Origin of the sequence: Streptomyces sp. NPDC057302, assembly GCF_042667685.1 — a bacterium.
In the GTDB taxonomy this organism is placed as follows: domain Bacteria; phylum Actinomycetota; class Actinomycetes; order Streptomycetales; family Streptomycetaceae; genus Streptomyces.
In genome coordinates this window covers 1-48258 of sequence record NZ_JBHUZJ010000074.1, presented here as the reverse complement: position 1 = coordinate 48258, position 48258 = coordinate 1, and the positions used below count along the sequence as shown (strand labels likewise).

At 69.8% G+C, this 48258-nt stretch carries 47 protein-coding genes and 2 pseudogenes; 20 read left to right on the top strand and 29 right to left on the bottom strand.

Going from position 1 to position 48258, the window contains the following annotated elements; all coding sequences use genetic code 11:
* Positions 1 to 167: pseudogene (locus tag ACFUPX_RS35075) on the bottom strand (DNA-directed RNA polymerase subunit alpha); the annotation flags it as partial.
* 380 nt (positions 168 to 547) lie between these two features.
* Here ACFUPX_RS35075 and ACFUPX_RS35070 point away from each other — a divergent pair.
* From ACFUPX_RS35070 to ACFUPX_RS35055, 4 genes and pseudogenes are all read left to right on the top strand, one after another.
* On the top strand, positions 548 to 1228 hold the full coding sequence (locus ACFUPX_RS35070; protein WP_383332080.1) for a M15 family metallopeptidase: 681 nt from the start codon (positions 548 to 550) through the stop codon (positions 1226 to 1228).
* Between the two features lie 119 nt (positions 1229 to 1347).
* Entirely contained in the window at positions 1348 to 2331 is a 984-nt protein-coding gene (locus ACFUPX_RS35065; protein ID WP_383332086.1) for an endonuclease/exonuclease/phosphatase family protein, read from the top strand.
* Positions 2332 to 2456: 125 nt separating this feature from the next.
* A complete protein-coding gene (locus tag ACFUPX_RS35060) occupies positions 2457 to 3077 on the top strand; it encodes a class I SAM-dependent methyltransferase (RefSeq protein WP_383332078.1) in 621 nt (206 codons plus the stop codon).
* Positions 3078 to 4097: 1020 nt separating this feature from the next.
* Positions 4098 to 4355, top strand: a pseudogene (locus ACFUPX_RS35055) (hypothetical protein); the annotation flags it as partial.
* Between the two features lie 87 nt (positions 4356 to 4442).
* Here ACFUPX_RS35055 and ACFUPX_RS35050 read toward each other — a convergent pair.
* The gene (locus ACFUPX_RS35050) at positions 4443 to 4829 is read right to left on the bottom strand and encodes a VOC family protein (protein WP_383332076.1); all 387 of its coding nucleotides are present in this window, start codon (positions 4827 to 4829) and stop codon (positions 4443 to 4445) included.
* A 63-nt stretch (positions 4830 to 4892) separates the two neighbouring features.
* On the opposite strand from ACFUPX_RS35050, the gene ACFUPX_RS35045 reads away from it, so the two are divergent.
* On the top strand, positions 4893 to 5858 hold the full coding sequence (locus ACFUPX_RS35045) for a helix-turn-helix transcriptional regulator (protein WP_383332074.1): 966 nt from the start codon (positions 4893 to 4895) through the stop codon (positions 5856 to 5858).
* A 122-nt stretch (positions 5859 to 5980) separates the two neighbouring features.
* On the opposite strand, the gene ACFUPX_RS35040 is transcribed toward ACFUPX_RS35045, so the two are convergent.
* Positions 5981 to 6391: a winged helix-turn-helix transcriptional regulator gene (locus tag ACFUPX_RS35040; RefSeq protein ID WP_383332072.1), complete on the bottom strand. Its 411-nt coding sequence runs from the start codon at positions 6389 to 6391 to the stop codon at positions 5981 to 5983.
* A 100-nt stretch (positions 6392 to 6491) separates the two neighbouring features.
* Here ACFUPX_RS35040 and ACFUPX_RS35035 point away from each other — a divergent pair, with 100 nt between their 5' ends.
* From ACFUPX_RS35035 to ACFUPX_RS35020, 4 genes are all read left to right on the top strand, one after another.
* Positions 6492 to 7349 (top strand): alpha/beta fold hydrolase, encoded by an 858-nt coding sequence (locus ACFUPX_RS35035; RefSeq protein WP_383332070.1) that lies wholly within the window; start codon positions 6492 to 6494, stop codon positions 7347 to 7349.
* 217 nt (positions 7350 to 7566) lie between these two features.
* Complete coding sequence (locus ACFUPX_RS35030) at positions 7567 to 7881, top strand: MarR family transcriptional regulator (RefSeq protein ID WP_383332068.1); 315 nt, start codon at positions 7567 to 7569, stop codon at positions 7879 to 7881.
* A 17-nt stretch (positions 7882 to 7898) separates the two neighbouring features.
* A complete protein-coding gene (locus ACFUPX_RS35025; protein ID WP_383332066.1) occupies positions 7899 to 8234 on the top strand; it encodes an STAS domain-containing protein in 336 nt (111 codons plus the stop codon).
* Positions 8235 to 8512: 278 nt separating this feature from the next.
* Positions 8513 to 9271, top strand: coding sequence for a L,D-transpeptidase family protein (locus ACFUPX_RS35020; RefSeq protein WP_383332064.1), 759 nt, complete (start codon positions 8513 to 8515; stop codon positions 9269 to 9271).
* A 96-nt stretch (positions 9272 to 9367) separates the two neighbouring features.
* Here ACFUPX_RS35020 and ACFUPX_RS35015 read toward each other — a convergent pair whose 3' ends face one another.
* The 4 genes from ACFUPX_RS35015 to ACFUPX_RS35000 all read right to left on the bottom strand — a co-directional run bounded on the left by ACFUPX_RS35015 (position 9368) and on the right by ACFUPX_RS35000 (position 13069).
* Positions 9368 to 9568, bottom strand: a complete 201-nt coding sequence (locus ACFUPX_RS35015) for a hypothetical protein (RefSeq protein ID WP_383332062.1) — start codon at positions 9566 to 9568, stop codon at positions 9368 to 9370.
* Positions 9569 to 9689: 121 nt separating this feature from the next.
* A complete protein-coding gene (gene fabV, locus ACFUPX_RS35010; RefSeq protein ID WP_383332060.1) occupies positions 9690 to 10901 on the bottom strand; it encodes an enoyl-[acyl-carrier-protein] reductase FabV in 1212 nt (403 codons plus the stop codon).
* Between the two features lie 315 nt (positions 10902 to 11216).
* On the bottom strand, positions 11217 to 11684 hold the full coding sequence (locus tag ACFUPX_RS35005; RefSeq protein ID WP_383332058.1) for a lamin tail domain-containing protein: 468 nt from the start codon (positions 11682 to 11684) through the stop codon (positions 11217 to 11219).
* 734 nt (positions 11685 to 12418) lie between these two features.
* Positions 12419 to 13069, bottom strand: a complete 651-nt coding sequence (locus ACFUPX_RS35000) for a TetR/AcrR family transcriptional regulator (RefSeq protein ID WP_383332056.1) — start codon at positions 13067 to 13069, stop codon at positions 12419 to 12421.
* Positions 13070 to 13186: 117 nt separating this feature from the next.
* On the opposite strand from ACFUPX_RS35000, the gene ACFUPX_RS34995 reads away from it, so the two are divergent.
* The gene (locus ACFUPX_RS34995; protein WP_383332054.1) at positions 13187 to 13885 is read left to right on the top strand and encodes a hypothetical protein; all 699 of its coding nucleotides are present in this window, start codon (positions 13187 to 13189) and stop codon (positions 13883 to 13885) included.
* Between the two features lie 61 nt (positions 13886 to 13946).
* Here ACFUPX_RS34995 and ACFUPX_RS34990 read toward each other — a convergent pair whose 3' ends face one another.
* The gene (locus ACFUPX_RS34990; RefSeq protein WP_383332052.1) at positions 13947 to 16136 is read right to left on the bottom strand and encodes a 2Fe-2S iron-sulfur cluster-binding protein; all 2190 of its coding nucleotides are present in this window, start codon (positions 16134 to 16136) and stop codon (positions 13947 to 13949) included.
* A gap of 11 nt (positions 16137 to 16147) precedes the next feature.
* Positions 16148 to 16912: a siderophore-interacting protein gene (locus tag ACFUPX_RS34985; protein ID WP_383332084.1), complete on the bottom strand. Its 765-nt coding sequence runs from the start codon at positions 16910 to 16912 to the stop codon at positions 16148 to 16150.
* A 147-nt stretch (positions 16913 to 17059) separates the two neighbouring features.
* Here ACFUPX_RS34985 and ACFUPX_RS34980 point away from each other — a divergent pair, with 147 nt between their 5' ends.
* The 3 genes from ACFUPX_RS34980 (at position 17060) to ACFUPX_RS34970 (ending at position 19047) form a co-directional block, all read left to right on the top strand.
* Positions 17060 to 17680: a TetR/AcrR family transcriptional regulator gene (locus ACFUPX_RS34980; protein WP_383332051.1), complete on the top strand. Its 621-nt coding sequence runs from the start codon at positions 17060 to 17062 to the stop codon at positions 17678 to 17680.
* Between the two features lie 96 nt (positions 17681 to 17776).
* The gene (locus ACFUPX_RS34975) at positions 17777 to 18400 is read left to right on the top strand and encodes a hypothetical protein (protein ID WP_383332049.1); all 624 of its coding nucleotides are present in this window, start codon (positions 17777 to 17779) and stop codon (positions 18398 to 18400) included.
* A 53-nt stretch (positions 18401 to 18453) separates the two neighbouring features.
* Complete coding sequence (locus ACFUPX_RS34970; protein ID WP_383332047.1) at positions 18454 to 19047, top strand: hypothetical protein; 594 nt, start codon at positions 18454 to 18456, stop codon at positions 19045 to 19047.
* 73 nt (positions 19048 to 19120) lie between these two features.
* On the opposite strand, the gene ACFUPX_RS34965 is transcribed toward ACFUPX_RS34970, so the two are convergent.
* The gene (locus ACFUPX_RS34965; protein WP_383332045.1) at positions 19121 to 20059 is read right to left on the bottom strand and encodes an alpha/beta fold hydrolase; all 939 of its coding nucleotides are present in this window, start codon (positions 20057 to 20059) and stop codon (positions 19121 to 19123) included.
* Positions 20060 to 20360: 301 nt separating this feature from the next.
* Here ACFUPX_RS34965 and ACFUPX_RS34960 point away from each other — a divergent pair, with 301 nt between their 5' ends.
* Positions 20361 to 20957: a TetR/AcrR family transcriptional regulator gene (locus ACFUPX_RS34960; RefSeq protein ID WP_383332082.1), complete on the top strand. Its 597-nt coding sequence runs from the start codon at positions 20361 to 20363 to the stop codon at positions 20955 to 20957.
* Between the two features lie 34 nt (positions 20958 to 20991).
* Here ACFUPX_RS34960 and ACFUPX_RS34955 read toward each other — a convergent pair whose 3' ends face one another.
* The 8 genes from ACFUPX_RS34955 to ACFUPX_RS34920 form a co-directional block, all read right to left on the bottom strand.
* Positions 20992 to 21525 (bottom strand): 2'-5' RNA ligase family protein, encoded by a 534-nt coding sequence (locus ACFUPX_RS34955; protein ID WP_383332043.1) that lies wholly within the window; start codon positions 21523 to 21525, stop codon positions 20992 to 20994.
* Between the two features lie 487 nt (positions 21526 to 22012).
* The gene (locus ACFUPX_RS34950) at positions 22013 to 22609 is read right to left on the bottom strand and encodes an ATP/GTP-binding protein (RefSeq protein ID WP_383332041.1); all 597 of its coding nucleotides are present in this window, start codon (positions 22607 to 22609) and stop codon (positions 22013 to 22015) included.
* Positions 22590 to 23024: a DUF742 domain-containing protein gene (locus tag ACFUPX_RS34945; protein ID WP_383332039.1), complete on the bottom strand. Its 435-nt coding sequence runs from the start codon at positions 23022 to 23024 to the stop codon at positions 22590 to 22592. The genes ACFUPX_RS34950 and ACFUPX_RS34945 overlap by 20 nt, the downstream gene beginning before the upstream one ends.
* Positions 23021 to 23491, bottom strand: a complete 471-nt coding sequence (locus ACFUPX_RS34940) for a roadblock/LC7 domain-containing protein (protein WP_383332037.1) — start codon at positions 23489 to 23491, stop codon at positions 23021 to 23023. Before ACFUPX_RS34940 ends, ACFUPX_RS34945 begins: the two co-directional genes overlap by 4 nt.
* Positions 23488 to 23898: a hypothetical protein gene (locus ACFUPX_RS34935; RefSeq protein WP_383332035.1), complete on the bottom strand. Its 411-nt coding sequence runs from the start codon at positions 23896 to 23898 to the stop codon at positions 23488 to 23490. The genes ACFUPX_RS34940 and ACFUPX_RS34935 overlap by 4 nt, the downstream gene beginning before the upstream one ends.
* 10 nt (positions 23899 to 23908) lie before the next feature.
* Positions 23909 to 25966: a nitrate- and nitrite sensing domain-containing protein gene (locus ACFUPX_RS34930; protein WP_383332033.1), complete on the bottom strand. Its 2058-nt coding sequence runs from the start codon at positions 25964 to 25966 to the stop codon at positions 23909 to 23911.
* Between the two features lie 144 nt (positions 25967 to 26110).
* Positions 26111 to 26893, bottom strand: a complete 783-nt coding sequence (locus tag ACFUPX_RS34925; protein ID WP_383332031.1) for an MHYT domain-containing protein — start codon at positions 26891 to 26893, stop codon at positions 26111 to 26113.
* 308 nt (positions 26894 to 27201) lie between these two features.
* Complete coding sequence (locus ACFUPX_RS34920) at positions 27202 to 27846, bottom strand: GNAT family N-acetyltransferase (RefSeq protein WP_383332029.1); 645 nt, start codon at positions 27844 to 27846, stop codon at positions 27202 to 27204.
* 431 nt (positions 27847 to 28277) lie between these two features.
* On the opposite strand from ACFUPX_RS34920, the gene ACFUPX_RS34915 reads away from it, so the two are divergent.
* Genes ACFUPX_RS34915 through ACFUPX_RS34905 form a run of 3 tightly spaced genes read left to right on the top strand, consistent with a single transcriptional unit; the run spans position 28278 to position 31672 of the window.
* A complete protein-coding gene (locus ACFUPX_RS34915) occupies positions 28278 to 29102 on the top strand; it encodes a TauD/TfdA dioxygenase family protein (protein ID WP_383332027.1) in 825 nt (274 codons plus the stop codon).
* A complete protein-coding gene (locus ACFUPX_RS34910) occupies positions 29103 to 30608 on the top strand; it encodes an MFS transporter (protein WP_383332025.1) in 1506 nt (501 codons plus the stop codon). It abuts the gene before it with no gap.
* Positions 30605 to 31672: an LLM class flavin-dependent oxidoreductase gene (locus ACFUPX_RS34905; protein WP_383332023.1), complete on the top strand. Its 1068-nt coding sequence runs from the start codon at positions 30605 to 30607 to the stop codon at positions 31670 to 31672. Before ACFUPX_RS34910 ends, ACFUPX_RS34905 begins: the two co-directional genes overlap by 4 nt.
* 79 nt (positions 31673 to 31751) lie before the next feature.
* Here ACFUPX_RS34905 and ACFUPX_RS34900 read toward each other — a convergent pair whose 3' ends face one another.
* From ACFUPX_RS34900 to ACFUPX_RS34880, 5 genes are all read right to left on the bottom strand, one after another.
* Positions 31752 to 33179, bottom strand: a complete 1428-nt coding sequence (locus tag ACFUPX_RS34900) for a cellulose binding domain-containing protein (RefSeq protein WP_383332021.1) — start codon at positions 33177 to 33179, stop codon at positions 31752 to 31754.
* A 74-nt stretch (positions 33180 to 33253) separates the two neighbouring features.
* Positions 33254 to 34804 carry a beta-N-acetylhexosaminidase gene (locus ACFUPX_RS34895; protein ID WP_383332019.1) on the bottom strand — a complete coding sequence of 517 codons (1551 nt, stop codon included), beginning with the start codon at positions 34802 to 34804 and terminating at the stop codon, positions 33254 to 33256.
* 93 nt (positions 34805 to 34897) lie between these two features.
* Positions 34898 to 35737, bottom strand: a complete 840-nt coding sequence (locus ACFUPX_RS34890) for a carbohydrate ABC transporter permease (protein ID WP_383332017.1) — start codon at positions 35735 to 35737, stop codon at positions 34898 to 34900.
* Positions 35734 to 36726: a carbohydrate ABC transporter permease gene (locus ACFUPX_RS34885; RefSeq protein WP_383332015.1), complete on the bottom strand. Its 993-nt coding sequence runs from the start codon at positions 36724 to 36726 to the stop codon at positions 35734 to 35736. Before ACFUPX_RS34885 ends, ACFUPX_RS34890 begins: the two co-directional genes overlap by 4 nt.
* Before the next feature lie 31 nt (positions 36727 to 36757).
* The gene (locus tag ACFUPX_RS34880; RefSeq protein ID WP_383332013.1) at positions 36758 to 38017 is read right to left on the bottom strand and encodes an extracellular solute-binding protein; all 1260 of its coding nucleotides are present in this window, start codon (positions 38015 to 38017) and stop codon (positions 36758 to 36760) included.
* A gap of 256 nt (positions 38018 to 38273) precedes the next feature.
* Here ACFUPX_RS34880 and ACFUPX_RS34875 point away from each other — a divergent pair, with 256 nt between their 5' ends.
* Positions 38274 to 39116, top strand: a complete 843-nt coding sequence (locus tag ACFUPX_RS34875; RefSeq protein WP_383332011.1) for a GntR family transcriptional regulator — start codon at positions 38274 to 38276, stop codon at positions 39114 to 39116.
* Between the two features lie 103 nt (positions 39117 to 39219).
* A complete protein-coding gene (locus ACFUPX_RS34870; protein WP_383332009.1) occupies positions 39220 to 39741 on the top strand; it encodes a hypothetical protein in 522 nt (173 codons plus the stop codon).
* A 54-nt stretch (positions 39742 to 39795) separates the two neighbouring features.
* Here the strand turns inward: ACFUPX_RS34870 and ACFUPX_RS34865 are convergent, their stop codons facing one another.
* The 6 genes from ACFUPX_RS34865 to ACFUPX_RS34840 form a co-directional block, all read right to left on the bottom strand.
* Positions 39796 to 40494, bottom strand: coding sequence for a TetR/AcrR family transcriptional regulator (locus tag ACFUPX_RS34865; RefSeq protein ID WP_383332007.1), 699 nt, complete (start codon positions 40492 to 40494; stop codon positions 39796 to 39798).
* Positions 40491 to 41777, bottom strand: coding sequence for an MFS transporter (locus tag ACFUPX_RS34860; RefSeq protein WP_383332005.1), 1287 nt, complete (start codon positions 41775 to 41777; stop codon positions 40491 to 40493). Before ACFUPX_RS34860 ends, ACFUPX_RS34865 begins: the two co-directional genes overlap by 4 nt.
* A gap of 117 nt (positions 41778 to 41894) precedes the next feature.
* On the bottom strand, positions 41895 to 43514 hold the full coding sequence (locus ACFUPX_RS34855; RefSeq protein WP_383332003.1) for a class I adenylate-forming enzyme family protein: 1620 nt from the start codon (positions 43512 to 43514) through the stop codon (positions 41895 to 41897).
* Positions 43515 to 43574: 60 nt separating this feature from the next.
* On the bottom strand, positions 43575 to 44735 hold the full coding sequence (locus tag ACFUPX_RS34850; protein WP_383332001.1) for a 3-dehydroquinate synthase: 1161 nt from the start codon (positions 44733 to 44735) through the stop codon (positions 43575 to 43577).
* A complete protein-coding gene (locus ACFUPX_RS34845) occupies positions 44717 to 45988 on the bottom strand; it encodes a PQQ-dependent sugar dehydrogenase (protein ID WP_383331999.1) in 1272 nt (423 codons plus the stop codon). The genes ACFUPX_RS34850 and ACFUPX_RS34845 overlap by 19 nt, the downstream gene beginning before the upstream one ends.
* A gap of 162 nt (positions 45989 to 46150) precedes the next feature.
* Entirely contained in the window at positions 46151 to 47605 is a 1455-nt protein-coding gene (locus tag ACFUPX_RS34840; protein ID WP_383331997.1) for a PQQ-binding-like beta-propeller repeat protein, read from the bottom strand.
* A 386-nt stretch (positions 47606 to 47991) separates the two neighbouring features.
* On the opposite strand from ACFUPX_RS34840, the gene ACFUPX_RS34835 reads away from it, so the two are divergent.
* Positions 47992 to 48213, top strand: a complete 222-nt coding sequence (locus tag ACFUPX_RS34835; RefSeq protein ID WP_383331995.1) for a DUF6243 family protein — start codon at positions 47992 to 47994, stop codon at positions 48211 to 48213.
* Positions 48214 to 48258: the final 45 nt, after the last annotated feature.

Sequence of the window (48258 nt, the reverse complement as noted above, 5' to 3'; positions counted from 1 at the left end):
ATGCGGATGGAGGTGACTGCGGCGCCGGGGATGGAGGAGAGCAGGGTGCGGCGCAGGGAGTTGCCCAGGGTGTAGCCGAAGCCGGGCTCCAGGGGTTCGATGACGAACCGGGAGCGGAATTCGTCGACGACTTCTTCGGTCAACGAGGGACGCTGGGCGATCAGCATGAAGTATTGCCTCCAGGGTTCGGCGCCCGCTATTTGACGCCATGGACTCCCCGAAGCCTAACGGGCCGAGCAGTCTGACAAGAGCCACCCTGCCCCCAGACCGGGCTCCACTGCCCGAGCAACCCCACGACCCGCCGGCGGGCTCCGCATCACCGCAGGACTCCCCGCAAGGCGGGTTGGCACGGGATCAGCGCCGAGACCGACACACCCGTTGTTGAGCAGGAGCAGAGCCTCGCCGTGCGGCGACGTGCGCTGAAGGGCTCGTCCTCGACCTCGACCACCAGTACACGCGCGCATTTGATGCTACGAGGCGGTACATATCGTCGGCGTATCGAGAATCCGATACGGGCTCACAACACCACATTGCCTTGACTGGCGGCATGAATGAAAACCCGCCATCAGCGCGAATACAGCCCCGCCGAATTCGTCGGCGCATCGTCGCAGGCTCGGTAGTAGCCCTCATCGCGGCGATCGCCGCGACTTTCGCCTGGCACGCGCAGAATTTCCGCTCTTCGGCGTCCTCGGCATCTGAACTGACCGCATCGCCTTCCTTCTCCTCGGCCCCCTCGCCGCCGAAGGGTCCTCGAGGAGAACACGGTGGTGCGCTGGGCGAAGCCGGCGGCGCCGTCCCCGAGGGCACGACAGTCTTCGACGACGATGTCGTGGCCGTGGCCAGGCTCGGTCCGAATTTACTCAACGCCCTGCGCCAGGCCGCAAAGGACGCAGCGGGCAGTGGGCTACCCCTCTACATAAATAGTGGCTGGCGTTCCCCGCAATACCAGGACCAGCTTCTGCGCGAGGCGATCTCCAAATACGGGTCCAAAGCCGAGGCCGCCCGGTGGGTGGCGACCGCTAAGACCTCACCTCACGTGTCGGGGGACGCGGTCGACATCGGGCGTTCCAACGCGGCGAAGTGGCTCTCCGAACACGGCGAACGATACGGACTCTGCCAGATCTACCGAAACGAACCCTGGCACTACGAGCTGCGCTCCGACGCGATCGATCGCGGGTGCCCGCAGATGTATGCCGACCCCACCCAGGACCCGAGGATGCAAAAGTGAACGGCAGTGAGCAAGGACAGACGATCGTGCGGACCGACACGGCGGAGCACGCCGGGCAGGAAGACGCCGACCGCCAACGGGTCGGCTCCTCCAATTGGCGCGCGGGCGTCCGCCGGGCGATGGACGTCGCCTCCCGACCGGGACCCTGGAGGCGCGGCCGGGTGCTCGCCGTGCTGGCGCTGCTGCTGGGGCTGCTCATGCTGCTGCACGCACAGATCACGGACCGCGGGGGACTGGGCAGCCTGGTGGAATCCTTCGTGCCGTGGCTGGGACTCTGGATCCCGGTGCTGCTGGCAGGGGCGCTGTGGCGCCGCTCCGCCGTGGCGGGCCTCGCGCTGCTGATGCCGGTCGTGGTGTGGCTGAGTCTCTTCGGCGGGCTGTTCATCGGCACGTCCCACGCGGGCAGCGACCTCACGGTGGCCGGCCACAACGTCGGCGCCGAGAACCCCGACCCGGTCGGCACCGCCCGCGATCTGGCAGCCTCCGGCGCGGACGTGCTGGCCCTGCAGGAGATCACCGCACAGGCGAAACCGCTGTACGAGAAGGAACTGGCGAAGGCGTATCGCTACCACACGGTGCAGGGCACGGTCGGGCTGTGGAGCAAGCTGCCGCTGTCGGGCACCCGGCCGGTCGACACCGAGCAGGACGTCGGACCGATGGGGGACGCCAAGCCGGCCGAGGCCAAGCTGGCCGACACCCGGGCGCTGCGCACCACAGTGGCCACCGACCAAGGGCCCCTCGCCGTATACGTGGCCCATCTGGGGTCCGTACGGGTAAATCCCAGGGCAGGATTCCAGACGGAATCGCGGGACAGAAACGCCAAGGCGCTCGCCGAAGCGGTCGCCGCCGAGCGCAACGAGCGGGTGGTGCTGCTCGGTGATCTGAACGGCACCCTGGACGATCGCGCGTTCGCCGGTCTCACCGCGCACCTGCGCTCCGCCCAGGACGGAGCCGGGGCCGGCTTCGGCTTCAGCTGGCCGGCGAAGTTCCCGGTGACGCGGATCGACCAGATCCTGGTCAGGGGAGTGGAACCGGCCGGCTCGTGGGTGCTGCCGGCCACCGGCAGCGATCACCGGCCGGTGGCGGCCGGAATCAGCTGGTGAACCTCGCTAGGTCCGCGGTTTCGCCCGCCCCGCCGCGGCGCGGCGCCTGCCCGGTGGCCGAAGCCCTGGCCGTTGGTCGCGGCCGGGAACCAGCGGGGGAAGGCCGTTCGCCTACCCTGTGTGGCATGAGCCGATGGGAAGAACTGACTGGTGGGACGTCCGGCGAGGACTACGCAGCCCGGTTCGCGGCGCTCGCCGGTAGCGGAAAGGACCTGCACGGGGAGGCACGGTTGTGCGCCACGCTGGTGCCCTCCGGGGCGCGGGTGCTGGATGCCGGGTGCGGCACCGGTCGGGTCATGATCCACCTGGCGGAGCTCGGGTATGACTGCGTCGGGGTCGACCTCGACGCCTCCATGCTGGCCGTGGCGCGCAGGCAGGCACCACAACTGCCCTGGGTCCAGGCCGACCTGGCCACGTTCGACCCGGCTGAACTCCATGGCGGCGCGGACTTCGACCTCGTCGTCGCGGCCGGCAACATCTTCCCGCTGCTCGCCGCGGGGACTGAGGCCGTGGTCATCGACCGCCTGGCCGCGGCCCTGCGCCCGGACGGCCTTGTGATCGCCGGATTCGGCCTGGACGAAGCCCACCTGCCGGTATCGCCCGGCATCACTCTGGCCGAGTACGACGCCTACTGCGCCGCGGCGGGCCTCACCTTCGTCGACCGCTTCGCGACGTGGGACGCCCACCCCTACGAGGGCGGTGGCTACGCCGTCAGTGTCCACCGCTTGCCACTGCCTCGCGGCTGATGTCCTTGGGGCCGGGGGAGCCGTAGGCGCGGACGACGCGATCCGTCGCCACCTGCCCGAAAATTCAGTGGAGCCGCACTCGTGCATGCCGTTAGCGTGCTTTCGCCCGCAGTCGCCTGCCAAGGACGTGCCGTTGTACACCAAGTGAGATCCCAAGAGCGCTGATCCGTCGCGCGTCGCACTTGTGCGCCGTGCTCCTTTTCGCTGCGGTCTTCTCACTGGAAACCGGTGTATGTCTGTGTCCACAAACCGGGTGGCAGAGTCCACCCGCCTGCCGATTGTTCTCCGCCGTTGCCACGGCTGCTCCTCCGGGCGCCTCGCGCTGCGCGCCGAGTGCGGATGCTGGGATGCCACCCCTGTCCCGGAGCGGATGAAAGTGCCTCGCGTACGCCCCGAACTCCTGGCCCCGGTGGCCGTACGACGCCACGGTATGAGCGGGCCGGGCCGGAGTGGGCGGCCTGCGTGGCAGTCGCCGTACGGTCCGCCTCCGCGCCGACCGCATCGCGGCCGGTGGGCACCGGTACCGGTGCTGGCCAGGTCTCGCTCTGCTGTGCGACGCGGTTCTTTGTGCGGCCGGTGCGTCTGACCGTCCAGGGTCCTGCGGCCGTACTGAACGAAGTAGGGGCGCCGTGCCGGTTGTTCTCGGCACTGCGCCCCTCGCATGACGTCGCCACGGGCGTCGTCAGCTGAGATGAGACTCGAAGAACCTCCAGATGGCCTTGGCTCCGAGCGCCGCCGCCAAGCGGGTGAGTACCTCTCTGGTCCAGCTTCGATCGCGTCCGCGAGATTGTTCTCGCTCTGCCATCGCCATCACCTACCTCTCGTTCCCGGACGGGGACCGGCTCCCCCATGGGCCGGCTGTCGTCCGGAGACGGGTAGGCAGAACCAGTGTGCCTCAACGGCACTGATTCCGGCGGGAGTTTGGCCCACATAGCCGCGCAGCCCGGGTCGAGGTTGGGTGTGCGAGCATGCTGTGGTGGCTGAGGTGGAGCTGGAGGCCTTGGCGGACGCGATCTCACCGATGCTGTGTGGCGTCAGTTCCCCCAGTGCCCTCCCTACCGAGGTGCGTACCCCAACCCGGCTCCTCACCTGACGGTTGGGAGCACGCACCTGGCGGGTCTGGTCGCCCTGCAGCGGGCAGCCGACGCCGTGGAGGCGATGCTGCCTATACCGGCCCGGATCGACCGTGTCTGTCTGATCGCCGGTACCGATACGCCGGGCTCGTGGCGCACTGTGGCCGAGTTCGCGCTGCTGCCTGCGACCGGTGCGAACGCCTAGTCCGGCATCATCCCGCGATGCGAACGGCGTCACGGACGTGGACGCCCGGGGCCCTGCCAGGCAGGGGAGCCGCTCTGCCGGTCGTATTCAGACCAGGGTGGTGATGCAGAACGGGTGGCCCGCGGGGTCCAGGAGGACCCTCCACCGGTCGGGCTGGGGCTGGACGGTGGGCAGTGCGGCGCCCAGGGTCAGCAGGTGCGCCTGCGCGGACTCCAGGTCGTCGACGCCCAGTTCCATGTGGGCCTGCTTCTCCTGGGAGGGGTCCGGCCAGGTGGGACGCCTGTAGTCGGCCAGCCGGTTGAATCCCAGCCCGGCCGACCCCTCCCGGCCGAGCAGGATGAAGTCGTCGCTGGCGTAGGCGATGGGCAGGCCCAGGACCTCGCCGTAGAAGCGGGCCAGTTCAGCGGGATCGAGGCAGTCGAACGTGATGGCTGCGTAGCGGAACACGGGTGCGGAGGTGTTTGCGGTACTCATGGGGAAGACGCTACGACCAGACCCGGTCAGATTCGGTCCTGGTCATGCAGGACACTTCACCGTGTGATCAGCACCTCTGCCCGCCTGCTGCGATTGGTCTCCCTGCTGTCCGCACGGCCGTCATGGACCTGCGGCGAACTGGCCGACCGTATGGAGGTCACCGAACGCACGGTGCGACGGGACGTCGCCAGGCTCCGGGAACTCGGCTACGGAGTCGAGTCCGACCCCGGGCCGTGGGGCGGCTATCGCCTGCGCGCCGGAGCCCGGGTGCCGCCGCTGATCCTCGATGACGAAGAGGCTCTCGCCGTCGCCGTCGGGCTGCGCGAAGCCGCGCTCAGCGGTGTTCTCGGCGGAGACCAGGCCGCGCTGTCCGCCTTGCTGAAACTGCGTCAGGTCCTGCCGCGCCGAATCGCGGACCGGCTGGGCGAGATGGACGCCGCTCTTGTTCACACCGCCAGGCCCGACGCGCCGCAGATCGCGCCCGGTATGCTGCTGGAACTGGCCGACGCGTGCCGCCGGGGCGAGCGCAGCGGTCTGTCGTACCGCGACCGGGAGGGAAAGACCACGGTCCGGGACGTCGACCCCTTCCGCCTGGTGCACACGGGACGGCGCTGGTACTTCGTGGCCCGGGACGTGACACGTGATCAGTGGCGCACTTTCCGGGCCGACAGGGTCAGCCGGATACAGCCGACCGGACGCCCGGTGGAACTCACCGACCCGCCCGACCCGGCCCTGCTCGTGTCCCGCTCCATCGCCGCCGGCACCTACCCGCTCTACGTGACGATCCGTCTCCCCCTGCCCGTGGAGCAGGCGATGGGGCTGATCCCGCCGACGGTCGGTACCCACCGCCCGGACGGCCCCCACGCCACGATCGTCGACATCGGCGGCCCCGACGCGGAAGGACTTGCCAGGTACCTCCTCGGCCTGGCCACCCCACTGCGGGTGCTGGCGCCGGACAACGTACGGGAGGCCCTGGTGCGCCGCACCCGGGAACTGTTCGAGGAGAACGTGAACGCTCAGCCCCGATAGACGAACGCTGTCCGGCCACCAGGCGAGTGGACCGTCTCGACACGCGCGAAGCAAACCCGGGCGGTGGGGTTGTCACCGCCGCTGAACTCCAACCACCAGTACTCGACGCGGAACCGGCCTGCCTACCCCTCATCGGCCTCCTGGTCGTTGGCTTCGTTGGCGCGGCTGATCTCGCTCATGTGCTCCTCCGCCCAGGTCCGCAGCCCCGCAAGCGCGGTTTCCAGGGACAGTCCGAGTTCGGTAAGCCGGTAGAAGACCCGCGGCGGCACGGTCGGTTCGACCCGGCGGGACACCAGCCCGTCGCGGGTCAGGCTTCGCAGCGTCACGGACAGCATCTTCTGCGAGACGCCGGGCATCCGGCGTCTCAGCTCCGCGAAACGCACCTCCTCCGGTGCGGCAGCGGCGAGCGTCTTGATGGCCATGGACGTCCACTTCGTGCCGATGCGGTCCAGCAACTGCCGCGTCGGACAGTGGGGATCGAACAGATCGCCGCGTACCCCACGACCGGCGGCCCGGGCTCCTTGGGTGGTCACCTGCGGCTCACCACCTTCCCTGAAAGTGCCGTCTAGAAAGCGGCCCGACGGTTACTTATCGTTCTGTGGTCACCAATGGTAACCAGCTGGAGGAGCCAACATGCCCGTCACCGCCGTACACCAACTGCGTCGCATCACGACGAACGGCGTCCAGCTCAACGTCGCGATCGCCGGGGAAGGACCTGCGGTACTCCTGCTGCACGGCTTCCCGCACACCTGGCAACTCTGGAGCGGCATCATGGGGCAACTGGCCGGACAGTACCGGGTCATCGCCCCGGACCTGCGCGGCTTCGGTGCCAGCACACGAGCCGTCGAGGGCTACGACGCAGGCACCCTGGCCGCCGACGTCGAAGGGCTGCTCGACGCACTCGGCGAGCCCTCCGCAGCGGTGGTGGGCATCGACGCGGGCGCGGCACCCGCCGTCCTGCTCGCGCTGCGCCGCCCCGGCCTCGTCCGGCGCCTGGTCGTGATGGAAGCACTGCTCGGCCGCCTGCCCGGAGCAGAACACGTCATCGCGGGCGGCGCCCCGTGGTGGTTCGGATTCCACGCCGTCCCCGGCCTCGCCGAGACCGTTCTGGCCGGCAATGAGGCCCCGTACATCGACTGGTTCCTCGACTCGGGGACGCTCGGGCGAGGAGTACCCGACGACATCCGTGCGGCCTTCGTCCACGCGTACACCGGGAGCGAGGCCCTGCGCTGCGCGTTCTCCTATTACCGGGCCCTGCCCACCAGCGCGCAGCAGATTCAGGACGCCACCGCGACGGCTCGGCTGACCATGCCGACCATGGTCGTCGGCTCTCACCCCGTGGGTACGGGTCTCGAACGCCAACTCCGTCCCATCGCCGATGACCTGGTCGGCCATCACCTCCAGGACTGCGGCCACATCATCCCCCTCGACCGCCCCGGCGCATTGTTGGCGCTCCTTGAACCCTTCTTCTCCGCCGGTCTGACGAAGTGACGGCCCGCGCAAGGTGCACGGGCAGGCATAGTTGTCCGTTCCACCTGATCGTTCTAACCTGGTTACGGGCCCGCCCCAGTCCCCGTCGGCCTAGACCGCACCGCTCCCGATTTACTGCCGAGACGCGAGCGTGTGAGCAGCTCTGGTCGCCAGGTCCGCCGATACCGGACCAGTGACCATGATGAGGCGCCGGCAGGCGGGGAAGGCACTGAGGGCCATGGTCAGCGAGATCAGAGGATGGACGTTCCTGACGAACCACGCGCGGGCACTGCTGGCCATCGCGCAAGATCCGACCGCGTCGTTGCGCCAGGTGGCCGCCTCCTGCCGGATCACGGAGCGCACCGCCCAGGCCATCGTGGCCGACCTGGAAGCGGCGGGCTATCTGCACCGCCGACGGGTCGGTCGCTGCAATCAGTACACCCTGCATCTGGACCGGCCCTGCAGGCATCCGGCTGACGCCGGGCTGCCGGTGCGCGCACTGCTGGAGCTTTTCACCGACCGGCCCGCGGGCACCGCGCCGCCCGCGGGCTGAGGAGAAGGCAGCCCAACATGGAACAGGACGCCGGAGAACGGTTGGCGGTCCGCCACATGCCCGTGGGCCGGTCCGCCACGCTGATAAGCCTGTCCGGCGAGTTGGACCGCGACATGGCCCCCGTGCTGCGTGAGGCGGTCGTGCAAGTGGCACTGCGCCCGGGCGATCGCCGTCGGCTGCTGCTGGATCTGTCCGCCGTCACCTACTGCGGCGATGCCGGCCTGTTCACGCTTCTGGGCGTCTGTCATGCGCTGGACGCGGTGGGCATCAGGGCCGGGATCGTGGCGGCGGGGCCTGTCACCCGCCGCGCCATCAACCGGGCGGGTCTGCTCGATCGGTTGATGTCGACGTAGTCGGCGCGGCACGGGGCAGAACACGCAGCTGGGTCGAAGGGGTGTACGAGGCGTGTTGACGCCCGGCAGCCGAGGTCACCGTCCCGGCCTGTGGAGCAGGTGACGGCCGATCGCAGCAACTTGGCGGTGTTGCGCGACGGTCCAGCTCATTTTGGGAAGAAAAGAGCAGATGAGGGAAGAAAGGGAAAGTGCGGGTCACCTTCCGACCGGCCGATTCCGTACGCCAGTGAACCGTGAGCTATCCCGGGCAGCCTGCCTGCTCCAAGAGGAAAAAGACTATGCGCCCCACAGTTCATAGCCCTTGCTGGCGTAGGCTCGTATCGGCCTGTTGCCTTCTCCTGGTCGGGTGCACAAGCCCGCCGGCCGCCGCTCCTTCGGGCCCTTCCGCTACTGCCTTGCGTGTACCGTCCGGCGCTCTCTCGGGGCCCAATGCGGACGGCGGGGCGGCTCGCCGCATTCCTGGTCTCGGTCCGTATACGCGCGCGCAGATCGGGCCCGAGACGGAGCAGGCCCTCGTGGTCACCGGAAAGGCAGGGGCAAGCAATGCCACTGCCGAGCTCTATACAAGAGGGCGGTCCTCTCGATGGAACAGCACGGCAGGGCCATGGCAGGCTCGTAACGCGGTGTTCGGATGGACGGGAGATCACCGTGGCGGGGATCTGCGCTCTCCCATCGGAGTGTTCCGGATCGGTGACGCGGGCGGGCTCTTGCCCGATCCAGGGACGCAACTGCCGTACGACATGGACGACGAATTCGACGAGCCGGGAACCGGCTTCTACGGCGAGTCGCTGTCCGGGTCGTTCGACTACGTCGTGGCGATCGACTACAACCGACGGTCGGGGTTCTCTCCCTTGGACAAGGTGAGGCCGCTCGGGCTGGGTAAAGGCGGGGGAGTGTGGATCCATGTGGACCACGGAGGGCCCACGAAGGGTTGTATCTCTCTGCCGCGCCAGCAGTTGCGCGAACTGTTGCAGCTTCTGGATCCACGGCGGCGGCCTGTCATCGTGATGGGGCCGGAAATTGAACTTCGCCGTTGACGGGCGCTGACAACACACCTGGTGGCGTAGGCCTGCCCCCGCCCCCTGCCCAAGGCAGGGAAGGGGGTCAGCGAAGGGAGCGATTTCTTCTGCGGCCTAGGCGGCCATGGTGGCCAGGAGCGCGGCGACCAGAGCGCCGAGTGCGCACAAGGACCCCGCTGCCGCCAGGATGATCGCCTGCGAGTGCACGGAGAGTGTGTCCTCACCGTCGTACGGGGTGCGACTCATGTCCCACACTGCCTGGATCTGCAGAGACGCACCGACAACCAAGCCGATGATGATGATGGCATCGAACATTCTTTTCTCTTTTCTAGTCTCTCTACCCTTCCCTGAAGAAGCGGTGCATCTGCACTGCTCGGGAGATATTGCCGCCTTTGGCGCACCACCATAAGGGCGGCGGGGGTTGACGAGAAGCGTCCTACTTCGTGGCTGGGGTGGGCCAGGGGACGTCGGTTTCGACGGGGGCGGTGTAGTCGAGGCCGGGGACGGAGAAGCCGTAGAGGCGGCGGACTTCGTCGCTGAACCAGTCGAGGTCGGCCAGTGCGGTGATGGTGTCGCTGGTGGCGGTGGACCAGTGCTCGGCGACGGTGTTCTGCACGTCAGGGTCGAGTTCCCAGGTGTCGAGGCGGACCCGTCCCTCGTCGTCGACGTCGAGGGGACGGGCGCCGGTCAGCTGGTCCCACAGCTCCGCCAGTTGACCGATGGGGGCCACCATGGCGTCGCCGAGTGCGCCCCGCAGCAGCCCGAGGTACAGGGCGATGCCGGGGACGGCGGTGGAGGACTGGGTGACGGCGGCGGCGTTGACCGAGGTCACGGCCCGGCCGCCCAGCATCTTGCGCAGGCGCTCGTCCAACGTACGTGCGGTGGCCTCCAGATGGGACTTCGCGGCGCCGATGGTGCCCTGCCGGTAGATCGCCGCGGTGAGAGGAGAGCCGATGTAGGACAGGGCGGCGGTGGTGAAGCCGTCGGCGAGCAGGGACCGGTCGGCCAGGAACGTGATCCACCGTTCCCAGTCGGTGCCGCCCATCACCGCCACGGTCTGCTCGATGTCGTCGTCCTCGGCAGGCCCGGTGGTGATCTCCTTGACCTCCGGGGCGCCGTTCTCGTCGAAGACGAGGGTCTTGGTGGTGGACGGCGAGCCGATCGGCTTGAGGACCGAGGCATACACGGTGCCGGTGTCCGGGTCCGTGCGGCGGGGCGCGGCCACCGAGTAGATCAGGAAGTCGAGTCGTCCGCCGAACCGCTCGGCGAGGAGGTGGGCGACCTGCTCCTTGACCGTGTCGCTGAACGCGTCGCCGTTGAGGAAGACCATGTCCCGCCCGTGCTGCTGGGCGAGCCGGGCGGTGGCGGCGGTGCGGTACCAGCCGGCCGTGCCGGTGCGCCGCGCGGGCGCCTTCTCGAAGCACACGCCGATGCCACGGATACCCACGCGGGCCAGGCCGGCGATCGTGGCGGCCAGCCCGTATCCGGCGGAGGAGCCGATGACCAGAGCCACCGGCCCTTCGCCCCCGGCGGCGGGCGGGCCGGGGACGGCCTGCCACATCTCGTCCACCAGCTGTCGGCAGCCCTCAGGATGGGAGTCGAGGAACAAGAAGCCCCGGCTCTTGGGCGCAATGACGCGTTCGCTCACGATGTGGTGTCCCAGGTGTCGTCACGGACAAGGACGCGGCGGCCGCCTCAGCCACCCCGTCCCGCAAGTCTGCGGCCACGCCCATGAACATGGTGATCTTGACCGGCACAACGATGTCCGACCGGGCTTGGAGGGTTCCCCACTGGCTCCGGCGGAGGCGGCTGCTGGCGCCCACATCCCCTTCGGGAGCGTAGGACCGAACCCGGCGCCCGGCCGGTGGAACGCGGATGCGGCATGCGGCAGGTGTGCTGCCGCATGCCGCATCGTGTGGGAAGGGCAGCCCCGCGCCTGTGTGGGGCGGGGCTGCCGACCGGGTCAGCGGTGGTGGTGGCCGCGACCCCAGGATTCGCGGTCCAGGACGCGTCCGCGGGCGTCGCGGAGTGTGGCGGTGTCGTTGTTGTCCCAGACGTAGTTGCGGCGGTCCTGGTACACGTGGTGCCGCATGTCGCGTCCGTGGCCCGTGTGGACCTTGACGCTGGAGTGGCCCTTAAGGCGCAGACGGTCGAAGCGGTAGCGGTTGCCCTGCTTGTCGGTCAGCGTGAAGCCGCGCAGCTTCACCGCGTGGCGGGAGTGGTTCTTCACTTCCACCCACTCGGCGTTCAGGCTGCGGTTGGAGTGGTCGTCGCGACCGGGACTGTCGTACTGGACGTCGCCGATGACGACAGCGGACCTGTCCCGTCCCCCGTGCCCGTCGGCGGCGGCCGGCAGCGCGCCGGCTCCCAGGACGACGCCGGAGGCCAGGATCGCAGCAGCGATACGGCGGATGTCACGTGCAGCGGACATGAGTGCCCCTCAAGTACATGTCCATCACCCCGGTGTGCGGGACGGTGGACGATGCGGTTCCCGGCGTGCTGCCGAGAGACCACAGCGTGGACCGCCGCCTTGTTCAGCGGGGGCAATCCAGAGGGTGTTACCAGATGCGGATATTTCCGTAACAGACGCCTGTATCCGTCACCGATCTTGATGGCGGCGTTTCCAGGGGTTGCTGCATTCACCAACGATCCCTTGAGTGTTCATCAGCAAGCGGTTGTCCGCGCCCGACTGCGGTCTGCGTGCGCCGCTTCCAACAGGTCGGATTCCCGTAACAGGCGCCCGTTCCCGGCATTCGTACGAAGGCGCCAGGACTGCTCTGACATGCGATTTCCCTGGCCCTGGTGCGAGTTCGCGGATGCCGTCCAGGCGTTGCTCCCTCATCTCGCCGGACGGTGGTGGTGTGCCAGGACGGGCGAGAGTGATTCCCGCCCGATGCAGGAGCCTCCTGGCGTAGGTGAAATGCGCTGGGCCCGTCCTGTATGAACCTCGCCGGCGGAGGAAGGTGGGGGACAGGGCGCGCCGCCCGCGACGAGCTCCCCTCCACGGCCGGTGCAGCCCGACCTGTGGGCGCCGGCGCGGCGGGAATGCGTCGGCGCCCACGGGCATGTGCGTGATGCCCCGGGCTGCGGGCGACGGCATGGCACCCACCCCCGTCTGAGAGCCGCGCGGGCCAAGACCGGCGGTCGAGGGTCTCTGCTCCCGGCTCAGGTGTGAGCGGTGCGGCGGCGCTCGGGAGTGAGGAGGTAGGCGAGGGCCATGTCGCTGAGTTCGTCCGCGTACTGGCCCCTGGCCGCTTCGCCGGTGGCGGGATCGGGGCGTACCGAGTTGTGGAAGCACGCGCCGAGGATGGCGCGGGCCGCGGTGTCCAGCGCCGTCTGCGGGTCCGAGCGCCGGATCTGGTCGGTGTAGGGGGCTGCCGCTTCGAGCAGGAGGCGGTGGATTTCGGTGATGGTGCGGGCCCCGCGGTCCAGGGACCTGCTTCCCCGCGCGCGCAGCAGTTCCGGGAAGAGCCTGCTGCTGTCGGCGAAGGACTGCAGCAGGGCGTGCGCATAGGCGTCCATGACACCGGAGAGCGAGGGCTCGGCCGAGCGCAGTTGCTCTGCCATGTACTGCTCGCGGCGTTCCAGCATCCGCTCGGTCAGGGCGGTGATCAGCTGTTCTTTGTCTTCGAAGCGGCGGTAGATGGTGCCGACGGAGACGCCGGCGCGTGCGGCGACGCCGGTGATGGTCATCTCTTCCAGGCCGGACGAGCAGGCGATGTCCTCGGCCGCCTGCAGTACGCGGGCCAGCGTCGCGGCGCTGCGTGCCTGCCGGGGCTCCCGGTAGGGAGCGGGGCGCTCTGGCTCCTCGATCATGTCCCGCATGCTATCGGCGGCGGTCCGAGCAGGTCCCTTTGACAAGTGGTGCACTCCTCCGCCTACTCTCATGACGCGAACGTGAATTCACATTCGCATTCTATCGGAGGTTCGACCATGACCGACAACCCGACTTCCACGACCGTGACCGTGACGCTCGAGGCAGGGCCCACCGGCGCCGGGAGCATCGACGACTTCGAGCTGTTCTACGCCCGCCGCGCCCTGGACCGCTTCAGGGCGCGACTGGGCCGCCAGGGACTGCTCGACCTCCTGGCCGCGGACATCGAGGAGGGCAACGCCTTCCTGAGGGACAGTGCGCGCGCCTCCGAGGGCAGCTTCACCGCGGGTACGACGGTGCTGGCGGCGCGGGGGCTCACCTCGGGTGCGTTCCTGGCCTGGATGGACAAGGCCTTCTCGGGCGACGAGAGCGCGCTCCTCGCGGCGCACCCCGAGCACTACGTGATGGCCCCCGGCGCCGATGGAGCGTTCAACGTGGTGGAGAACATCGGCCCGCACGTCTGCTCGTTCTACATGGGCGGCTGGGGGACGAGCGCATTGGCATGGGCCGCTGACGTGGACGAACTCCTCCCGGAGTCCGAATTTCCGCACAAGATGTCCTCCAATCTCTTCCTGGCCGACGGCACCGTCGTCGGGCGGGCGTTGACCCAGTTCGGCGACACCGCCGACGGCTTCACCGCAAGCCTGACGGTCTACGTGCCCACCACGTGTCCGCAGGACGTCCTGGAGCACCATCTGCGGCACTACGCCGTCGAGTTCAGGAACTGGATCGTCGCCGCGGCGGCGGCCCGCACCTGAGTTCTCCGGGGCGGGCGTCGCCGACCGGGTCCTGGTGGGCGCGCAGGCGGTCGGCCGGCGATCACGGGTCCGCGATATCGAGGGTGACCTTCGACAGCGGACAGCCCACGCACGTCAGGACGTAGCCGTCGGTCTGCTGTTGTGGCGTGAGGCAGTTCGGCTCGCTCTGCGCGACTTCGCCGCCGCGCAGGCGCACCCTGCAGTCGCCGCAGTTCCCGACCGTGCAGGAGTACGGCATCGGCAGCCCCGCGGCGAGTCCCGCGTCCAGCAGTGTCTGGCCGGGTTCGACCATCACCGTCCCCACGGGGCGCCCGTCCTTCTCGACGGTCATCTCCCGCGGCACCGTCACCGGGCTCCCGGCGCCCGCTCCACTGACGAAGCGCTCCTGGTGCACCAGCTCGTCGGGGACTCCCCTCTCGCTCACGACGCCCTGGACGGCTTCCATCAGCGGTTGGGGGCCGCAGAGGTAGTAGTGGGCGTCTCTGGCGGGCGAGAGAGCGGTGATCCAACGACGTAGGCCGTCCGCGTCGAGCCGCCCGTCCCTGCCGGTCAGGACGTGCGTCACCGAGAGCCGGTCGGGGTGGTCGTTCGCCAGCCGGGTCAGCTCGTCGGCGAAGATGATCTCCTCTGTGCTGCGGCTGCTGTAGAGCAGCGCGATCCGGTCGCGGCCCGACCGGTCGGACAGCCGTGTGCGGAGCATGCTCATCATCGGTGTCACGCCGCTGCCCGCCGCCACCAGCACCATCTCGTCCGCGGGCCGGGGCCCGGCGTGGAAGGACCCTGAAGGGCCACGCAATGCGAGGCGGTGCCCGGCGCGGAGACCGCGGTGTACGTGGGTGGAGAACCGGCCGCCGTCGACGTGCTTGACGGTGACCTCAAGCCGGGACGACCCGGGCGCCGATGAGGCGGAGTAGGCCCGTCGGACCGGGCGGCCGTCGATGTCGGCGACGAGCGTGAAGAACTGGCCCGGCCGGAAGTCGAACGGTCCCGGGTTCTCGCCGGCGTCCTCCAGCACGAGGGTGACTGTGCTCGGTGTCTCCCTGCGCACCTCGGCGATGCGCACCTCCCGCAGGGGATCGGGCATCCCGGCGTCGGCCGCGGGGCCTCGGCGCCGGAAGCCGCGGCGCCTGCTGCCCGCGCCGGGCTCGACATCCCCGTAACCCTCCTTCCGCAGCCCGGAACGGTAGGCCTGGTTCATCACCAGCCTCAGCAACCGGGGCATCCCGGGGATTGCCCCGATGAACTTCAGCCAGAACGCGGCTGGACCCCTGTCGGCGGCGGCCGAAGCGGCGGCGAGGTGTTCTCCCGCCAGCGCCATCAGGTCGGGCACCGTGCCGCGCTCGAGGTGTGCTTGGGGGGTCCACAGCCGTGAGCGCGCCACGGCGTCGTTGCCGCTCACCTCGGCGTGCTCGACGTCGATGAGCAGTGCCAGGTGCGGGGGCATCCCGCGCAGCGACAGCGTCTCCAACAGCGCGGGATCGTCGGTGATCGCGCCGCGACCGCGGACATGCAGCACCCCGCTGCGACCCGGTACGAGCGCGGCGAACGAGAGCCTGTCGTCCTGCAGCAGGTTGTGGAGCGAGTCGGCGCGCTTGTTGCCCTTCCGGTCCGGGATGACGAGCGTGCGGCTGTCCAGGATCCGCGCCGCCGTCCGCCGGTCCCCGCGCGGGCTGGTGTCGCTGCCACCGGAGGAGTCCCACGTGGACAACGCGAGGAACGGTGCCGCGGCGAGGAACTCGGCGACGCCGGGTCGGGACAGGGGCCCGTCCCCCGCGATCTCCCTCTCGGGGGGCGGCTCGGCCGGGGTGGGCGGCTGCCACAGGCGGGACCGCAGGACGGCTTGCGCGCAGTGCACGTACGCCTCCTCGATGTCGACGGTCGTCTGCGCACCCTTGTGCGCGGCCACCGAACCGTTGACGCGCAGGATTTCCCCGATGCCCGGCAGGAGGAAGAAGAACGAGACCGGGCCGTGCGGGGCGCCCAACTCGGGCAGGGGGAACGAGATCCGGGTGGGCGAGTGGACACGGGCGAACCCCGGTGTGCCGCCGATGAGGGTCGTCCTGCTGGTGCCGTCGGCGTCCCGGTAGCCGAAGGCCGCGATCGGACTCCGGGCGAGGATGGTCCGGCAGCCTTCGTCGAGGGCGCTGATCTGCTTGAGCATGATCATCGGCGCGGGGTGGCCGATGGCCGTCTCGAGCTCGCCCACGGTCGTCAGCCGAACCGGGGTGCCCAACTGGTTTTCGTGCCGCACAAGAATTCCTTTCAGCCGGGAGTCGACCGGCCCAGGCGCCAGTAACCGAAGAACGAGATGTCCTGCTTGGGCACGCCACGGTCGTTGACCAGGTGTCGCCGCAACGTCGTGGCCAGCCGGGACTCACCCGCGACCCACGTGAAGAAGCGGCCGGAGGGCAGCGACGCGCGGCGCACCGCCTCCAGTGCCAAGGTGCCTGGCCGCATGTCTGCGTCGTCGCGGCTGAACCAGTGGATGCGGACGCCGGCGGGCGTCTTGAGGGGACGGATGTCGGCCGCGTCCGCCACCTCCAGGTAGACCTCCGTGGGCAACGAGGGGGGTGTCGAGTCGAGGATCGACAAGAGGGCGGGCAGTGCGCTCTCGTCACCGACCAGCAGTTGCCCCTCCGCATGCTCCGGCAGCCGGTACATGGTGCCCATGTCGAAGATCCCTGCCGGGTCGCCGGGCTCGGCCCGGCGCACCCAGGAGGACATGGGCGAGTCACCGTGCAGGGCGAACTCGATGTCGATCTCTTCGTCCTCGGGCCGCGAGCGACGGATCGTCAGGTTGCGGACCCACGGGCGGGCCGACTTCGGCACCAGCATCAGCTGGGCGATCCATGCCTCGTTCGAGAGGGTCGGCATCCGCAACCGGGTCTGTCCCTCGCGGGGGAAGAACAGACGCACCGCCTGGTCGTTGCCGGCGACGGTCAGGTCCCCTACGGCCGGGCCGCCCAGGGTGACGCTCGCGAAGCCCGGCGTGAGCAACTCACGGCGGCGTACCTCCAATGTGATCATCGTGCGCGACTCGGGCAGGTACACCTTGGGGATCACTGGACGCCCACCGCATTGGTGAGGTCCTTGTTTCCGCAGCTCATGGCACTATTGTGAGCAATGGTTCAGCTCTTTGACTACTCGCTTTTCACGCCTTGAGGAGGCCTCCGGATGCCGTCGGGCGACCGCCGTCTTCAGCCACGTCGCAAGCCCCGTCAGGTGCGCGCGGAACTCACCCGCGACCGCATCCTCACCGCGGCTGCTCACGTTTTCGCCGAGCACGGCTACGCCGCCGGCACCACCAATCGCATCGCCGAGCGCGCGCGAATCTCCATCGGCTCGCTGTACCAGTACTTCCCGAACAAGGACGGCATCCTCGCCGAGCTGCTGCTGCGGCACATCGACCGTGGCACGTGGACACAGGCCGACCAGCACGATGTGTCCCCCGGGAGCCTGGAGTCGACGGTGCGGGCACTGGTCCGCGACGCGATCGACAACCACAGCGATGATCCGCAGCTGCTGCGGATCATGATCGAGGAAGCGTCGTTCTCGAAGGAACTGCTCGACACGATCGACCGGCACAGGGGGTATCGCGTCGGTCAGGTGCGCGACCTCCTCGCCCGGCACCCGGATGTCCGCGTGCGGGACCTCGGCACCGCGGCCGAACTGATCGTGACCACGGTGGAGATGAACTCACACATGCTCATGGCCGCCCCGCAGGCCGTCCCGGTCGAGACGTTCGAGAAGGAACTGGTGGCCATGGTCACCCGCTACCTACGCGGCGATCAGTAGAACTCCCTTACGCTCAGGTCTCTTTGTGGCGGTCGTGCTGTGCGGCGCCCGGGGCTGTTCGTGCGAAGGCCGGTGATCAACATAAAGTACCGTCGCATGTCTAACCCACAGAATCAGCACGGCGTCCGCCTTGGTCGGCGCCTTGGGCTGATAGCCGTCGGCGCGGCCACGGCCTGCACCCTCACCGCGTGCTACCCGTCCACGGACGATGCCGCGAAGGACGCCACCTCCAGTGCTCCTCAGGCTCCGAAGAAGCTGCGGATCGGTCAGCCGAGCCCGGAGCAGGAGATCTCCAGTTACAAGAAGACCGCCAAGTTCGTGTTCACGCCGACGAAGGTCGTCGAGGGCAAGCCGGAGGATCTCGACGAACTCGATGAGCCCGACAAGTACGCGGGCCAGAAGGTCGTCTGGGTCTTCGTCAACGCCCGTCACGTCGGAGGTGACGCGCTCAAGAAGCCGCCCCAGGTGATGAGCGATGTCAATGTCGAGACCGCCACGGGCCCGGGGACGAAGTTCATCCTCATCGGTGCCCTCAGCAGCACGCCGAAGGACTGCCATCTCCTCAATGGCGTCAAGGAACTTGGGACCGATGACGTGTGGAAGAAGGGCGAGGAGCGCAACGTCTGCGACCCGTACCTCGTCCCCGAAAAATCCACGGTGGACAAGGTCACCTACTCCCAGGGGTACTACAAAGAGCCGCTCAAGTGGGCTGTGAAGTAGCACCGTTGGAGAACACATGTAGTGAGGTTCGGGGCGGCGGATAGCGTGCGGGCATGGCGATGACGGGGAAGCGGCGCGTCCTTTACCGGCAAGGCAGCGGATTCTGGCGGATGACGTCGAAGTGGGTGCTGGTCCTCGGGGGCCTGTACCTGCTGGACGGCGGGCTGCTCCGGTCATGGGGCGACGCCCTGGTCTGGCCGATGATCGGGATCGTGCTGTGGGCGCCGTTCGGGGTCGGCGTCTTCTGGTACCCGAAGAGGGACCAGCAGGTCGTGCTGACGGCGGGTGAACTGCGGGTGCGGCGCAAGCGGTTGCCGATGGAGAAGGTGGACCTGCTGCCCGTGGCGCGGCTGTGGCTGGAGGGGCGGTCGACCGCGGACGACCGGCCGGTACGGGAATGGGCACGGTCGCAGCGAGTGGTGTGGGTGCCGTTGCACGATGGCCGGGCGTTCGGCGTGGAGTTCCACGACCCGGCCGCATTCGCCAAGGTTTTCGGCGCTTTCGCCGTCGCGGCGTGCGGCGGGCCGGACATCGTCCGCGCGAGGGCCGCAGCCAACACCTACCCGGATCCGGTCCCGATGCGGCCCCGTCCCGCCGGCGCCGACGCTGGCGGCTCCCGACTGGATCTCTGGGACATCTTCGGCTGAGAGCCGCAAAGGCACCGCATGGGGCAGTGGCCTATCAGGAGCGCGGGTGCGCGCCTGGTAGGTCTGAGTGGTGTCAGTCGCCGTCAGTGATGAAGCGGGCTATGGCGGCAGCGACGGCTTCGGGCTGCTCATCGGGGATGAAGTGCCCGGCGTCGGGCACGACGACTCCGGCGGTGTTGTCGGCCCACGGGCTGATGGAGGCCGCCATGTCCGGGATGGAGCCGTGGCTGCTGGAGATTCCGAGGACGGGCACGCTCAGGTGCTGCCGCTCGAGCGCCTGGTGGTTCCTGCGCGCCGACTCGGCGGCGTCTCGGTAGTAGGCGAGGGAGGCACGGAGGCCGCCGTCGGCGGCGAGGGCCGCTGCGTAGTGGTCGAGGTCGGCGTCGTCGAACGCGTCGGGAGAAAGTGCCTTCGTTTTCAGGAACCAGCCGACGTAGTCCCGTTCACGGCCCGCGAGCAAGGTCTCGGGCAGGTCGGGCACGAGGTGGAACGCGAAATGCCAGGTCTTCCACGCCCGGGCCGGGTCGGTGGGAATCGTCTCCGGGAGGGTGATGCCGGGGATTCCGGCGTCGAGCAGGGCGACCCCGCGCAACTGGCTCTCGTAGTTGAGGGCGAGGGAGAAAGCGACCCAGGCACCGATGTCGTGGGCGGCCAGCCAGTAGGCCGATACTCCCAGTGCTTCTACGGCGGCGTGGACGTGGGCGGCGACCGTGTGGGTGTCGTAGCCGTGCTCCGGGCGCTCGGAGTGGCCCTGGCCCGGCAGGTCGATCGCGATGACGCGGAACCGGTCGGCGAGGCTGGGCATGACCTTTCGCCAGGCCTGCCAGGTCTGCGGGAACCCGGCGAGCAGGACGACAGCCGGGCCGGCCGTCTGGCCGCCCTCGACGGCATGAAGGCGGATGCCGTCTGCGTCGACCCAGCGGTGGGTGAACCCGTCCAGGTCGTGCAGGGGCAGGTCGCGGACCGGGTTGGCTGCGGAGACCTGCTGAGCGGTGGTCGCAGGGTCAGGCACGGGAATCCTTCCATTGATGTGGGCTTTTGCTACGCCCCAAGGGCCAGGCCCGCGAGCGCGATGACGACCAGGGCGCCGATGCTCGCCTCGATGACGGCCTGGTTCGAATACCCAGGTGCAGACGGGGACGGCGGCGGCCGGGACCAGTCGGCGTGTTCGTGGCGCCTACTCGGATCGCGAGGGGGCCACGGTCATGTCGTGTCTGGAACGTAGCACATCTTGAACTATTCAGTTCAGGATAGAGTGGTGTGCAGCGCGGCCCATGGACATCGAGATCGACATACCGGCTAGGAAGTGCCACGTGGCAGGCAAGAAGCAGTTCGACATGGACACGGCGCTCGATGCCGCGATGGTCCAGTTCTGGCGCGCCGGTTACGCCGACACCTCAGTGGACGACCTGTCACGGGCAACCGGCCTGAACCGCAGCTCCATCTACTCCTCGCTCGGCGACAAGGACACGCTCTTCCTGCGGTGCCTGGATCGCTACACCGCGCGCTACGGCGACAAGTACGACTCCGCCCTGTCGTGTGCAGCCTCACAACCCGTTGCAGCTGTTCGTGCGTTCTTCGACGTCACCCTCGAGCGCATCGCCGATCCCGAACTGCCCGATGGATGCCTGATCGCCCAGTCGGCCATGGCGATTCCTGTGCTGAGTCCGGCCGTCGCGGCGCACGCCAAGGAGGCGCTGGGCTTCCAGCGTTCGCGCCTGCGCGCCGCGCTGAGGGCCGGGCGATTGACCGAGCAGGACGCCGACGCCTTCGCTGAACACGTGGCGGCCGTGAACCAGTCTCTCGCCGTCATGAGCAGAGCCGGGGCGAGCCCGGCGCAGCTCCTGGCCGTAGTGGGCGTGACCGTTGACGCGCTCTCGCAAGCGTTGCGCGCAAATAGGCGTGTCTAGGAGACCAGGGCCGGAGGAGCCACTCGTCGACCGGTCAAGGAGTGAGCGGCAGCTCGGCCAGACCGTGCCAGCCGTCGGGGGTGAGAGCGACCACGTGCACGGCGGACACCTCCGCACGGATCGGCAGGCGGCCGGTGACGCGCCGGGCGATGTCGGCGGCCGTGGGGGCGGTCGCGTCCAGTGACAGGGTGACGTGTACCGGCGGATCCTGCCCGAACCGGCCGCCGTAGGGGACCTGTTCGGGGAACGCGGTGCGAACGGCAGTGGCCAGCGCGTGCAGTTCGGGCACCGGGATGCCGACGAACCCACCGGCCTGCTCGACCTCGGTCAGCCGGAGGGGAACGTGGCCGCCCCCCGGCGCGGCCCGCACCAGTGCGGCCCGCAACCGCTCAAGGTCCCTCGCACCGATCCGGTCGGCCGGCAGCCACGGGTAGAGCAGCGTCGCGTGTGCGGGCACCCCCGGCCGTACCACCCCCGGGTCCACCTGGGCGGCCAGCTCCAGCAGTGGGTCGGCGTCCGGCAGCAGTGCCAGGACAGCCGTTGTTCCCGGCGCAGGCATCGCCGCCATCACCCCGCCTTCCGCGTCGAGTCGCGCCGTAACATCCTGAGCCAGAGAGATCTGCGTATCAGGAGACATGACGACGTTGGTGACCGGATGCTTCGCGTGCTCGAAGCGATCTTCGGTACCGGTCCCCGAATGGTAGTGCCACCGTCGGGGTGCGTCCCCGTCACCAGCGCATGCGCCACGCGTCGAGGGCGGTACGCCGCAGCGTTCTCGCTGTCCGGTCCGCTCCACGCCGTCTACGAGCCCGACCTGCAGCAGGCCGTAGTCGCGCTCGAGCGGATGGGATTTCGATACGTCGCGCTCCGCTGTTCGAAGCAGGGCGGCACCCTTGGTGGAGCGCGGCCACTTGAGCGCAATCGTGAACCCACTTCGCGATGCAAAGACGAATCCGCCACGGCAAGCGACCGGCACGCCGGGAGGGGGAAGGAAGTTGGCGCCGTCGGACTCCTTGCCCGCCTCGCGCGAACCCGCACCGCACCCGCGCCCGGCGTCAGTGGGTGACCAGTTCCCGGCTCAGGACGTGCTCGACCAGGGACACCAGGACTTCCTTGCCGGACTCGCGGTCACGCACGTCGCAGAGCAGGACGGGTGTGTCCGGGTTCAGGTCGAGCGCGCGGGCCACCGTGTCCGGGGCGTGGCTGCGGATTCCGTCGAAGCAGTTCACCGCGACGATGAACGGGATGCCGCGGCTCTCGAAGTAGTCCACGGCGGGGAAGCAGTCCGCGAGCCGGCGGGTGTCGGCGAGTACGACCGCGCCGAGGCAGCCCGTGGCCAACTCGTCCCAGACGAACCAGAACCGGTCCTGACCGGGCGTGCCGAACAGGTACAGGGCGAGGTCGTCGTGCAGGGAGATGCGGCCGAAGTCCATGGCGACCGTGGTCGTGGTCTTCGTGGTCACCCCCTCAAGGCTGTCCACCGGACGTGACGCTTCGGTGAGGGGTTCCTCGGTGCGCAGGGGACGGATCTCGCTGACCGACTCCACCAGCGTGGTCTTCCCGACGCCGAAGCCGCCGGCGATCAGGAGTTTGAGCGCGGTGAAGTCGGCGGACGCCGCATGCCGCGTGGGGTCAGAGTGCGCGGAGGCCATTGATCACTTCTCGTAGGAGGTGGGCGGGGAGACGTTCGTTCCCGGTGGCGGCGGTCTCGGGCGGGGTGATGTGCATCAGGCCCTGCGCCGTGAGGTCGCCGAGCAGGACCCGGACGACGCCGAGGGGCAGCCCCGAGTCGGACGCCAGGTCCGCGACGGGGAGCGGACCCGGGGCGCTCAGGGCCAACAGGGCCCGCTGCTCGGGCGGGAGCGGGCCGCGTGGGGTGGCGGCGGTGCGCCGGACGATCGCCATCAGGTCGACGCGCTCCGCGCCGTTGTCCGTGCGGGCGCGACCGGCGGTCATGGCGTAGAGCCTGACCAGAGGACCGGCCTCGTCGTCGTAGCGGTCGGTCCAGGCTTCGGCGAAGCCGTCCTCAGGGTTGCCCCGGCGGAGGTTGGGGGGCCGGTCGGTCATGAGGCCTCGTCGTCCGGCGCCGGCGCCGACGTGCCGTCCGCCCGCAGGGGCACCGTGAGGTGTTCGCGCACCCGGTCGACCAGCAGCGCCATCTCGTACGCCACCAGGCCGATGTCGGCGTTTCCGTCGGTGAACACGGCGATGCAGGAGCCGTCACCGGCGGCGATCACGAAGAGGAAGCCGCCCTGCAGCTCGATCATCGTCTGGACGACGCCGCCCGCGTCGAAGTGCCGGCCCGCCCCCTTGGCGAGGGAGTGGAAGCCGGAGGCGATGGCGGCGAAACGCTCGGACTCGTCGCGGCCCATCCCGTGCGAGGCGCCGACGCACAGGCCGTCGGTGGACAGCATGACCGCGTACCGGACCTCCGCGACGCGGTCGACGAGGTCGTCCAGGAGCCAGTCGATGCCGCGCCTGCCGTGGTCGTCGATCTGGTTGCCCACGGTGGTGACGGAGTAGGTCGGCGTCATCGGTCTCGGAACCCTTCGTCGTGCGCTGCGTGGTGGTCGGGAGAGGGGCCCGGGGTGCCGGGGCCGGCCGGTTCGTCGCGGGAGGCGGAGGCGGAGGCGCGGCGTCGGCCGGAGCGCAGCGATGCCATCGTGGCGCGGGCGGCTTCGGGGGAGCGGACGGTCGGGCTCTGGGAGGGCTGCGGGCTCGTGTTCGTGTCGTCGTCCTTGCGCAGTTCGGGCGCGAGGCTGGCCTGGCGCACCCGGCGCGGCAGTCCGCCCTCCGCGTCTCGTCCCTCCTGCTCTTCCTGTCCGCCCTCTCCGTCCGGTGAGGCCGGTGAGTCCGGTACGGCAGTGGGGCGCGCGGTGGGAACGGGCGAGGACTCGGGCCGCTGGGTAGCGGCGTGCCGGCCGCGGCCGGGGAGTTGCACGGGCGCCGGATCACCGTCCGAGGGGAGGGTCTCCGTCTGGGGTGCGGACGTCCACGCCTGGCCGTGCTGCCCGCTGGGCGGGTACATGCGGTAGGGCCGGTGCGGGGCCGGGTTGCACCGCCCGCAGCGGCTGCGGTTCCGGCTCCGGCAGGGGTCGCAGGCCCGGGTGCGGGGCCTCCAGGAGCTGTTGCGGGAGGAAGATGACCGCGGTGATGCCGCCGTAGACCGAGCGGCGCAGGGTCACGTCGACGTGCTGGCGCTCTGCGAGGCGGTTGACCACGAACAGGCCGAGCTGGCGCGAGTCGAGCAGGTCGACGTCCGCGGCCTGGATCTTCTCGTTGGCCGCGGCGAGCGCCTCGTCGCCCATGCCCAGACCGCGGTCCTCGATCTCCAGGACGGCGCCCGCCCCGACCTCCTCACCGCGCACCACCACGGGGGTGTGCGGCGGCGAGTAGGAGGCCGCGTTCTCGGTGAGTTCGGCGACGAGGTGGATGAGGTCGGCGACCCCCGAGCCGGCCAGCCGCAGGTCGGGGATGTCGTGCAGGTGAATCCGCTCGATGTCCGCGGTCTCCGCGATGCCCGCGCGCACGGCGTCGATCAGCGGGACCGGATTGCGCCAGGCGCGGCCGGGCGCGGAGCCGGAGAGGATCAGCAGGGACTCGGCGTGGCGGCGCATCCGCGTCGTCAGATGGTCCAGGCGGAAGAGGTCCTCCAGGTCCGTGGGGTTCTCGGTGCGGCGCTCCATGGTGTCGAGGAGCTCCAGCTGCCGGTGCAGCAGCAACTGGCTGCGGCGGGCGAGGCTGACGTACACGCCGGAGACACCCGTGAGGACGGCGGCGCGGCCCGCGACGGCGCGCAGCGCGGCACGTTGCACCGTGGTCAGCGCCGCACCGACCTGGCCGATCTCGTCCCGGACCGGTTCCTGAGAGAGCGGTGCCTCCTTCTCCAGGTCGAGGCCGTCGCCGCCGTGGATACGGCGAATGGCGGCCGGGAGCCGACGCGCGGCGAGCTCCAGCGCGGAGTTGCGCAGCCCGGTCAGGTCGTCGACGAGGCCGCGTCCGATGCGTACGGAGAGCAGGAGCGAGAGGATCACACCGAGCAGACCGAGGAATACGGCGAGGCCGGAACTGCCCAGGTTCGACAGGGAGTACGGCTTCACGTCCGCGCCCGTGTCGATGGCTCCCCGCTCCGCGCCGGCGAGCCCGGACAGGGTGGGAGCGGCGACGGAGTGCCAGTGCCCCGCGCTCACCGCGGTGGCGCCGGCGGAGGGGGCGTCGAGGACGGCGTCCTGGGCGGTGGCGAGGCCGGTCGCGGCGCCGGAGCCGAGCACCTTGCGGTAGGCGGCGGCGTCCTGGGCGCGCAGGTCGGGCACGGCCGCGTCGGCGAAGGCACGCTGCTCGGCGACGTCGCCGACGAACGTACGGTACTGGGCCGCGGACATGGTCCCGCTGGCCTGCGAGGCACCGAGCACGGCGTCCTGGCGGCTCAACGCCTCTCGGGAGCGGGCCAGTTCGAGCACGGTACGGGTGTCGGATGCGCGGTCGGGCTGGTCGGCGCCGGCCAGCCCGGAGCGGACCGCGAAGGCCCGGTCGACGGCCGTGCCGTAGTCGGAGAGCACGGCGGAGGCGCCGCGGGTGCTCTCGCGCCGCTCATCGAGCGATCCGGCGCTCGTGAGCAGGGAGCGGACGCGGCCGGGCAGCGCGGCGTCCAGTGCCGCGAGGTCGGTGCTGCTGGAGCGGATGCCCCTGCGCAGCGCCGTGACGGTCCTGTCCGTACGGGCCTGCGCGGTCTCGAAGGCGTCGCGGGCGGTGCCGCCGGGCGCGGCCTGGTACTTCAGGGCCGCGGCCCGCTCGTCCTGCACCGCGGAGGTGAACTGTGCGACGGGCCGTACCAAAGTCGAGTTGATCTGGCGCAGCTGCTCGGTGGCCGATACCTGGGATGCGGTGGTGACGGCCGCGTGTCCCCACAGGGCCATCAGGGAGAGGACCGGCACGGTCAGCAGAGTGACGACCTTCGCGCGGATCGATTTGGGGCGCCAGCGTTCGGGCACCAGAGGGCGTGCGGGCATGACGAAGGGTCTCCTTGGCGGTGCAGGAGTGTAGGGCCGCGCGCAGTGCGTCGGGCCCGGGGGTACGCGGGGCGCCGACGTGTGTGACGGAGCGCGTGCCGCGGGTGGAGGGCGGAGGGGCGGGCCGGGTAGGCCCGGCTGCGGTCAGGCGACCGGCAGTTCGACCTCGTGCAGCGGGCGGGCCGCGGCCTCGCTCTCGGCGCGCTCACGCGCCGTGGGGGACAGCGCGACGAACGCGCAGGTCAGGAAGAGGAAGGAGCCGAGCACCACGGCGAGCGGCAGGATAAAGGCGGTGGCGCTCGCGCCCTGCAGAGGTGCGGTACCGGCGTGCACGTCCACCGTGACGGCGGCCATGCCCGTGTAGTGCATGCTGCTCACCGCCAGGCCCATCACGAGCGAGGCGACGGCCGCGACGGCGGGCCCTCGCACGGACAGCGCGGCCCACAGGGCGGCTGAGGAGGCGGCGATGGCGATGAAGACGGAGAGCGCGATGAGCGCGGGGTCGTAGGAGATCGCGCCGTTGAGCTGGACGGCGGCCATGCCGATGTAGTGCATCGCGGCGACGCCGAGTCCGGTGCCGACGCCGCCGAGCACGATGGAGCGCACCCGGGAGCTGCCGTAGCCGGCGGTGAAGACGCCCGCGCCGACGACGGCGATGGCGACGAACAGGCTTAGCAGGGTCAGCGGGATGTCGTAGCGGATCGCGGTGCCGTCGGCGGTGTAGCCGAGCATCGCGATGAAGTGCATGGTCCAGATGCCGGCGCCGATGGCGACGGAGGCGCTGAGCAGCCAGTTCCTCTTGGACCGCCCCCCGGCTGCCAGTGCGCGCACGGTGCAGCGCAGTCCCAGCGCGGCGCCGACGACGGCCATGGCGTACGACAGGACCGGAGTGGCCCAGCCTCCTGCCATGTGGTGCATGTGACCCACGGGATTCCTCTCACTAGCTGTGTCGGCCCCCCGGCGACCCGGGACGCTAGCACGCAGTTGATCTCCTGCCAGGGGGCACGAAAACCGCTTCATGTGAGGGTTACCGAACAGTAAAGCCCGAGTTCACCGGGCTGCACGCCCATGGGGTCGTCACTGATCGCACACATAGGTGCGACTCTTGTCACGCCGCGTATCGAACCGCTCGTGACACCGGGGGCGAGACGCCCACTTCCGGATATCCGGGACATGGTGGTGCACTCTCTCCGCTGGGCCGGCGGGCAAGCGGAGGACGACGCGATCCGTCGGTGTCAGGGGCGGTAGGGGCGGTAGACACACTCCGCCATGGTCGCGTGCTTCTTCCAGCCCAGCGTCTCGTACAGTGCGCGCCCGGCGTCGGTCGCGCCCAGTACGCCGAGGCCTGCGCCCTTGTCCAGGGCGTGATCGGCGAGCGTGCGCATCACCAGTTGACCCAGCCCGCGCCGTCGGTGGGCGTCCTCGGTCTGCACCTGGTCCATGACGGCCGCGTGCCCGAGCAATGCCATCTGTCCCTGGGCTGCTTGCCCACCGGCCGCGTCCAGCACTCGCGCGTACACGACGGCCCCTGCGGTTTCCAGGCATACGGTGTATCCCTCGGGCCAGGCCGGTTCGGTGGCCATGAGGTCCGTGACCATCAGATGCCCGGTCTCCTCGTACGCCACCACCCACCCGGGGGACAGCCACGGCTCGATCACCTCCGGTTCCACGGGCATCTTCATCCAGGTCCGCGGCGCGGTCACCGTTTCGGCGGCGCTGCGGACCAGGAACTCGGTGACCTCCGGCAGCACATGACGTCCCACCTCAGCCGGCCTGTCGGCCACCGCGATGTAGAACCCCCAGGGCATCTGAACCGGAGGCGGCGTCCGCCGGGACACGGCCCAGCCCGCCACCCAGGTCTCCACCAACTCCGCAACCATCAAGTTCTCCCGTAGCGCCTTTAGTTAAGTAATGACTCCATGCCAGCAGTGAACATTACGTAGCTGGGGGTCGCTCGGCATCCGATTTAAATTTCCTCGGCCTCGCGCCGAAGGTCGTCACGTGCGCATGGCGGGTCCATGACGGGCTCGTTGCAACCTGGTGGCGCTCAACGCGTGTGCCTTGACCGGGATTTGGCGCGGGGATAGCTTCGGCGGCATGTGGATCAGCCAGCGGTTTCGGAAGCGACGGGCCATCGATCTGATGCGCGTCGCCACCGCTGTGTGTAGCTGACCTCTCCTCTGCGCCGAGCCGGCCCGCTCAACACCGCGCCCCCGAGGCGGGCACTTGGCGCTCTCCGACGCAAGCCGCGCCGCACAAGCGAGCCGCGCCGCACAAGCAACCCGCACCGCATCAGGAGGAGAAGAAGACCATGACCACCGTCGCCCCGTTCGACATCCTCAAGGCAGGACCGCGCTTCGGAGCGGAGATCACCGGCGTCGATCTGACCGGCCCCGTCGATGAGGCCACCGCCGAAGCGCTGCGGCAGGCCTTCCGGGACCACAAGGTGCTGGTGTTCCGCGCCCAGCATCTGACCCCCGACCAACATGTCGCTGCCGTACGCATCTTCGCCGAGCCCTTCGACCACCCGACCGCGGTGAAGGACCAAGCCAATCCGCTGGTCTACCCGTACAACGTGCAGCAGACCGGCAAGGCCAGCTCCTGGCACATCGGCGGCCTGTGGCGCGACCCCGTCTTCGCGATCGAGTCGCTGACGTACGAAGTGGTGCCCGAGCTGGGCGGCCACACCCTCTGGGCGGATCTGCAGGCGGCGTACGACGATCTCTCGGCGCCGTTCAAACAACTCCTCGAGTCCGTCGGCGCGGTGTACGACGGCAACGCGGAGAACTACGCACAGGGCAGCGACAAGAGCGCGAGCGGACCGACCGTCGAGCATCCGGTCGTCCTGACGCATCCGGCCACCGGTCGCAAAGGCCTGTTCATCAGCACCTCGGCGACCGGCCTCACGGGCGTGACACCGGCGGAGGGCAAGGTCCTGCTCGACCACCTCCTGCGGCATGCCGCCTCGCCGGACTACACGATCCGCTTCGGCTGGCGCCCCGGTGACTTCGTCCTGTGGGACAACCGCGCCACCTGGCACTACGCCGTCGACGACTACGGCGACGGGGCGCGCGTCTACCGCAAGGTCATCGGCGTGGAGCCGGAGGCAGGCCTCGTCCCGGAGGCGCGTTCCTGAATGCTCCGGGGAGGAGACCGCGCTGCCCGACGCGTCCTGCTGGTCTGTCTGGCCGCGGGCGCGACGACGCTGCTGGACCAGGCGGTCCTGAACATCGCGGTGCCGAGCATGCGGCAGTCGCTCACGGCCGGCGCCGCGGACATGCAGTGGATCGTGGCCGGCTACTCGATGGCCTTCGGACTGGCCCTTGTCCCCGGCGGCAGCCTCGGCGACGCGTACGGGCGCAAGCGGTTCTTCCTCGTCGGCGTGGGCGCCTTCCTCCTCGCGGGAGTGGCGGCCGCGACCGGCGCCGGCCCTGGCACGGTGACCGGAGCCCGGCTGGTGCAAGGGGCCGCGGCGGGGCTCGTCAACTCCCAAGTGATCGGCACCCTTCAGGATGTCTTCCAGGGCCACGACCGGGGCCGCGCGCTGGGCCTGTACGCGGTGGCGTCCGGCGTGGCCACGGCACTGGGCCCACCACTGGGCGGCGCGCTCGTCGCGGGCCTCGGCCCTGAGCTGGGCTGGCGGTGCTGCCTCTTGCTCAGCGCGCCGGGCGCGCTCCTCACCCTGGCCCTGGGCGCGCGCTGGCTGCCGCCGCCCCGGCCCACCGCCCGCGACCCTCGCATCGACGTCCTCGGTCTCGCCCTGGTGTGCGGCTGCACCCTGACGCTGATGGTCCCCTTCATCCGCACCCCGGGCAGCGGCGGAGAGGCCCTCGGCTGGGCAGCCCTGGTCGCCGTGTTGGCGATCGCCCTGACCCTGCACCAGCGGCTACGGGTGCGACGCGGACGCCCGCCCTTGCTGCATCCCGCGCTCCGATCGTCGAAGCAGTACCTGCTGGGCACCGCCGTCGCCATGGCCCAGTTCGGCGCCTCACTGGCCTCGGCGCTGGTGCTCACCGTCTTCCTCCAGGAAGGACTTGGCCTCTCCGCCCTGTCCACGGCGGCCATCAGCCTCCCCTCGGCGCTCGCGATGGGCATCGTCTCTGCACTCGCATGGCGCATGGTGCGCCGCATCGGCGCACGCACGGTCGACCTCGGCCTCGCCCTGGGCATCGGCGCCGCACTGGCGGGTACGACGGCCGCGCTCACGGTGCCATCGGCGGTGCTCCCCTTGGTGTGCGCCGCCGTGCAGGTGCTGGCCGGCGCCGGCGCGGGACTCACGGTCTCGCCCAACCAGACCCAGGTCCTGCATCACGCACCGGCCGAGGCGGCGGGAGTGGCCGGCGGCATCCTGCAGATGGCACAGCGCATCGCAGCAGCGGTCTGCCTCAGCGCGGTCTCGGCGGTGTACCTGCATTCCGCGCCGATGCCGCAGGCAGGGAGCGGTCCTCGCATCGCGTACGCGCTCGCCTCGGGTGTCAGCGCCGGGCTCCTCTGTCTGGCTCTGGTGCTGTCACGACTGCGCGGGGCGCGACGTGAACCCAATACGCCCCACACCACTGGTGAGCCATGCACCACTGAGACCTCCATCGGCCGGCGCCCGGCCGCGCGCCGGTCACAGTCCACACAGCGATCGGAAGCATGATGAGCCCGGAATTCCTCTGGTACATCCCCAACACCGTCCAGCCCGGACACCGCGGTGACGACACGACATCCGGCTGGGGGTCCATCGAGTACTCGACCGAACTCGCGCGGACCGCGGAGGACCACGGCTGGGGCGGCGCGCTGCTCGGCACCGGATGGGGGCGCCCGGACACCTTCACCGTCGCCACCGCCCTGGCCGCGCGCACCACGACGTTCAAGCCCCTGATCGCCGTGCGCCCCGGCTACTGGCAGCCGGCTCAGTTCGCGGGCGCGGCAGCCACGCTCGACCAGCTCAGCCGCGGCCGCGTCCTGGTCAACATCGTCAGCGGCGTGGACAGCCCGGCCGCCTACGGTGACACCAATGTCGATCCCACCACGCGCTATGCCCGCACCCAGGAGTTCCTTCATCTGGTGCGGCGGCTGTGGACCGAGGAGAACGTCACCTTCCAGGGCGAGTACTTCCACGTCACCGGCTCGACGGTCAGCCCGCACCCCTACGCCGGCGACGGGCGCGCGCACCCCACCCTCTACTTCGGCGGTGCATCCGACGCGGCCGAACGCGTCTCGGTGGCCGAGGCCGACGTACAGCTCTTCTGGGGTGAACCGCTGGAGGGAATCGCCGAACGCATCGCACGCCTGAAGAACCTGAGCGCGCAGGTGGGACGCCGTCATGACCCGTTGGAGTACGGGCTGCGGATCACCACGGTGGTACGCGACACCACCGAGGAGGCCTGGCGCGCGGCCGAGGAGAAGGTCGCGAAGATGGCGGCCGACTCCGGCGAGATCGGCACATGGATGGGCAACCGCAGGACGGCGGTGGGCCAACGGCGGCTCCTCGACCTGGCCGAGCGTGGTGAGGTCCTCGACACCTGCCTGTACACCGCGCCGGGCAGGTTCGGTGGCGGGGGAGCGGGGACCACGTGGCTCGTCGGTTCGCCCGACGACGTGGCCGCGGCACTCAACGCCTACCGGTCCCTGGGCGTCACGCACTTCGTGCTGTCGGACACGCCCTACAAGGAGGAGACCCGGCGGATCGGCGACCAGCTGTTGCCCAGGCTGAGGTAAGGCCATCGCTGCCCGCGGGTGTTGGCCCGCACGGGCTGCGGGCCAACACCTCTACCGTGCCGGAATGTTCGAGCCCTCCTCAGGCGGCCGGCACCGTGTCCTCGAAGGTCGTGCCGGCCGTGCGGTAGTCGCCCACCAGCGTGCCCACCTGGGCGGGGGTGAGGACCTGGTCCTTCACGTGCAGGACGTAGTCCACCTGTTGGTCGTACGAACGCGGCGTGGTGCTGCTCTGCCCTGCCAGGTCGATCAGCCACTGGTTGAAGTTGATCGACATCGGCCGCTCCGGCAGGTAGGCGGCACCATGCGTGCCGAAGTGCTGACCGTCGACGTAGTAGGTGATGGCGTTGTTGTCGATGGTCACCACCAGGTCGTGCCAGCCCGCATAGCTCTGCCGGGCCTCGCTGTGCTGGTTGACGGCCTCCCAGGGGTCGGGGCGGTAGGTCTCCCACGAGGTCGTGTAGAGGATGTTGGCCGGTTCGCCCCAGCCGCCGTTGGGGAGGTACTCGAAGTCGTACTCCGCGTAGTCGTCCGCCATCGGTGCCTTGAGGTCGTTGATGGTGAAGAACGTCTGGACGAGACGGTCACCGTCGGGCCCCGACCTGGGCGCGTCGCTGAACTTCACGCGGGCCGCGTACGTGCCGTTGCGGAACTTCGTGGCCTGGGTGAGGATCTCCGTCTGCTCCGTGGACGAGGCGGTTCCGGCCGTGGACGTCTCCAGGTTCATCACCGAGTTGCCGTTCTGGGCGGCGAACGTGACGTTGTCCGGAGCCCAGGTCGCCCCGGGCACGCCGGGTCCGCCGGAGTTCGAGCGGACGCTCCAGCCATGTGCGGCGATCTTCGGATCGGTGTGGCCGCTGTAGTTGAAGTCGTCGAACAGCGTGGGGCCGTCGGCAGGCGGATCGGTGGGATCCGTGGGATCGGTCGGGTCGTTGCCTTCGGGTGCCTTACCCCAGGTCGTTTCTCCGCCCTGATGGGCGGTGACGCGCGGCCAGTCGCCGTACGTGGACCGCTCCTGGCCGAAGGAGTAGTCGTCGCTCTGCCGCACCTGCTGCCAGTTCGTCTGGTGGAAGCGCAGTTGCATGTCCCCGGTGTCCGCACCGGGTGCCAGGCTCCCTGCCCCGGAGGTGAACGCGATCTCCAGGTAGCGGTCGGCCGTGGCGGTCGGGTGGGCGAGCGTGCCGAAGGTGCCGGTGATGTTGGAGCAGCCCTTCACCGCCCAGGAGCAGGCGAACCGATAGGACGAGGAGGCCGCATCGGCCTTGAAGTAGTACCGCACCTTGACGTCGCTCAGCCGCACGGCGGAGCTGCCGGTGTTGCGGACCTTGAGCCAGGGTTCGCTCTGGTCGGCCGTCGCACCGGAGGCGCTCGTGCGGTACTGGACGACAAGACCGCCGGCTGCGGCGACGTCGGCGGAGGCGGGTGCCGCCGCCAGCGCGGTGCAGCTCAGGGCCAGGGTGGCCGCGGCGGCGGCTGCCGCGCGGATACGGCTCTTGGCGAGTTTCCTCATGGAGTGTCCCTCTCTGGAAAGGGTGGGGTCGCACGGACTGATCGGAGCTGTGCCTGCGGGAGCGGTCGGATGGGTCAGCTGGGCGCGAGGGGGCGGTAGCGGACGCCGAGGGCGTCGAGGCGGCCGGTGTGATGGCGCAGCCGCTCGAGGAAACCGGGCCAGTCGCTGCGGCTGCCGGACCAGGCCCGGTCCGCGAGGGCGCACAGGCGCGGGTAGGTGAGGTACTCGATCCGGTCGGGAGTCTTCACGTACTCCGTCCACAACTGCGCTTGTGTGCCCAGCACTTGGGCGCTCTCGTGTGGCTGCCAGTCGCCGGGCACGGGTTCGTTGCCGTGCACCTCGCGAAGTCCGACGGGGGCGCCGGGCTGCCCGGAGGGTTCACCGGGGTCACCGGACTGCGCGTAGTCGAGGTAGGTGGCACGGTGATGGGCGGCCACCACCTGGTGGCCGCGCCGGGCGGCGGCCAGGGCGTGGGCCGGGTCGCGCCAGGTCATCACGGCGAAGTCGAGGGGCAGTTCGGTTCCGGTCTCGGCCCAGCCGATCGGCCGTCGGCCCCGCTCCACGAGGAACGCGCCGATCTGTCCCATGAACCAGCCGTGCAGCTCCCGCGCGTCAGCAAGCCCCTCGGCCGCTGCACGGGTACGGGCCGTCGAGCTGTTCTCCCACTCGGTGGTCGGGCACTCCTCGCCGCCCAGGTGGATGTACGGGGAGGGGAAGACGTCCATGACCTCTTCCAGCACGGCCTTGCAGAAGTCGAGGGCCTGGTCGTGGACGCCGAGCACGGTGTCGCAGACGCCCCACCTCGTCCAGACGTCCAGGCGGCGCTGGGGGTGGTTGCCGAGCTCCGGGTAGGCGGCGAGGGCCGCGCGCACATGGCCGGGCATCTCGATCTCCGGCACGACGCTCACGCCTCGGTCCGCCGCGTAGGCGACCAGCGTCCTCAGCTCTTGCTTGGTGTACGTCCCCGCGTGCGGAACGCCGTCGAAGCGCTCGGTGCCCCGGCCCGGGGGCGCCGTCATCGACTGGGCCCGGTGAGCGCCGACCGAGCTCAGCCGCGGGTAGGCGTCGACCGGCATGCGCCAGCCCTGGTCGTCGGTGAGGTGGAGGTGGAGGGTGTTGAGTTTGTGGAAGGCGAGGAGATCCACGTATCTGAGCAGGTAGGAGACGGGCTGGAAATGCCGGGCGACATCGAGCATCGCCCCGCGCCAGGTGTGGCGCGGCACATCGCTGATCTCGACGCAGGGCAGTTCCCAGGAGCCGTCCGGAAACCGCCCCGACAGGGCATCGGCGGGCAGCAGCTGACGGACCGTCTGTACGGCGCGGAGCAGTCCTGTGGGGTGCTGGGCGCGCAGTACGAGGGTCTGCGGGCCGATCGTGATCCCGTACCCCTCCTCGCCGAGGCCGTTGAGCTGGGAGTCGAGGGCCAGCACGAGTTGCCCGTCGGCGGCGGGAGCCAGCGGCAGTCCGGTGACCGGAGTGAGCAGGGTGCGCAGGAGATCGGCTGCCGCGTGGGTCCCGGGCTGACAGCGCACGGTCGTGTGCCGGTCGAGAAGGAAGCGGCCGGGGCGCAGGGAGACCTTGCGGGGCCGGGGCACGAGGGAGCGCTCGGGGTGTGATGCGGGCATGCTGGGAGGCCTCCGGGGTGGTGAACTCGGATGGTTCGCGGAGTGGTTCGCGTACGCTCCTGGTGGGCCTGCTCTGCGGGCCTGCTTCGCGGGTCAGCCCTTGACGGCACCGGCCGCGAAGCCGGAGGTGACATGGCGCTGGAGCAGCAGGAAGATCACGAGCGCGGGCAGGGCGAACAGCGTGGAGGCGGCCATGGTCGCGCCCCAGTCGGTCCCGAACGTGTTCTGGAACGACGACAGCCAGACCGGCAGGGTGCGGTTGTCCTGCTCCTTGATGATCAGGAAGTTGGCGTAGGCGAATTCGTTCCACGCGGTGATGAAGCCGAAGAGGGAGGTCGCCATCAGACCGGGCATGAGCAGGGGCAGGGCCACCCGCCGAAATGCCCCGGCACGGCTGCATCCGTCGACCTGCGCCGCCTCCTCCAGCTCGGGCGGAATGGTCGCGATGAAGCCCCTCAGCACCACGATCGTGAAGGGCAGCGTGATCATGAAGTAGACCAGGGTCAGGGTCGGCAACCGGTCGAGCATGTCGGTGTCGCGGGAGATGATGTAGATGGGGATGATCAGCGATTCCCACGGGGCCATCTGCGCGATGAAGACCATGAGCATGAAGTGCCGCCGGCCCTTCCAGCGCATCCGCGCGACCGCGAAGGCCGCCCCCAGCGCGACCACCAGCGACAACAGCACCGCCCCGAGGGTGACCAGGATGCTGTTGCGCCAGAAGAGTTCGAATCCGTCGGCCTGTACTGCCTTGCGGAAGTGGTCGAGCGTCCAGGTGTGCGGGAAGAGCTGCGGGTCCGCGGACTGGATGTCCCGGGACGGTTTGAACGCGGTCGAGATCATCCAGTACACCGGGAACAGACACACCACGACGGTCACGACGGCGGCGGCGTTCAGCGGAATCCGGCGGAGGCGGGGTCGGAGAAGGGTCATCGCAGTTCGTCCTCCTGACGGAACATCTGGCGGAAGTAGAGGACGAGCACCCCGGACATCAGGACCACGGTGAGCATCGATGCGGCGGAGCCCAGGTCGTAGCGCTGACTGGAGAGCGCCGTCTGGACCGCGTACACGGGCAGGATCGTGGTGGCGTCTCCCGGACCCCCGCGGGTCATCACCCAGATCTGGACGAACGCCTTGAACGTCCAGATCACCTCCAGCGAGAAGACGAGGACGAAGATCGGCCGGAGCATCGGAAAGGTGACCGAGCGGAAGATGCGCGCCCCCGACGCTCCGTCGAGCCGGGCCGATTCGTACAGCTCGGTGGGGACGGTGGTGAGCGCCGAGTAGAGGGTGATCGCGGCAAAGGGAACGGACTGCCAGACGATCAGCATGACCAGGATCGCGAAGGCCGCGCCGCCGTTCGCGAACCACGGGTAGCGGTCGAACGAGTCGAAGCCCAGCGAGGTCAGCAACCAGTTGACGACGCCGAACTCCGAGTGGAACAGCCACTGGAAGACGGTGGTGGCCGCGACCACGGGCATCGCCCAGGCGAGCACCAGCGCGCAGAGAACCACCGTGCGGCCCGCCTTCGCCAGCCGCTCCGTCATCAGGGCGACCAGCGTGGAGATCACCATGATCAGTACGACGTTGACGGCCATGAAGGCGAAGGTGCGGGCGACCACTTCCCAGAACCGCGGATCGGACAGCAGCGTCCGGTAGTTCCGCAGCCCCACGAACTCCGCGTCTCCGGCGATCAGTTGGCGCAGCCGGAAGTCCTGGAGCGAGATCAGCACGGCCCGCAGCAGCGGGTAGACGAGGAGATAGAGCATGCCGCCGATCGCCGGTGCGATCAGGGCGTACGGCCAGAGACCGTGCGCGGGCCGGTGGCGCCGGAACCGCCGCCGCGGTGACGTTCCCGAGGAGGCGGGAGCCGTGCGGTGCTGGGGGGTGCGTGGAGTGGACCGCTCGCGGATGGCCGGCACGGCACGTCTCCTCTCGACGAAGTCCGCGGAGTCAGGAATGGGCGTTCATGGCCCGGGTGATGGCCTCCGACGCCTTCGCCGCCTCCTTCGCGGCGTCACCGCCGATGAGGACCGCGGTCATGTAGTCCTTGATCGGGTTCTCGGCCTCCACCGCGGCCCAGCCGGGGGTGTTGGGCGTCGCGTGCCCGTTCGCCGCGCCCACCGCCATCGCGGAGGCGCCGGGGTCGTCCGCCACGGCCGATGCCAGGGTGGTCCGGTTGGGCACATAGCTCATGGCCACGGCCAGCTTCTTCTGCCAGGTGTCGCCCGTCAGTTCCCCGATGAGCGTCAACGCCTCGTCGGAGTGGGGTGCCGCGGCGGGAACGACCAGATCGGAACCGCCGGTGAAGACGGCGCCCGGCGTGCCGGCGCTCTTGCCGGGAATCGGGAAGAAGCCCAGCTTGTCCTTGAGCTCGGGGTTGTTCTCGATGATGGCGTTGGCGCCGCCAGGGGTGGAGATGATCTGGGCCACCTTCCCCTTCGCCATCACCTGGGCCTGCGGCGGATCGTCCTCGTCGGAGTCCTTGGGGCCCTTGCCCAGCGCCTGGAGGCGGGCGTAGAACTCCATGCCGCGCAGGGCCTCGGGCGTGTCGAGGGCGCCCTTCCACTTGCTGCCGGACTTGGTGGCGAAGTCGCCGCCCTCGTCCCAGATGAAGCCGCCGAGCGCGTACCACATCTGTCCGGGCAGATAAATGCCCTGCGTACCGCCCTTGTTCAGCTTCGTGCTCGCCTTGACCCACTGATCGCGCGTCTTGATCGCGGTGGCATCGACACCGGCCTTCTTGAACAGGTCGGTGCGGTAGATGACGACGCGGTTCGCCGCGTAGTAGGGGATGCCGTACTGCTTTCCCTCGTACGAACCGGGCTCGGCGAGGCCCTTGAGCCAGTCCTCGCCCTTCAGCTCCCGCTTGCTGTCACTGAGGTCGAGCAGCCCCCCGCTCGCGGCGAACTGCGCCACCTGGGTGTTGCCCACCTCGATCACGTCCGGCGCGTCATTGCTGGCAAGGGCGGCGGTGATCTTCTCGCCGATGCCGTCCCACTCCTGGATCTGGACCTTGACCTTGATCTTCGAGTGCTTGGCCTCGAAGCCTTTGACGAACTCCTTCTGGAAGGCGGCCGAGACGCTGTCGCGCATCAGCCAGACGTCGACCGTCGTCCGTCCGTCGCCGCCCTCGTCGGCGGAGCCGCCACAGGCACTGAGTGTGGCGGCCATGACAAGTGCGGAACTACCGGCAAGCAAGCGGTACTTCACGATTCACCTCGGAGAGAGCAAGACCGGACCACCTGACCAGTGAAGCCCACTGGTAAGTTCGGCTCTTAATGCTGGACGAAGGTGGCATAGACCAATGAGGCCGTCAACCCCTGGCGCTGAACGTGGAACTGGCGATCTCGCCCGGCTGGCGCACGGTTCCGTTCACCGGATGGACGGCTACACTTGACCTGACCAGTGCCCCAGTTGGGCCGCTGGTTGCCTGAACTGGTAAATAAATGAGATCAGTGGGGACACCATGGATGCCGATGTACCCGGGACGGTGCTCAAGCGGGAGAAGGCCCGAGATGCCGTCCTTGAGCTGATCGAGTCGCGCAGCCCCGGAGATGCCATCCCCTCCGAGCGTGCCCTGTGCGCCCAACTCGCCGTGTCGAGGCCCACCCTGCGCGCGGCCATCGACGAGCTGGTGGCCGCGGGGTTCTTGGTCCGCCAACACGGCCGCGGCATGTTCGTCGCTCCCGCGAAGATCACCCAGGAGCTGGTCTCCGGGGGCCGCGCCCTGACCGTTCCGCAGGCGGAGGGCACGTGGTCGAGCCGGCTGCTGGAGTTCACCACCCACCAGGCCGGCGCCCGGATCGGCCGCAAGCTGCGGATGTCACCCGCCGAGGAGATCCTCTACGTCGCCAGGCTCCGGTTGGTCGACGGCGCCCCGATGGCGATCGAGCATCTGCACCTCAGGGCCCAACTGGCCCCCGGCCTCTCGGCCAGGGAGCTGGAAAGCGGAGACCTCTACGAGCACCTGCGCGACACCCACGGGGTGCACGTCCACGAGGCCGTACAGGCCATCGAGCCGACCGTCGTGACCCGGGCCGAGGCCAAGCTCCTCGACGTTCCCGAGCTTTCCCCGGCGCTGCTGTTCGAACGGCTGACCTCCGACACCACCGGCCGGCCCGTCGAGTACGTCCACTCCCTGTACCGGGGCGACCGCTACCGCATCGTCTCCCGGCTCACGCTCGGCCCGGCGGCCGAGGTCCAGACCGCCGAGGACGGCCACCATCCGGGCATTCCACCGGGCGATTTCGCCCTCGGAGACGCCATGACGTCGTCGACCCGGGGGGACGTCCAGGGGAGCAACCACTGACATCGTCGGTGGGTCACGCTTCTAGGCCTGCTTCTAAGCCCGCTTCTAGGCGCGCGGACCAGTCCGTGATCGACTATCGGTCCCGCAGCGACGTGAGGACACCGTGATCAGCGACCACAAGACCGCGCGCACGCTGTCCCGCGTCGGCGCGACCGCGGTCCTCGCGCTGCTCGCGGCCGGCTGCAGTCCGCCCGAGCACCCGCTGGTGGCCATCGGCAAGGGCCCGGACGGCGACGTACGAGCGCTGCTGCGGCCCTGCTCGCAGGATGATCACCCTCGGAAGGTGGAGCTCTTCGGCAGCGATGAGAAGGACGGCAAGGGGGACTCCACGGTCCTGGACTACTGGTCGGCTCAGCCGCCCGGTTCGGTCACCGGTGAGCAGGAGTTCAGCCTCTTCGAACTGCCGAAGGGCTGGCGGGACGATGCCGGTTCGGCGACGAAGCTGGCATCGGGCGGGGACTACTCGGTGAGCTTCGTCGTCGGGCGGGGCGACACCGTGCGCTACAAGGGTCGCGCCATCTTCACGCGCGCGGACGTCGAGGGCCTGGCGCCCGGCCAGTGGTGGGCCGACGGCAAAGCCATGAGCCGCGCACAGTTCCGCGAGCAGGCGGACGACGCCTGCTGAGGGCCGCGGGGACCGGCCCGCTGCGAGATGCCCTCCCTCCAGGTCACCTCCAGGTCAGTGCGGCTCGGTGCGGTTGAGGAGTGCGCTGACGGTGAGGGCGAGTACGGCGCGTGCCTGATCCTCATTCAGCTGGAGGTCGGTGCGCAGAGTTTCCCACTGTGGCCAGACGCTGGCCGCGAGGAGGGCGTCCACGAGTTCTCGCCGGGCGGGTGCGGGCAGGCGGGCCAGTTCCGTGGCGAAGACGGATTCCGCGTCGGCACGGGCCAACGCGAGCGTCTCCTGTTTGATCAGGCGCAGTCCCTCGGAGAACGGTTCATGAATGCGCGCCGCCCGCCAGCTCGGGGCCATGGTCTCCAGCACGCGTGCGCGTTGCGCGGCGAACGCCTCGATCCGCTCGGTCAGCGGCCCCTCCGGCTCGATGGGTTCGATGAGGGAGAGCAGGATCTCGACGTCTCGCCGACCGGCGTGGGCGAGCAGGCTCTCCATGTCCTCGAAGTGCTGCCAGACGGTACGCAAGGACACCCCGGCCTGTTTGGCGATGCGGGGCGCCGTCGGCCGCAGATCCCCCTCGGTGTTCAGCGCGCGGATGGCGTCGATGATGGCCAGACGGGTCCGCCGGGAGCGGGCCGCACGACCGTCCGTCGGCTGCTCCGGCGAGGTTTGGGCGGCGGCTGGGCTCGTCCCCTGTGGTACTCGGCTGGTGTCCCCGGCGTCGTGGGTCGTGTGCTGGGAGGTGGCCGGTCGCTTCGTCATGGGGACACCGTCTCAGGCCGTCCCGCCGTCGTGGCGGTCTGCAGGCGTCGGGCGTCCCTTTCGGGGCGCAGGAAGCAGGTGGCCAGCAAGCCGGCTGCGGCGGTCAGTGCGGCGGTGGCCAGGAAGGCCGTCCGGTAGCCGTCGGCCACGGTGTCGGCGGTGTCGACGATGCGGCCGATGCTCCATGGGGCCAGGATCCCGGCCAGGGCGAAGACTCCCGCCAGGATGCCGAGGACCACGCCCCGCTGGGCGGTTGGGGCGATGCGTGAGCAGGCGGTCTGCGCGACGGTCATGATGATGTTGGCGAAGGCCATGGGCCCCAGCATCAGCACGACCTTGACCCACAGAATGTCGGTGAGGGCGAAGAGGGCGACGGCGACCGCGGTGACACACAGCGCCACGCCGCCGCCCCAGCCGGCGCCGGGGGTCGTCCTGCGCCGTACGTACAGGCCGTGCGAGAGCAGCACGATGCCGCCGGCCAGGGCGCCTGCGGTGACGAGGATTCCGGCCTGCTGCAGGGACAGGCCTGCGACCTCGGTGAGGTAGTCGGGGATCCAGGTCAGGCTGGAGCTGAGTATCCAGTACGCGGCGAACGCACCGAACGCGACCGTGGCGAAGGTGCCCGTGAACAGGATCCGTCGGTAGGGCACCGTCTGCGGCTGGTCGGTGGTGGACTCGGCGGTGGTGGGCACGGCGTGGGGACCTTCGGTACCGCGCGGCATCCAGTACGCGGCCCAGACCAGACCCACCAGGCCCACCACGCCGAAGGCCCACCGCCATCCGAAGTGCGCGATGACCAGGGTGAGTACGGGAGCCGCGACGGCCACACCGGCGGCCGCGCCGGTGAGCACGACGGCGGTGGGCAGGGTGCGCTCTTCCTGTGCGAACCAGCCGTGCAGATGGTGCATGGCCACCGGAGTGGCGGGGCCCTCGGCCGCCCCCAGCAGGACCCGGGTCAGGAGCAGGGTGGTGAAGCCGGCCGCCGGCCAGAGCATGGGCAGTTGCGCGGCCGACCACAGCACGGCCATGGCAAGCAGCAGCACCGAGGTGCGCACCTTGCGGGTCAGGAAGGAGACACCCAGTGCGGCCAGGCTGAACAGGGTGAAGAAGGCCGCCGAGGCGGCGCCGAACTCCTGTCGGGTCAGGTGCAGGTCGTCCATGATGGGCTGCGCGGACAGCCCCAGTACGGTCTTGTCGGCGAAGTTCACCAGAATGAAGGCCATGAGCGCCCATGTGGTGCGCCAGCCGGTCATGCGCGTCGTGGTGGGCCGTGGCTTGTTCATGATGACGCCTCCGGTGCTCGGCTCGAGAGGTCGAGAGGGCATGGGGATGCGCGGGTCGGGGCGAGCACGCAGGTGCGCCGCGCCGGAGGCTGCGGGAAGCGCGGTGGCCGGGGCGTGTCAGGGGTGCTCGAGCCGCGGAGGTGCGGCGAGGTCTGCCCGGGGTGCGCGGTCCGGCGCGGTGTGGGCGCGCAGGGCTTTGCGGTCGAGCTTTCCGACGCTGGTCAGGGGGAGTTGGCCGAGTACGTAGATGTCGCGCGGGTATTTGTGGGCCGCGAGATGGTCGCGCGCGTAGGCGATCAATTCCGCGGGCTGCGTCTGGTGGCCGGGGTGCAGGGCGACGAAGGCGACGACCTCTTCGCCCAGGCGCGGATCGGGGCGCCCGACCACACCGGCCTGGGCGACGTGCGGGTGGGTCATGAGGGTGTCTTCGATGTCGCGGGGGTAGACGTTGAAGCCGCCGCGCAGGATGAGGTCCTTCTTGCGGTCGACGACGTAGAGGAAGCCGTCGCTGTCGAGGTGGCCGATGTCGCCGGTGTGCAGCCAGCCGTCGCGCAGCGTCTGGGCGGTGAGGGTGGGGGAGTGCCAGTAGCCCCCCATGACACCGGCGGAGCGTACGCAGATCTCCCCGTCGCTCCCTGCGGGCAGGGCGTGGCCCGCGTCGTCGTGGATCTCGACGGCGTACCCGGGCAGCGGCCGGCCCACGGAGTCCGCTCGGATGTGGCCGGGCCGGGTGGCGGAGACGACCGAGCCGGATTCGGTGAGCCCGTAGCCCTCCAGGATGCGGCTGTGGGGCAGACGTTCCTGCCAGGCGAGCCGGGTCTCGTACGGCAGCGGAGCGCCGCCGCTGTTGACCAGGCGAAGCTCGGACAGGTCGGCGTTCTCCAGGGGCTGGCCGAGCAGCATCTGGAGCATGCTGGGGACCAGGGTGGTGCGCTGGATGCGGTGCTCCTCTGCGAGCGTGAGCCACTCGGCAGGGTCGAACCAGCGTTGTAGCACGCCGAGTTGGGGATGCGGGGCCTGCCAGCCGGCCAGCGTCACGATCAGTCCGTAGGCGTGGGACAGGGGCACCGGGATGAGGGTGCGGTTGATCTGATCGGTGAGGCCGGGTTCCTCGCCCGCCTGGTATGCGGCGAGTGAGCAGGCGTACAGGTTGCGGTGGCTGAGCATGACGCCCTTGGCGCGGCCGGTGGTGCCACCGGTGTAGAGCAGGGCGGCCAGCTCTTCGTGCGCCCGGGAGACGATCCCGGCGGCGTCGGCGGTTTCCAACTCGGGGATGGTGGAGACGGCCAGGGCCTGCGGCAGGCGGGCTGCCGCCTCGTCGTCAAGAGAGTCGTCCGCCAGGATGACGTGGCGCAGATCGGGGGCGTCGGCCGCGGCTGCGGCGACGGTGGCCAGCAGCCCCGTGACGGTGACGATCGCGCGGGCCCCGGAGTCGGTCAGGATGTGCGTGAGTTCGGCCGGGCTCACCAGGAACATGACCGGGGTGACCACGGCGCCGGCCCGCCAGATCGCGTTGTAGGCGACGGACACCTCGGGCCGGTTCGCCATCAGCACCACGACCCGGTCGCCGGGTCGGACGCCGAGCCGGCTCAGCGCGCCGCCGACCCTCGCCGCTTGCTCCTGCAGTTGTGCGAAGCGGTGCACCCGGCCTTCGTACACCAGCGCATCGTGGTCTCCGTGCCGCTCGTGGGCGGCCTCCGGGAGCAGGGCGAGATGCAACGCGCGATGGATCGCCATGGCCCTTCCTTTCTTGTCTGCTCTTGTCTGTCCGTGCCGGGCGTCTTGCGGTGTGAGGGGTCACCGTGCCGCTCGGGTCCAGCGGTCGACGTGGTGGACGCTGGCCGTCATCGCCGCGCGATCGATGTCGCGCAGGTCGATGCCCTGGCCAAGCGCGGTGAGCGTGGTCAAGGTGAGCGGCCCGCCGATGTGTTCGGCGAACTCGCCCAGTCCGTCCAGGACGCGGGGGTCGGCCAGCTCCGGCACGGGCGTGCGTGAACCGAGCGCCGCGAGCAGCGACATCACGCGTTCCCAGGCGCTCTTGCGCAGCAGGCCGGTGTAGCGGGCGTAGGTGGTGTCGACGGCGATCCCGAGGGCGACCGCCTCACCGTGGCGCAGCCTGAATCCGCTGAGCTGCTCCAGTTTGTGGGCCGCCCAGTGGCCGAAATCCAGCGGGCGGCCCGATCCGGTCTCGAAGGGGTCACCGGCGCCGGTGATGTGCTGCAGGTGCAGCTGGGCGCAGCGCCGGATGAGGCGGTGCATCGCCGCACTGTCCCGGGCGGCCAACGCAGGTGCGTCGGCCTCGAGTTGGGTGAAGAACCCCACGTCCTTGAGTGCGGCGACCTTCACCGCCTCGCTCATGCCCGCACGCCAGTCCCTGTCCGAGACGGTGGCCAGCAGGCTGGCGTCGTTGATGACGCCCCGTGGCGGGGCGAAGGTGCCGATGAAGTTCTTCTGCCCGCAGGCGTTGACCCCGTTCTTCACGCCGATTCCGGCGTCCGCCTGCGCGAGGACCGTGCTCGGCATGCGGATCAGGCGGACCCCGCGGTGCGCGGTCGCCGCGGCGAACCCAGCGGCGTCCAGCACGGCGCCGCCGCCGATGGCCAGCACATGAGCGTGCCGGTCCAGGTGGTGCTCGGCGATGGCCGCACGGATCGGGGCCCCGTGCCCCATGCCGTCCTTGACCCGCTCCCCGGCGGGCAGGACGATCGGATCTCCGACGAACTCCAGGTCCTCAAAATGCCGTTTGCCGTAGGCGGCCAGCCGGTCGGGCAGATCGGGCTGTGCGGCGAGCAGTCCGGCATCCAGCACCGCCAGCAGCCGTCCGCCGCCGTCGTCGCGCAGGGTCGCGGCGAGGGTGGCGTCCTCCAGGTGGAGAGCATCGGGGGTGAAGTGCACGTCGTAGCCGTAGGAGACGCTGAAGCGTGCCGCGAGCGAGGCGCTCACCAGGGCATCCGCCATATCGCACCGCTGCCCGCGGCGGCGTCCATGGTGCCCTTGCCCGGCTCGAAGTGGCCGAAATCCAGGGCATAGAGGTATCCGTCGGGGCCGAAGCGGACGTCGATGGGGCGTTTCAGCGGGCAGGTGAGGGGGGTGCTGCTCCAGTCGGCGGGGTCGAGGAGCGCCAAGCTTCTGCCGACGCGTGGTCCCGACGGTGCGGTCATGGGTATTTCGTCGCCGAACAGCGCCACCAGGATCCGTCCCTCCGGTGTGTGGTCCATTTTCACCGCGGACACATGCGGCTCGAAGGACACCAGCGGCGTTTGCGGCGTGGGCAGTTCATCGTGGTTGGCGAGAACGAAGCCGGGGGCCTCACCCTGTTCGGGGGCGAAGCGGGGGTCATGGACGGGGACGCCGCCGATGAAGTCGGGCCAGCCGTACCAGGCGCCCTCGCGCACCTCGAACAACAGCTCCGGGACGCCGCCGACGGGGCGGCTGCCGCGGTCGTCCGCGCCCTGGTCGGTGGCCAGCAGTCGCCCGTCGGGCAGGAAGAGCAGCCCGAAGGCGTTGCGCAGCCCCCAGGCCACCAGCTTCAGGTCGCTGCCGTCCTTCGCGCAGCTCATCACCGCCGAGGTGCACGGCAGCTCTGCCCGAATGCGGGTTCCGGCCGGGTGGGCGGTGTTGAACTGGGCGAACGGGCCGGTGACCGCGCTCGTACCGGGGTGAAGGGGATTGCCGGTGCGGGCCCGCACCCCGGTCAGCTCGATCTCCAGGCCGGGCACGTCGATCGGGTGGGGGATCTTTTTCAGCCAGCCGATGTCCAGGGCATCGAGGCCGAGGACCGAGGTGTTGGTGGCCGCGCCCTGGCTGAAGTAGAGCCTGCCGTCCGGGCCGAAGGCGGTCATGTTGGTCTGGTAGTTGCCGCCGCCCGGCAGGTTGTCGAGGACGACCGCCGGCGGGCCGCCGTCCAGGCCGAGCCGCAGGATCCGACCGGGCTGGCCGCCCTCGGAGACGTACAGGGCGCCGTCGTGGCAGGTGAGGCCGGTCACCGGCGTACGCAGTCCCTCGGCGAGCAGGTCCCGGCAGTCCGTGCCGATCCGCCAGATGCGGCCGCCGGCCGGTGCGCCGCCGAACGGCAGCCCCGACTCGGCGACGTACAACTGCCCTTGCGCGTCGAAGGTGATGCTGGTGGGGAAGTGGAGTCCGCGGGCGAAGGGCTCCAGGGGCAGTGCGGCCTCCGGGGCCTCGTGCGTCGGTGGTGCGGTCGTGGCCATACGTGCTCCTTGCCAGGTGAAGGTGCCGATCACCCACAGGTGAAGGTGCCGATCACCACCCACAGGTGATGGTGCCGATTGCCCAGGTGAGGGGGCCGGGCCGCCTGCCCCCGTACAGGCGGCCCGGCGCTCCGCGGCCGTCAGGTCGAGGCAGAGGACCGGTCAGTACAGGCCCAGCGAACGGATCCCGCCGGGGGCGGCGGCCCCCCAGGTCCATCCGTAGCCGACGTACACCCGGCCGCCCGAGACGGTGGGGCCGCTCGCGGCGCCCTTCTCGATGATCGTGGCGCCGTCGGGGGTGCCGATGTACTTGGTCAGCAGCGTGCGTCCGGTCGCCGCGCTGTGGGCGCGCAGCGTGCCCTCCCAAGTGGTGAAGTACAGCACCCCGTTGGCGACGGCGACGCCGCCGAAGCCGCCTTCGGGCAGGTCGGTCTGCCACTTGGTGGCGCCGGTGGTGGCGTTCAGGGCGAACAGCGTGGACGCGGTGGGCCGGGCGTCGGCGCGGCTGGTCGCGGTGGCCTCGGTGTTGCCGACGGCGTAGATCGTGTTGTCGGCGTAGGCGGTGGTGTGCTCGATGCCGCCCAGCTGGGTGCCCTCCACCAGCTTCCTGGACCACACCGGCTCACCGGTCTTGGCGTCGAACGCCTTGTAGGAGCCGCCCTTGTCCCCGCAGCCCACGACGCGCCGGCCGTTCACCGTGAACAGGTTCGGGGCGGCGCCCAGGTCGGCGTCCTTCCCGAAGGGCGCGGCGTCGGAGAAGACGTCGTCGGCGGTGTACTGGTGATGCCAGGCGATCTTCCCGGTGCGGTAGTCGATGGCCACCAGTGAGTCCGACATCGGCCCGGCCGGACGGCTGTAGGCCTGGCCCGTGCCGATGTAGGCGAGTCCGAGCTTCGTGTCGACGGCGGCGGAGGACCACACCGAGACCCCCGTGCAGTCCCCTGTGCACACGGGCGTACGCCACTTCACCGCGCCCGTGGCGATGTCCAGGCCGACCACACTGCCCTGGAACGGCGGACTGGCCGGGCTGAAGACCTGGAACGAGGCACTGCCGATGATCAGCGTGTCGCCCGCGACGACCGGGGAGGACCAGATCAGAGCGTTCGGCGTCGACTCGATGCCGACGCCCCACTTCTTGGCACCGGTCTTCTTGTCGACGGCATAGACCATGCCGCCGTACCCGGCGCTGTAGACCGTGTCGCCCACCACCGCCGGGGAGCCGGGCAGCTGGGCGGGATTCAGCTTGGTCTGCCAGATCGAGGCGCCCGACTTGGCCTTGCGTGCGGTGAGGTTGCCCGCGAAGTCCGAGTAGTACACGACGTCGTCGACCACGGCGGGCGTACTGGTGACCGCTGCCCCGGGAGCGCTCCACTTCTCGGCCAGGTTCTTGGCATTCCCCGCATCGAGCAGCCACTCGTCGGCGCTGCGCGTGTTGGCCTTGTCGTGTCCGAAACCGGGCCAGTCACTGGACACGAGCGGACCGGCCTGGGCCGCGGGTGCCGCCTGTGGCTGGGCGCTCCCTGACCGCATGGCGGTCGCGGAACCCGGGCCGGCCAGGGCCAGGGCGGCTGTGGCGGCGATCAGCGCGGTGATCGACTTCCTTGTCGTCACAAGCATGGATGTCTCTGCCTTCCTTGCTTCCTCGATGGGGAACCGCTGAAAGGGCAAGATCGCAGAACTATTGGCACCCGTAGTGCAAATAGCTGGGCGCGGAAGGAGTATGGACTGATTGCACCAAGGGTGCAATATGTTGGCGCGAAGCTCGTGCGGAGCCGCCTACTGCTCAGCGCCGACCCGCCGACCGGGGCCCGGTCGGCGCCGGAGCGGTGGAAACGTGGTGTGCGCGGCTGATGGAAGGGGGTACCGTCTTGGTCATGTTCTTCCAGAGGCCGATTTACGAGTGAGAGCGTGACGGGCTCCTGCTGACGTCCTTCGACGTCGCCGCGCCCGTCCCCCACCGCCGATGAATCCGTAGATCACTTCACATCATTTCGGGAGAACCCGTGAGCAAGAACATCAACAACCCCGTGGGCCAGGGCGGCGGCCAGCGCAAGAAGCTGTCGCGCGCCGAACGGCAGAACAACGGCCCGCACCGCAACCTCGACCGCCAGGGTGCCGCCGACCAGAAGGCGGAGCTGGTGCGCAAGATGCGCGAGAAGGCAGGCGCAGCCGAGGGCACGGCCGACGGCGCCGGGCAGACGGACGACGACACCGCACAGAGCTGACGCACCGCCGCCACAGGGCGGCACAGCAGGGGGCAGGGCCCGGAC

Bases quoted from the DNA above. Each gene is read 5' to 3' on its own strand.
- ACFUPX_RS34945 (WP_383332039.1), bottom strand. From the start codon at position 23,024: ATGACCGACCGGCCCCCCAACCTCCGCCGGGGCAACCCTGAGGACGGC.
- ACFUPX_RS34840 (WP_383331997.1), bottom strand. From the start codon at position 47,605: ATGCTTGTGACGACAAGGAAGTCGATCACCGCGCTGATCGCCGCCACA.
- ACFUPX_RS34970 (WP_383332047.1), top strand. From the start codon at position 18,454: ATGGCGATGACGGGGAAGCGGCGCGTCCTTTACCGGCAAGGCAGCGGA.
- ACFUPX_RS34930 (WP_383332033.1), bottom strand. From the start codon at position 25,966: ATGCCCGCACGCCCTCTGGTGCCCGAACGCTGGCGCCCCAAATCGATC.
- ACFUPX_RS34920 (WP_383332029.1), bottom strand. From the start codon at position 27,846: ATGGTTGCGGAGTTGGTGGAGACCTGGGTGGCGGGCTGGGCCGTGTCC.
- ACFUPX_RS34900 (WP_383332021.1), bottom strand. From the start codon at position 33,179: ATGAGGAAACTCGCCAAGAGCCGTATCCGCGCGGCAGCCGCCGCCGCG.
- ACFUPX_RS35030 (WP_383332068.1), top strand. From the start codon at position 7,567: ATGGTCAGCGAGATCAGAGGATGGACGTTCCTGACGAACCACGCGCGG.
- ACFUPX_RS34845 (WP_383331999.1), bottom strand. From the start codon at position 45,988: ATGGCCACGACCGCACCACCGACGCACGAGGCCCCGGAGGCCGCACTG.
- ACFUPX_RS34950 (WP_383332041.1), bottom strand. From the start codon at position 22,609: ATGGCCTCCGCGCACTCTGACCCCACGCGGCATGCGGCGTCCGCCGAC.
- ACFUPX_RS34985 (WP_383332084.1), bottom strand. From the start codon at position 16,912: ATGATCACATTGGAGGTACGCCGCCGTGAGTTGCTCACGCCGGGCTTC.
- ACFUPX_RS34940 (WP_383332037.1), bottom strand. From the start codon at position 23,491: ATGACGCCGACCTACTCCGTCACCACCGTGGGCAACCAGATCGACGAC.
- ACFUPX_RS34995 (WP_383332054.1), top strand. From the start codon at position 13,187: ATGACCGACAACCCGACTTCCACGACCGTGACCGTGACGCTCGAGGCA.
- ACFUPX_RS34915 (WP_383332027.1), top strand. From the start codon at position 28,278: ATGACCACCGTCGCCCCGTTCGACATCCTCAAGGCAGGACCGCGCTTC.
- ACFUPX_RS34890 (WP_383332017.1), bottom strand. From the start codon at position 35,737: ATGACCCTTCTCCGACCCCGCCTCCGCCGGATTCCGCTGAACGCCGCC.
- ACFUPX_RS35070 (WP_383332080.1), top strand. From the start codon at position 548: ATGAATGAAAACCCGCCATCAGCGCGAATACAGCCCCGCCGAATTCGT.
- ACFUPX_RS34875 (WP_383332011.1), top strand. From the start codon at position 38,274: ATGGATGCCGATGTACCCGGGACGGTGCTCAAGCGGGAGAAGGCCCGA.
- ACFUPX_RS34860 (WP_383332005.1), bottom strand. From the start codon at position 41,777: ATGAACAAGCCACGGCCCACCACGACGCGCATGACCGGCTGGCGCACC.
- ACFUPX_RS35020 (WP_383332064.1), top strand. From the start codon at position 8,513: ATGCGCCCCACAGTTCATAGCCCTTGCTGGCGTAGGCTCGTATCGGCC.
- ACFUPX_RS34905 (WP_383332023.1), top strand. From the start codon at position 30,605: ATGATGAGCCCGGAATTCCTCTGGTACATCCCCAACACCGTCCAGCCC.
- ACFUPX_RS34955 (WP_383332043.1), bottom strand. From the start codon at position 21,525: ATGGCGGCGATGCCTGCGCCGGGAACAACGGCTGTCCTGGCACTGCTG.
- ACFUPX_RS35015 (WP_383332062.1), bottom strand. From the start codon at position 9,568: ATGTTCGATGCCATCATCATCATCGGCTTGGTTGTCGGTGCGTCTCTG.
- ACFUPX_RS34865 (WP_383332007.1), bottom strand. From the start codon at position 40,494: ATGACGAAGCGACCGGCCACCTCCCAGCACACGACCCACGACGCCGGG.
- ACFUPX_RS34895 (WP_383332019.1), bottom strand. From the start codon at position 34,804: ATGCCCGCATCACACCCCGAGCGCTCCCTCGTGCCCCGGCCCCGCAAG.
- ACFUPX_RS34850 (WP_383332001.1), bottom strand. From the start codon at position 44,735: ATGGCGGATGCCCTGGTGAGCGCCTCGCTCGCGGCACGCTTCAGCGTC.
- ACFUPX_RS35035 (WP_383332070.1), top strand. From the start codon at position 6,492: ATGCCCGTCACCGCCGTACACCAACTGCGTCGCATCACGACGAACGGC.
- ACFUPX_RS34980 (WP_383332051.1), top strand. From the start codon at position 17,060: ATGCCGTCGGGCGACCGCCGTCTTCAGCCACGTCGCAAGCCCCGTCAG.
- ACFUPX_RS35065 (WP_383332086.1), top strand. From the start codon at position 1,348: ATGGACGTCGCCTCCCGACCGGGACCCTGGAGGCGCGGCCGGGTGCTC.
- ACFUPX_RS35025 (WP_383332066.1), top strand. From the start codon at position 7,899: ATGGAACAGGACGCCGGAGAACGGTTGGCGGTCCGCCACATGCCCGTG.
- ACFUPX_RS34910 (WP_383332025.1), top strand. From the start codon at position 29,103: ATGCTCCGGGGAGGAGACCGCGCTGCCCGACGCGTCCTGCTGGTCTGT.
- ACFUPX_RS35000 (WP_383332056.1), bottom strand. From the start codon at position 13,069: ATGATCGAGGAGCCAGAGCGCCCCGCTCCCTACCGGGAGCCCCGGCAG.
- ACFUPX_RS35060 (WP_383332078.1), top strand. From the start codon at position 2,457: ATGAGCCGATGGGAAGAACTGACTGGTGGGACGTCCGGCGAGGACTAC.
- ACFUPX_RS35005 (WP_383332058.1), bottom strand. From the start codon at position 11,684: ATGTCCGCTGCACGTGACATCCGCCGTATCGCTGCTGCGATCCTGGCC.
- ACFUPX_RS34975 (WP_383332049.1), top strand. From the start codon at position 17,777: ATGTCTAACCCACAGAATCAGCACGGCGTCCGCCTTGGTCGGCGCCTT.
- ACFUPX_RS35050 (WP_383332076.1), bottom strand. From the start codon at position 4,829: ATGAGTACCGCAAACACCTCCGCACCCGTGTTCCGCTACGCAGCCATC.
- ACFUPX_RS34855 (WP_383332003.1), bottom strand. From the start codon at position 43,514: ATGGCGATCCATCGCGCGTTGCATCTCGCCCTGCTCCCGGAGGCCGCC.